The organism is Mesorhizobium sp. B2-1-3A (genome assembly GCF_006442655.1).
In the GTDB taxonomy this organism is placed as follows: domain Bacteria; phylum Pseudomonadota; class Alphaproteobacteria; order Rhizobiales; family Rhizobiaceae; genus Mesorhizobium.
This window is the reverse complement of record NZ_VFWK01000007.1, coordinates 280347-336912: the sequence shown is the minus strand read 5'-3', so window position 1 is coordinate 336912 and position 56566 is coordinate 280347. Positions and strand designations below refer to the sequence as shown.

Here is a 56566-nt window from a genome sequence, read left to right as displayed (position 1 = left end):
GAGGCCAAGGGCTATGATGTCGGCAGCGCCGATGGCCTGCCCGGCTTCAAGACCCGCCGCTCGATCGGCAAGTGGCAGGCCAAGAACGGCCAGGCCGCAACCTGCTTTCCCGATGCGGCCCTGGTCGCCGCACTGAAATAGCGCCGAAATTAGCAGATTATTCTCGATCGGCGGCCTCGATTGGCCGGCCTATGCGTCGACGCGCCACCCGCCATCCTGCTTCAATGAGCCGTCGTATAAATGCTCGTTGCCGGCCACGGAGCCGCCGGATATGGTGTTGACCAAATGGACAAAAACCACGACGGTAAGTGGACAAGGGGCCATCATAGGCCTTGAAAAGAAGACCTCAATCCTGAGCCGGGAACTCAGGTTAACAACAAAAAAGGGAACAATCACCATGATGATGGAAAAGCTTGCTCTACGATCCCGCATCTTGCTCGCGGGCGCGGCCATGTCGGCACTGCTTCTGGCCGGAGCGCCGGCTGGCGCGGTCACGCCCGCCGACACGCTGGTCGAAGGTTTTGCGATCGACGACATCATCTCCATGGATCCGGGCGAGGCGTTCGAACTGTCGACCGCCGAAGTCACCGGCAACACCTACGACCTGCTGGTCCGCCTCGACCTCAGCGACACCTCCAAGGTCAAGCCCGATCTCGCTGAAAGCTGGACCGTCTCCGATGATGGTCTGACCTACACGTTCAAGCTCAAGCCGGGCCTCAAATTCGCCTCGGGCAATCCGATCACCGCGGCTGACGTCGCCTATTCCTTCGAGCGCGCCGTCAAGCTGGACAAGAGCCCGGCCTTCATCATCGACCAGTTCGGCATCAGCGGCGACAACGTCACCGAAAAGGCCAAGGCAATCGACGACACCACCTTCCAGTTCACCGTCGACAAGGCCTATGCGCCGAGCTTCGTGCTGAACTGTCTCTCGGCCACCGTCGCTTCGGTGGTCGACGCCAAGCTGGTCAAGGAGCATGTCGCGGCAGTGACGCCGAGCGCCGACTACAAATGGGACAATGATTTCGGCAATGCCTGGCTGAAGACCGGATATGCCGGCTCCGGCGCCTACAAGCTGCGTGAATGGCGCGCCAACGAAGCCGTCGTCATGGAGCGCAACGACAATTATCATGGCGAGAAGGCCAAGCTTGCCCGCGTCATCTATCGCAACATGAAGGAAAGCTCGGCCCAGCGCCTGGCGCTGGAAGCCGGCGACATCGACGTCGCCCGCAACCTCGAGCCGAACGATCTCGACGCCATCGCCAAGAACGCCGACCTCACCTCGACCAGCGCGCCGAAGGGCACGGTTTATTACATCAGCCTGAACCAGAAGAATCCGAACCTGGCCAAGCCCGAAGTGCGCCAGGCCTTCAAATATCTGGTCGATTATGATGCGCTGAGCTCGACCATCCTCAAGGGGATCGGCGAGATCCACCAGACCTTCCTGCCTAAGGGCGTGCTTGGCGAACTGGACGAGAACCCGTTCAAGCTCGACGTCGCCAAGGCCAAGGAGTTGCTGGCCAAGGCAGGCCTGCCCGACGGCTTCAGCGTAACCATGGACGTGCGCACCGGTCAGCCGACGACCGGCATGGCGGAATCGATCCAGCAGACGCTCGGACAAGCCGGCATCAAGCTGGAGATCATCCCGGGCGACGGCAAGCAGACGCTGACCAAGTATCGCGCTCGCAATCACGACATCTATATCGGCCAATGGGGCCAGGACTATTTCGATCCGAACTCTAACGCCCAGACCTTTGCCTCGAATCCGGACAATTCGGATGCAGGCAAATCCAAGACGCTCGCATGGCGCAATGCCTGGGACATTCCGGACCTGACCAAGCAGACGGAAGCAGCGCTGCTGGAAAAGGATTCGGGCAAGCGCGCCGACATGTACAAGGACCTCGAGAAGAAGATCCTCGACACCAGCCCGTTCGTCGTCATCCATCAACAGCTGGAAGTCGCCGGTGTGCGCAAGAACCTCAAGGGCTTCGCGCTTGGCCCGAGCTTCGACACCAATTTCGTCGGGCCGGTCTCGAAAGAATAGCGCCCGCGGACGCGCCGCATGAGCGCGGTTGAAAACGGAGGCGGGCGCGGTGGTGCCCGCGCCGTCGCCCTTGCATCATCGCTCGGCCGTTTCCTGGTCATCGCGGTGACGACCTATCTTGGTCTTCTCGCAGTCACCTTCTTCATTGGCCGTGTCATCCCGATCGACCCGGTGCTGGCAGTGCTCGGGGACCGGGCGCCGGCCAATGTCGTCGAGCGCACGCGTCGCGAGATGGGCCTCGACCTGCCGCTGATCGAGCAGTTCTACATCTATGTGAAAAATGCCCTGAGTGGTGATTTCGGCACTTCGGTGCTGACCACCAATCCGGTCATGACCGACATCCGCCGCGCGCTTCCGGCAACGACGGAACTGGCGACGCTCGGGACACTGATCGGCGCGCTGTTCGGCGTACCGTTGGGCGTGCTGGCTGCGGTGAAGCGCGGCAGCATCATCGACCAGGTCGTGCGTGTGATTGGCCTGATCGGTTATTCCGTGCCGATCTTCTGGCTCGGCCTGCTCGGCCTGGTGCTGTTCTACGCCAAGCTGCAATGGGTGGCTTTTCCGGCCCGGCTCGACGTCGTCTACGAATACACCTTCACGCCGATCACCGGTTTCTACCTCCTCGATTCGGCGATGCAGGGTCAGTGGGATGTCTTCCGGGATGCCTTCCGCCACATCATCCTGCCGGCCTCGCTGCTCGGCTATTTCTCGCTCGCCTATATCAGCCGCATGACGCGCTCGTTCATGCTCAACGAACTGGCGCAGGAATACATCGTCGCGGCGCGCGCCAAGGGCCTGTCGGAAACCCGCATCATCTGGGGCCACGCGCTGCGCAACGCCGCCGTGCCGATGGTGACGGTGATCGCGCTCTCCTATGCCGGTCTGCTCGAAGGTTCGGTGCTGACGGAGACCGTCTTTTCCTGGCCAGGCATCGGCCTCTACATCACCAACTCGCTGCAGAACGCCGACATGAACGCCGTGCTCGGCGGCACCATCGTCATCGGTTCGGTGTTCATCGGCATCAACCTTTTGTCCGATCTTCTCTACCGTGTGCTCGATCCGAGGACGAAGGTAAGATGAGCACAGACACCATCCAGAGCCGACGCGACTGGTTGCTCAGCGAGCGGCCGGCCTCGCGCATGCAGGCAAGACTCGGCCGCGCCTATGTCGCGTGGCGGCGCTTTTCCGCCAACCGGCTGGCCTTTGTCGGCCTGCTAATCATCATCGCCTTGCTGGTCATCGCCGCGCTTGCCGGCGTGCTGGCGCCCTATTCACCGACTTTCGGCGACTTGAAGAATTCGCGGCTGCTGGCGCCCAGCGCCGAGCACTGGTTCGGCACCGACGACCTCGGCCGCGACATCTATTCGCGCATCCTCTACGGCTCGCGCTGGACGCTCTATGTCGTCATACTGGTCGCCATCATCGCCGCCCCCATCGGTCTGCTGGTCGGCACCGTTGCCGGTTACGCCGGTGGCTGGACCGATGCCATCCTGATGCGCATCACCGATATCTTCCTCGCCTTTCCGAAGCTGGTTCTGGCGCTGGCCTTCGTTGCCGCCCTCGGCCCCGGCATTGAAAACGCGGTGCTGGCGATAGCCATCACCTCCTGGCCGCCTTACGCTCGAATTGCCCGCGCGGAAACGCTGACGGTGCGCAATTCCGATTACATCAAGGCGGTGCAATTGATGGGCGCTTCGCCCTTCCGCATCGTGCTGCGCCACATCATGCCACTCTGCATCTCCTCGCTGATCGTCCGCGTGACGCTCGACATGGCCGGCATCATCCTGACCGCCGCCGGCCTCGGCTTCCTCGGTCTCGGCGCGCAGCCGCCGCTGCCCGAATGGGGCACCATGATCGCGTCCGGCCGCCGCTTCATTCTCGATCAATGGTGGGTGGCCGGTGCGCCCGGCTTCGCCATCCTCATCGTCAGCCTCGGCTTCAACCTGCTCGGCGACGGCCTGCGCGACGCGCTCGATCCCCGCAGTGGTGACCAATGAGCGCGCTTCTCGACGTCGAGGACCTGCGTGTCACCTTCCCAACCCGCACTGGGTTGATCGAAGCGGTGCGCGGCGTCTCCTTCTCGCTTGGCCGCGAACGGCTCGGCATCGTCGGCGAGTCCGGCTCCGGAAAATCGCAGACCGGCCGCGCCATCATGGGCCTGACGCCGCCGCAAGCTCGGATATCGGCCAGAAAACTGGCCTTCGACGGCATCGACCTGCTCGGCATTTCGGCGCGCCAACGCCGGGCACTGCGCGGCAACCGCATCGCCATGATCCTGCAGGATCCGAAATATTCGCTCGACCCGGTGATGAGCATCGGTCGCCAGATCGTCGAGACCTTGCGCACGCACGAAAAGGTCTCCAAGGCCGAAGCGCGCGAGCGGGCGCTGGCCATGCTGGAGGCGGTGCAGATCCGCGATCCCAAACGCGTTTTCGACCTGCATCCGCACGAAGTGTCCGGGGGCATGGGCCAGCGCGCCATGATCGCCATGATGCTGATCGCCGGACCGGAAATGATGATCGCCGACGAACCGACCTCGGCGCTCGACGTCACTGTGCAGCTCGACGTGCTCGGCATCCTCGATAAATTGGTCAGCGATCGCGGCATGGGGCTGATCTTCATTTCGCATGATCTGCGCCTGGTCTCGTCCTTCTGCGACCGCGTCATCGTCATGTATGCCGGCAAGGTGGTCGAGCAGCTCAAGGCCTCCGAACTGGGCCAGGCCCAGCATCCCTACACGCGCGGCCTGCTCAACTGCATGCCCAGGATAGGCTTCGAACGCCACCCGCTGCCGGTGCTCGACCGCAAGCCGGAGTGGGCGGCATGACTTCTGCGATCACCGCCGACGGGCTGGAAGTGATCTTCGACCGGTTTCGCGCGCTGAAAGGCGTCAGCCTCGAAGTCAGGTCAGGCGAATCCTTCGGCCTGGTCGGCGAGAGCGGCTCCGGCAAATCGACGCTGCTCAGGGCCATCGCCGGCCTCGCGCCGGTCGCTTCGGGCAGCATCACCGTCAATGGCAAGAAGCTCGGCACGCGTCGCGACAAGGCGTTTTACCGCGAAGTGCAGATGGTCTTCCAGGATCCCTATGGCTCGCTGCATCCGCGCCAGACCGTCGACCGCCTGCTGCAGGAACCGCTTGCCATCCACGGCTTTGCCGATGGTGAAAAGCGCATCGAGCGTGCGCTTGATGAGGTCGGTCTCGGCAACGGCTTCCGCTTCCGCTACGCGCATCAATTGTCGGGCGGCCAGCGCCAGCGGGTGGCGATCGCGCGTGCGCTGATCCTCGAGCCGTCCATCCTGCTGCTCGACGAGCCGACCTCGGCACTCGATGCCTCGGTGCAGGCGGAAGTGCTGAACCTGTTGGAAGAGGTCCGCCGGCGGCGCAAGCTGACCTTCCTGATGGTCAGCCACGACCTCGCCATCATCACCCATATGTGCGAGCGGCTGATGGTGATGCAGAGCGGTGAGGCGGTCGAGAATCTGACTGCCGCCCAACTTGTCGCGCACCGCGTGACCGAGGATTATACGCGCAACCTGCTGCGAGCCAGCGACGGGTTTGTGCGGGCGTAACTGGGTTTTCTACGTCGAGTTCTGTCGCGCCCCCCTCTGGCCTGCCGGCCATCTCCCCCACGGGTGGGGAGATTGGCAGTCATCGCGGCTTTCGCCAATCTCCAGTGTTGTAGAATGGTCGCGGCGCCGAGACAGCCGATCTCCCCACCCGTGGGGGAGATGGCCGGCAGGCCAGAGGGGGGCGCTGTCCCGTCGGCTGTCAATTTTGTATCGAATGAACGCACTTCCGTTTATGCCGCCCCGCCCTCCGGCAGTGCTTCGCCTTGCGCACCGTCCTGCTCCTGCTTGGGCTCCTTGATCCGGAACCACGTCACATAAAGCGCCGGCAGGAACAGCAGCGTGATCGCCGTACCCGCGATGATGCCGCCCATCATCGCGTAGGCCATCGGGCCCCAGAACACTTCGCGCGCGATCGGGATCAGCGCCAGGCTGGCGGCGGCCGCCGTCAGCGCGATCGGCCGCATGCGGTGTTCGGTCGCCTCGATGACGGCCGTCCATCGGTCCTTACCCTCTCGGACGAGGTCCTCGATCTGCACGATCAGGATGACCGAGTTGCGGATCAGGATGCCGATCAGCGCCAGCACGCCGAGGATGGCGACGAAGCCGAGCGGCGCGCCGCTCGGCACCAGGGCGGCCACCACGCCGATCAGCCCGAGCGGCGCCACCGCCACGACCAGGAACAGACGCTGGAAGCTCTGCAACTGCACCATCAGGATGGTCGCCATGATGAACAGCATCAGCGGCACCACGGCCGCGATCGGCCCCTGGCTTTTGGCGCTTTCCTCGACCGAGCCGGCGGTTTCGACCGAATAGCCCGGCGGCAGCTTGGCGATGAAGGCATCCACCGACGGCTTCAACTCGTTGACCACGGTGGCCGGCAGCGTGTCGCCCACCATGCCGGCGCGCACGGTGATCGTCGGAATGCGGTCACGCCGCCACACTGTCGGCTGCTCGAGATCGTAACTGAAATTGGCCACCGCCGCGAGCGGGATGGCTTCGCCGCTGCTGGTCGGCAGCTGCATGTTCTGCAGCGTCCCGATCGAGCCGCGTTCGGCATCGCGTGAGCGCGCCACGACATTGATCAGATAGGTGGCGTCGCGCACCTGGGTGATGGTGGCGCCGCCGACCGTGCTGTTGAGCGCACTGGCGATGTCGGACGAGGTGATGCCGAGCTGGCGTGCCTTGTCCTGCAGCACGTCGACCCTCAGCACGCGCTGCGGCTCGTTCCAGTCGAAGGTGGGTGCTGCGAGCTTCGGATTGGCCGAGATGAGGCCGGCGAATTGCTGCGCCAACTCGCGCACCGTCTGGATGTCGGGACCGCCGACGCGATACTGCACCGGACGGCCGACAGGCGGTCCGAGTTCGAGCAGTTTGACGAATGCGTCGGTGCCGACAAACTCCTCGCGCAGCAGCTTCTCCAGCGCCGGCTTGACCCGGTTGCGCGCCTCGAGGCTCTTGGTGACGATCACGGTCTGGCCGAAATAGGGGTTGGCCGGCTGCACGTCATAGGCCAGCACGAAGCGCACCGCGCCCTGGCCGATATAGGACGAGAAATGATCGATGTCGGGATTGCCGACCAGCGCCCGCTGCTCGAACCGCTCCATCTGGTCGCGCGTCTCGGCGATCGACGAGTTCTGTGGCAGGTTCCAGTCGACGATCAGCTCCGGCCGGTCCGACGGCGGGAAGAACTGTTGCTGGACGAGGCCGAAGCCGGCGATCGAGGCCGCGAACAACAGCACCGTGACGATGATGGTCAGCCAGTGCCGGCGCACCGAAAACACCAGCACCCGCCGGAACAGCGAGGTGAATCGGCCAGGCTGGTCGTGATGCTTGGTCTTCATCGTCGCCGGCAGGATGGTTACTCCCAGCAGCGGCGCGAACAGCACCGCCACGATCCATGACACCAGCAACGACACGGCGATGACGACGAACAGGGTGAAGGTGTATTCGCCGGCGGCACTTGAGTTGAGACCGATCGGGATGAAGCCGGCGACTGTCACCAGCGTGCCGGTCAGCATTGGGAAAGCGGTCGACGTGTAGACATAGGTCGCCGCCTTGCGCAGGTTGTCGCCAACCTCCAGCCGCGCCACCATCATCTCGACCGCGATCATGGCGTCGTCGACCAGAAGCCCGAGCGCGATGATCAGCGCGCCCAGCGAAATGCGCTGCAACGAAATGCCGAGATACTCCATGACCGTGAAGGTGATGGCCAACACCAGCGGAATCGACAGCGCCACGACGAAGCCGGCGCGCATGCCAAGGCTGATGAACGAGACAGCAAGCACGATGGCCACCGCCTCGAACAGCGCGCGGGTGAAGCCCGAGACCGCCTCCTCGACGATCACCGGCTGGTCCGCGACCAGATGCACGCCGACGCCGACCGGCAGGTCGGCCAGCACCTTGTCCATCTCTCTGTGCAGCGCCGCGCCGAATTCGAGCAGATTGGCGTTGGGCTTCATGCCGATGGCGAGCGCGATGGCGTCCTGGCCGTTGAAACGGAACAGCGCCGTCGGCGGATCGACATAGCCACGTGTGATCGTCGCCACGTCGCTCAGCCGGAAGAAGCGGTCGTTGACGCGCAGATTGATGGCACGCAGGCTCTCTTCGGACGTGAACTGGCCGCCGACGCGCACGCTGATGCGCTCCGGTCCGGACTGGATGACGCCGGACGGCGTTATCGCGTTCTGCGCCTGCAGGCTGGCGACGATTGCCTGCTGGTTAAGGCCAAGGGCCGCGATCTGGCGCGTCGAGAATTCCAGATATATGGCTTCGTCCTGCGCCCCCACGAGATCGACCTTGCCTGCATTGGGCACGGTCAGGATTCTCGTGCGGACGTCCTCGACATAGTCGCGCAACTGGCGCGGTGTCAGCCCGTCCGATGTGAAGGCGTAGATGTTGCCATAGACATCGCCGAAGCGGTCGTTGAAGAACGGCCCCTGCACGCCTTGCGGAAACTGCGCCTTGATATCGTTGACCATGTTGCGCACCTGAAGCCAGTTCGGCACGACATCGCGCGCCCTGGTGGTGTCCTTCAGGTTGACGAATATGACGGTCTGGCCGGCGGTGGTGACGGATCTGGTGAAGTCGAGGCTGTCGAGCTCCTCGAGCTTCTTCTCGATGCGGTCGGTCACCTGCTGCACCGTCTCCTTGACCGACGCGCCCGGCCAGTTGGCCTGGATGATCATCGTCTTGATGGTGAAGTTGGGGTCTTCCTCACGGCCGAGATTGAGGTAGGAGAATATGCCGGCCACCACGAAGACCAGCATGAAATACCAGACCATGGAGCGGTGGCTGAGCGCCCAGTCGGAGAGATTGAAGCCCTTCATCAGACGCCGCCCTCCGGCACTCTAACCTTCTGGCCTTGGCTCAGGCTATGGACACCGGCGGTGACCACGCGCATGCCGGCCTCAAGTCCCTCGGCCACAGTGAAGGTGCCGCCATTCCTGGAAGCGATCTTGATGTCGCGCGTACTCACGCTCGACGTCTGCGGATCGACGATCCACACTTTGTCGGAACCGTTCTTTTCGAGCAACGCCGACATGGGCAGTTCGATCGTCGGCGCCACCTTGGTCACGCGGGTTGCCGTTACCGTCGAGCCGAGCCTGAAGGCCTGCGGCGGATCGGTGAGCGTCAGCCGCACGCGCCGGGTGCGCGTCGAGCCCTCCGCCTGTGGCGCGATCTCGCGCAGCTTGGCCTCGGTCTGGATCGTCGGCAGCGATTGCAGGATGACCTGGAACGGCGTGCCGGCGGTGAGATCGCCGATCAGCTGGTCGGGAATGTCGACCACCGCTTCGCGCAGGTCGGAGCGCGCCACGGTGACGACTGTCTGGCCCGCCGAGACCGTTTGCCCGACCTCGGCGCCGACCGCGGTGACGACGCCGTCGAAGTCGGAGAACAGCCTGGCATAGCCAAGCTGTTCCTGCGATTTGGCCAGCGAAGCCCTGGCCCGCTCGACGCTGGCTTCCGCGGCCTTGCGCGCCTGCTGCGCGGCATCGAAGACGGCCTGCGACGCGTTGGCCGACGCCAGCAGCTGGCGCTGGCGCTCCTCGCTCGCCGCGGCGTTGGCGAACTGTGCCTCGGCATTGGAGAGCTCTGCCTTGGCCGCCTGCACCGCCAGTTCCAGCGCGGTCGGGTCGAGCGCGGCGATCGTCGTGCCCTTGGTGACGATGTCGCCGACCTTGACGTCGCGGGAGACGACCCGGCCAAGCAGGCGGAAGGCAAGGTCGGCGCTAACCTGCGGCTCGACCGAGCCGGCGAAGCCGAAGGTCTCGGTCGTGCGCGGCTCGACCACCACCGAAAGCACTGGCCGGATGATTTCCGTCGGCTTTTCTTCGGATTTCGAGCAGGCGCCAAGCGCGCCAAGCGCGAACAGGCCAAGCAAGATTCGTGGCAGCCGGTTCATTGGCCCGCCCCCGATATCTCCACCGTCTGGCCGGGACTGAGTAACTGCCCGCCCGCGGTAACGACACTCTGGCCTTCGTTGAGACCGCTGGCGACGACGACCGTGCCCGAATCGAAGGCCAGCACCTCGATCGGCGTCGTCGACACTGCCTTGGTCGCTGGGTCGACAATCCAGACGGCCGGCCTGCCGGCGCTGGACGTCAGGGCCTGCCAGGGCAACAGGATCGCCTTCGTCGGTTTGGCGCCGACCGAGCCGATCACGGCCGCCCCCAGCGGCATGCCGGCGGGCGTGTCGGCAATGCCGACCCTGACCCGGATCGAACCGGAGGCCTGGTCCACCACCGGCGAGATTTCGCGCACCTTGCCAGTTGCCCGGACCTGCGGATCGGCCAGCAGCGTGATCGTCACCGCCGGCGAGGCCGGCGTCCTGGCGACCAGCGTCTCCTGCACGTTGAACACGGCGTCACGGTCACCGTCCTCGGCGACGGTAAAGACGGTTTGCGCCGCTTGCACCACCTGGCCGGTTTCGACCTGGCGGGCGGTGATGACGCCGGGGGCGCCCGCCTTGAGCTCGGTGAAGGACAGGTTTTGCTGGGCATTGGCGAATGCGCTCTGCGCGGCATCGACACTGCCTTGCGCCACCTTCATCGCCTGGTCGGCGGCGTCATAGTCGCGCCTGGTGGTGAAGCCCTGGGCAAGCAGCGTCTTCTGCCGCTGGAAGGCGGCGGCGGACTGGGTCAGCTGCGCCTGCGCCGCATCGAGATCGGCTTGTGCGGAGCGCAGATCGGATTCCTGTTCCTGCGGATCGATGCGGGCCAGCACCGCGCCCTGGTCGACATGCTGGCCGACATCGACAAACCGCTCGGCGACGCGGCCGCCGACCCGAAACGACAGATTGTTCAGCGTGCGCGCCGCGATCACCCCGGTCAGCGAGGTCCTCGGTGCGTAGTCGGCCATCGCCACCGTTTCCGCGCGCACCATGACCGGCAGTTTCTTGGCCGCCGCTTCCTGCTTCTGGCAACCGGCCAGCAGCAGGGCGGCTGCGCAGACGCAGACTGCCGAGGGAAAAGACAAAAGGCTGGAGGTTTTGACGGATGGCGGCGAGACGGACGATGTCGCGTTCCTGCTCATGGGCTCCCCCAGCCGCGGGCCACTCGCTGACAGCAATGCCTCGCCGATATGCGGAGGATAATCGATCCCCCGAAAAAGGAAACCGTTCTCGTACCTGTATCGCCCGACTGGTTAAGGGCGGAGATCTGCTCGTCGCAGGCCCAATCGCCATCCGCTGGTGCCGACTTGAGGAAAACATGAAATAAGGTCAGAAGACATCTGATCAACGAGGACGGGCGCCGGCCCGATGAGGGATATCATGAAGAATTCAGCCATTTCCGAACGCAAGAACCAGTCGATCTCGCGCGGCGTCGGCATGACCACGCAAATCTACGCCGACCGGGCTGAAAACTCGGAGATCTGGGATGTCGAGGGCCGCCGCTACATCGACTTCTCGTCCGGCATCGCCGTCGTCAACACCGGCCACCGCCACCCCAGGGTGATCGAGGCGGTCAAGGCGCAGCTCGACCGTTTCACCCACACCTGCCACCAGGTCGTGCCGTATGAGAGCTATGTCAGGCTGGCCGAGCGGCTGAACGCCATGCTGCCCGGCAAGTTCGAGAAGAAGACCATTTTCGTCACCACCGGCGCCGAGGCGGTCGAAAATGCCATCAAGATCGCCCGCAACGCCACCGGCCGCCAGGCCGTCATCGCCTTTGGCGGCGGCTTCCACGGCCGCACCTTCATGGGCATGGCGCTGACCGGCAAGGTTGTTCCCTACAAGGTCGGCTTCGGCGCCATGCCGGGCGACGTCTACCACGTGCCGTTCCCCGTGGCGCTGCATGGTGTCTCGGTCGCCGATTCGCTTGCCGCGCTCGACAAGCTGTTCAAGGCCGATGTCGATCCGGCCCGCGTCGCCGCGATCATCATCGAGCCTGTCCAGGGTGAGGGCGGCTTCTACGACGCGCCGCGCGAACTCCTGACCGCGCTGCGCAAGCTCTGCGACCAGCACGGCATGCTGCTGATCGCCGACGAGGTGCAGACGGGCTTCGCCCGCACCGGCAAGATGTTTGCGATGGATCATCATGAGGTCGCGGCCGACATCACCACCATGGCCAAGAGTCTTGCCGGCGGCTTCCCGCTGTCGGCGGTGACCGGCCGCGCCGAGATCATGGACGCGCCTGGCCCGGGCGGCCTCGGCGGCACCTATGGCGGCAGCCCGATCGGCGTCGCCGCGGCACACGCCGTGCTTGACGTGATCGAGGACGAAAAGCTGTGCGACCGCGCCAACACGCTTGGCGCGCGGCTGAAGCAGCGCCTGCAGTCGATCCGCGACGACGTGCCCGAGATCGTCGATATCAGGGGCCTCGGCTTCATGAACGCGGTCGAGTTCAACGACGTCAAGAAGGGCCTGCCCTCGGCCGAGATCGCCAACGCCATCCGGCTGAAGGCACTCGACAAAGGCCTGATCCTGCTGACCTGCGGCGTCTACGGCAACGTCATCCGTTTCCTGGCACCGATCACCATCCAGGACGAGGTCATGAACGAGGCGCTCGACATCCTGGAAAGCTCGATCCGCGAAGTCTGCGCTGCCTGAAACGCAGCGCCACTTCTCTTCAAGCCCTATTGTCAGGAGCTTGGATTCTGTAGCCAGGCGGGAATGTCCCGCTTGGCATGCAGCACCCGCCACACATCGATATGGTCGGGCTGCTCAAGATAGAAGATCAGATACGGATAGCGCTTGAGTTGCACGCTTCGCAGACCAGGCAGTCCAATTTCGTAGGCAAACCTAAGAGAGCCAGATGCCGGATAGCTCGCTATCAACTTGTAGGCGTTTTGAAGCTCCCCGACGTAGCCCAATGCCATATGCGAACCAACTTCGCGCGCATAGTAATCAACAGCGTCCTCGATATCCCGCAGAGCAAGGTTTCGAGGAATAACTGCCTTTGTGGCCACGTAAATTACTGGCCCTGCGCCCGTTTTCGCAGCGCGGCAAAATAGTCATCATCAACGGGAGCTCCCGGCGCCGATGATGCGCCCTCAAGGAGCAAACCACGCAGAAGTTGACGATCCTGATCGTGGCGGATCAATTCACGCACATACTCGCTGCTCGTGCCATAGCCGCGATCAGTCACCTGCTGATCGACAAAATGCTTCAAGCTGTCGGGCAGTGAGATGTTCATGGTGCTCATGCAGGCATTTTATGGGGTATGGCAAAAATTGGCAACCCTATGCTCTCGCCTTGGCTGGTTCTATATTTTGAAACTCGGCCAGCGCCGCCTTCAGCCCATCCGGCCCCGCCGCCACTGTCTGCGGCGTCGGCGAGAAGCCGGCACCGAGCATCTTGCGGCCAAGCATGTGGTCGCCGGGGCGGTTGACGGATTCGATGCCGAGCAGCCGGTCGCCGGCATAGTGATAGATGGAAAACTTGTTGTCGGGCAGGTCGCCCAGCACGACGTGGCTGTCGCCGCCGGCGGTCAGCCCGACCATCTGCAGCTTCATGTCGCCAATATCGGACCAGAACCATGGCACCGCCGAATAGGCGTCCGCGTGACCGGTGATCGTGCGGGCCGCGAGCCGCGCCTGGTCGGTGGCGTTCTGCACCGATTCCAGCCGCACGTCGCCACCGGTGAACCAGTGCCGGTAGGAGGCGGCGTCGCCGATGGCCAGGATTTCCGGCACCGAACTGCGCATCTGGTGGTCGACGCGGATGCCGTTGGCGATGGCAAGGCCGGCGTCCTGTGCCAGCTCGACATTGGGCACGGCGCCGATGCCGACGATGACCATGCGCGCCGGCAGCCTTTCGCCCGACGAGGTGATCGCGGCCACGACATGGCCGTTTTCGCCTTCGAGCCTTGAAATCGAGGTACCGGTCATGATGCGCACGCCGCTCGCCTCCAGCCGCTGGCGGACATGGTTGGCCACCACGGGCGCCACCGCGCGGCCAAGCAGCCGGTCGACCGCTTCCACCACGGTCACCGTGCGGCCGGCCGCGCGCAGCGTCGCGGCGATCTCCAGTCCGATAAAACCGCCGCCGAGGATGACGACATCCTCGCTGTTTGCGCTGAGCTCCCGGATCAGCCGTGCGTCGGCCAGCGAGCGCAACGACAAGACACCGGACAGGTCCGAGCCTGGCAGCGGCAGGACGCGTGGGCGCGACCCGGTCGCCAGGATCAGATGGTCGAAGGCAAGTTCGCCGCCGCCTGATATCTCCAGGCTGTGGCGGCTGGCATCGATACGCTCGATCCGGATGCCCGGCCGGTAGTCGATCGCGTTGCCGGTATAAAAGGCCTCACCCCGCAAGGGTTGCGGCTTGGCCTCGGCATCCTTGATGAAGGTCTTCGACAGCGGCGGCTTGTGGTAAGGCAACTCCTTCTCGTCGCCGACGAGGATCACCGGCCCGTCATAGCCGTCCTCGCGCAGACTGGCGGCCGCCTGCACGCCCGCGTGACCCGCACCGACAATGACCACACCGTTCTTCATCGCATTCCGATCCCGATTCGATCCTAGGGCGTCTCGCCAAGTGGCAATTGTCTGGCGCCGCCGCAAGTGAGCGTTTGCGGGTCGCACCCGGGATGACGGCTGTCAATCGTACAGTTCGGCGGCAAAGCCGGTACAGTCGAGACATAAAGTTGACCTTCGTAGTTTAGAATAATTCTAAACTATTGTTTCAATTGGCTTTTCCAGACGATTTTCATTGACTTCCATGGGCGTCGAAGCTTTATGGAAGCCTGCGCGTTAGCGCATCCCTTTGATGTCTGGGCCTTGAACCCGTTCGATTGGAGGCATTTTGGTGTCTTTCTTCCCTGAACCGCGCGATCGCGTGGCAAGTCTTGCGCCCCATGGCATCAACATGGCCTGGCGCCGGCCGCCGCACGCGCCGTTTATACAATTTCCAAAAAACTGGAGAGCGATAATGACAGCACGATATGGCGGCAGGCTTGCGGCGATTGGCGCCACGGCACTGCTGACGGCGGCGGTGTTTGTGCTGCCGGCCAAGGCGGAAACCGATGCGAAAGCGGTCATCAAGACCTATTCCGACATCGCGCTTGCCAAATATGAGGATTCGCTGACCGCGGCCCAGGCCCTCGACAAGGCGGTCGACGCGCTGCTTGCCAATCCGTCCGCGGACACGCTCAAGGCCGCTCGCGACGCCTGGAAAGCATCGCGCGTGCCTTACCAGCAGACCGAGGTCTACCGCTTCGGCAACAAGCTCGTCGACGATTGGGAAGGCAAGGTGAATTCCTGGCCGCTGGACGAAGGCCTGATCGACTATGTCGCCAAGAGCTACGGCACCGAATCGGATGCGAATTCGCTCTATACCGCCAATGTCATCGCCAACAAGGAAATCGAGATCAACGGCAAGAAGGTCGATGCCTCCAAGCTTTCGCCGGAATTCCTGTCCGGCACGCTGCAGGAGGCCGGCGGCATCGAGGCTAATGTCGCCACCGGCTATCACGCCATCGAATTCCTGCTCTGGGGCCAGGATCTGCACGGCACCGGCCCGGGCGCCGGCGAGCGCCCCTACACCGACTACGACCTCAAGAACTGCACCGGCGGCAATTGCGACCGCCGTGCAGAATATCTGAAGTCGGCCAGCACGCTTCTGGTTTCGGACCTGCAGGAGATGGTCGGCAACTGGAAGGAAGACGGCGCGGCGCGCAAGAACCTGGTCGATGGCGAGCCGAACACCGCGATCTCGGTCATCTTCACCGGCATGGGCTCGCTGTCCTATGGTGAACTGGCCGGCGAGCGCATGAAGCTCGGCCTGTTGCTGCACGACCCGGAAGAGGAGCATGACTGCTTCTCCGACAACACCTACAACTCGCATCTCTATGACGCGATCGGCATCCGTGCCGCCTACCTCGCCAGCTATACCAGGCTCGACGGCACCCTCGTTTCGGGGCCTTCGGTGCATGACATGGTCAAGGCAGCCGATCCGGCGATCGACAAGGAGCTGTCCGACAAGCTCGATGTCACCGTCGCCAAGATGGAGGCGATCAAGGCGCGGGCCGAGGCCGGTGAGGCCTATGACCAGCAGATCGCTGAAGGAAACAAGGAAGGCAACGCCACCGTGCAGGCGGCGATCGACGCGTTGGTCGACCAGACCAAGTCGATCGAACGTGCCGTTGGCTCGCTGAAACTCAACGCCATCGCCTTCGAAGGCTCCGACAGCCTCGACGCGCCCGACAAGGTGTTCAAGTAAGACCGAACCTGGTGCGCGGTTCCGGAGCCTGACAATTGGCTCCGGAATGGGCTCCAGGACCAATCAAGCCACACGGCGCGGAAGGCGCCGTCAGCCATCCGAGCACTATAAATGCTGATCTGCCATTGCAACATCATCACGGAGAGAGAGATCGAGCAGACGATCATCGGGCTGCTGGACCAGGACCCTTGGCAACTTATCGTGCCGGCAAAGATCTATCACTCGATGCAAAAGCGCGGTCGCTGTTGCGGCTGCTTCCCAAATGTGGTGGAAACGATCATTCGGGTCACCGAAAATTACCATGCCCGCTCGGAGGCGAGCGGCGTGGATGTCGTTTCACATCTGGATCGCGTCAGAGGCCTGCGCATCCAATACGGGAGCAGAACCCATGAAGGGCGAAAGTCAGATCATCGAGCGGCTTAACGAGGCTCTTTTTCTGGAGCTTGGAGCCGTCAACCAATATTGGCTGCATTTCCGTCTGCTGGAGGATTGGGGATACACCAAGCTGGCAAAGAAGGAGCGGGCGGAATCGATCGAGGAGATGCACCACGCCGACAAGCTCATCGCGCGCATCATCTTCCTTGAAGGCCATCCGAACCTGCAGTCCGTGGCGCCGCTGCGCATCGGGCAGAACGTCAAGGAAGTGCTCGAATCCGACCTTGCCGGCGAATATGACGCGCGCACTGCCTACAAGCGTTCGCGCGAGATCTGCCACGAGGTGGGCGATTACGTGACGATGAAACTGTTCGAGGATCTGCTGGCCGACGAGGAAGGTCACATAGACTTTCTAGAGACGCAGCTCGACCTGCTCGCCTCGATCGGCGAGGAGAAGTACGGCCAGCTCAACGCCGACTCGGCCAACGAGGCGGAGTAAAGGCATGCGGGAATGCGGCGCCCCCTAGAATTCCTGCGCCGCTCGCGGCGGGCCGCCGGCTCGCCGCTCCTCCTGAAAAGGCCAGCCGGACCGGCTGGTCGGCGCTGTACAATTCTTGTCCTGGCGCTGACATCGTCCGCGATCGCGGGTGACCTTCAGCCAGCCAGCCTTGCCACCACGCGCGGCGACCTCAATGCCCGGGATCAGGCGCGTGTCACCGCCGTCACCAGGCCGACCACGGATTTCTCCAAACCCGAGCCGTTCGAGCTGATGCAAGGTGGCGCCGGCACGTCCGAGAAGGACGTCAGCCGCGACGCCTTCTCGCAATCCTCGGCCAACATCACCTTCGAGGAAGAGGGCACTTTCAAGCTCGGCAACGCCTTGTTCCGCAAGAACTGGGTCTCTTCGCCATCCTCGACGCAGGCGTCGGACGGGCTTGGTCCGCTGTTCAACGAGCGGGCCTGCCAGAACTGCCATCTGAAGGACGGCCGCGGCCGTCCGCCGCAAGGCGATACCGGCACCACCTCGATGTTCCTGCGCCTGGCGCGGGACGCCCGCAGCGCCGAGGAAAAAGCGGCGATCGCCAACCGCCAACTGCTCAATTTTCCCGACCCGGTCTACGGCACGCAGTTGCAGGAGCTGGCGGTGCCCGGCCTGCGCGGCGAAGGCCGGATGCGCGTCGACTATCAGGAACGTAAGGTGGAGCTGACGGATGGCAACGTGGTTTCCCTGCGCAAGCCCAACTATTCCGTCACTGATCTCGCCTATGGGCCGCTCGATCCGCATACCACGCTGTCGCCGCGCCTGACGCCGCCGATGATCGGCCTTGGCTTGATCGAGCAGATCGCGCCGGCGGATATTCTGGCCCACGCCGATCCGGACGACCGCGACAATGACGGCATTTCCGGCAGGCCCAACATCGTGCTCGACGGTCTGAGCGGCGAGTTGACGCTTGGCCGTTTCGGCTGGAAGGCGCAGACCGCATCGATCCGGCAGCAGGCCGCGGATGCCTTTGCCGGCGATATCGGCATCTCGACGCCGGAAGAACCAAGACATTGGGGAGATTGCACCGCCGCGCAGTCGGAATGCCTCGCAATGCCGAATGGCGTGCAGGCGCGCCTCGGTCCGGTCGAGGCGCCGACGCCGGTGATGGATCTCGTCACCTTCTATTCGCAGAACCTGGCCGTGCCGGCACGCCGCGATCTCGCTGCGCCTGATGTGCTCGCCGGCAAGAAGGTCTTCTACGAGATGGGCTGCGTTTCCTGCCACACGCCGAAATTCGTCACTCGTCGCGATGCGCCCGACAAGGCGCAGGCCTTCCAGCTGATCTGGCCCTATTCCGACTTCCTGCTGCACGACATGGGTCCCGGCCTGGCTGACGGCCAGCCGGTAGGCGACGCGACGGGCAGCGAGTGGCGCACCCCGCCGCTGTGGGGCATCGGCCTCACCGAAACCGTCAACGGCAATTCCTTCTTTCTGCACGATGGACGCGCGCGCAGCCTGACCGAGGCGATCCTGTGGCATGGTGGCGAGGCGCAGAAGGCGCGCGACCGCTTTGCCGCCACCGATGTGGCCGAGCGCGATGCACTGATCAAATTCCTGGAGTCACTCTGATGCTGAAGCGTTCCGCCCTGGTTCTCGCTCTTCCGCTGGCCCTGCTGGGTGCCTTCCCCGCATCGGCGGCGGTGAAAGCCTCCGACATCGTCCAGCGGGCGATCGACGGCTTCGTCCGCCCGGCCTATGCCGATTTGCACCAGCATGCCGAAACCTTGACGAAAGCGATGCACAAGCTCTGCGAGGCGCCTTCGCGAGGCGAACTCGACACGGCGCGCACCGAGTTTTCCACCACGGTCCATGCCTGGTCATCGGCCGAGATCATCGGTTTTGGACCGATCAAGGAGAACAACCGTCTGGAGCGCATGCTGTTCTGGCCGGACCGCAAGAGCATCGGTCTCAAACAGGTGCAGGCGGCCTTGTCGGACAAGGATCCGGCAGCCGCCGATCCGGCACAGCTTGCCGGCAAGAGCGTCGCCATGCAGGGGCTCGGCGCGCTGGAATTCGTGCTTTTCGGCGACGGCGCCGATGCACTGACGGGTAAGGATGATCCCTATCGCTGCGCCTATGGCGCGGCGGTTGCCGGCAATATCCAAACCATGGCTGGCGAGGTCAGCGCAGCCTGGAACAAGCCGGACGGTTTTGCCGCACTCTGGGCCAATCCCGGGCCGCAGAACGCGCTTTACCGCGACGGCAACGAAGCGGTGACCGAACTGGTCGGCGTTTTCATCAACGAGTTGGAGATGGTCCGGGATGTCCGCCTGAAAGGTTTCCTTGGCGGCAAGCCCGAGGCGGACAAGCCCAAGCAGGCGATCTACTGGCGTTCGCAAAACACCACCAATTCGCTGGCGGGAAATCTCGCCGGCATCGATGCGCTGTTCCAGGCCTCCAAACTTGGCGATGCGCTGCCGCCCGATGCGCGCTGGATGGCCGAGTCGATCCATATCCAGCTGGTCAACGGTGTCGCCACCGCGAAGTCCGTCCCGGGTCCGATCGACAAGGCGCTCGCGGACCCGGCTCTGCGCGAGAAACTCGAGCATTTCGCCCTGATAACCTCGAGCCTGTCGACTCTGATCGGCACCCGGCTGACCGCCGAATTCGGCCTGACCGCAGGCTTTTCGTCGCTCGATGGAGATTGATCCTTGAAAACGCCGCTGATCGATCGTCGGGATTTCCTGAGAGCCGCGGGCATCGGCTTTGCCGCTGCGATGGCACCGTCCGCCTGGGCAAGGACACTTGCTGCCGACGCCGTCTTCGCCACCGCCTTCGTCAAGCGCGACGGCAGTTTTGGCGCCGCCGTCCTGTCCGAGGCGGGCAAGGTGCTGCATGCGATCGATCTGCCCGATCGCGGCCATGACGTCACCTTCGATCCCGTATCGAAGCGCTCAGTGGTCTTTGCCCGCCAGCCCGGCACCTTCGCCGTGGTGTTCGATCATACCGGCCGCGACGCCCCGTTGACCATCGCCAGCATCACCGGCCGGCATTTCTTCGGCCATGGGGTGTTCTCGCCCGACGGCGCCCTGCTCTATGCCACCGAGAACGACTTCGACAACGCTGCCGGCGTCGTCGGCATCTACGATGCGCGGGCGAAGTTCAGCCGCATCGGTGAATTCCCGACTTACGGCATGGGTCCGCACGAGCTTCTGCTGCTGGGCGATGGCCGGACGATCGCGGTCGCCAATGGCGGCATCGAGACCCATCCCGACTATGGCCGCGCGGAACTCAACATCGCCACCATGAAGCCGTCCTACGTGCTGATCGACCGTGTCACGGGCGACCTGATCGAGAAGCATGAATTGGCGGCTTCCCTGCACCAACTGTCGATCCGCCACATGGACACCGACCAGGCCGGCACCGTCTGGTTCGGCTGTCAGTATAGGGGGCCGGGCACCGACCGTCCGCTGCTGGTCGGCCGCGCCGCGCGCGGCAAGGATTTGCAACTGCTCGACATGTCGCCGGACGTGCTGTCCGGCTTCCGCAACTATATAGGCTCGGTCGCCGCCAATCCCTTGGCGGGCACCGTCGCCGTCTCGTCACCGGAAGGCAATTCGCTTGCCGTGGTCGACGTGGTGAGCGGCAGGGTGGTCTCGACCAGTGCGCTGGTCGAGGTCTGTGGCCTGGCGCCGGACGGAGCTGGCTTCATGGCAACCACCGGCGCCGGCGAGATCATCGAGGGCAGCGGCGCGACACGGTCGGAACCGGACTATGTCTGGGACAACCACATGCTGCGCATCGAGCAGGTTTGACGTCGAGGCGGCGAAGCGAAGCCGCTTAACAAATTATGCTTGCGGTGGCGCCCCTTGGCGGGCACAGGGAAGTTGTTTTTCGGAACCGGTTGTTTCGTTTCATGAAAGTGCTTGCCATCGACTGTGCCGCCAGCCTCTGCGCCGCCTGCGTCTACGACGCGGCGGCCGGGCGGGAGCTTGGCCGCGCGGTGCTCGATCTCGGCAAGGGCCATGCCGAGCACCTGATGGCCGTCATCGCCGAGGCGCTGAAGGCGGGCGCGACCGACTATCCCGGCCTTGGCGCCATTGCCGTCTCTGTCGGCCCAGGGTCCTTCACCGGCCTGCGCGTCGGCGTATCGACCGCGCGCGGCCTGGCGCTGGCGTTGAAAATACCGGCGATCGGGGTGACGACGCTCGAGGCACTGGCCGCCGAGGCGGCAGCGGCATTTCCCGGCCGCGCCGTGCTGGCGGCGCTCGATGCCGGCCGCGAGGAAATCCATGCCGCGCTCTACGATAAAATGTCAGTTTTGACTTACGGTCCAGCGGTGACCAAATTGCCGGAAGCCACAGCTCTGGCGATGGAGAATCTTGCGGTGCTTGCCGGCACCGCGGCGGTGCAGATCGCCGCATCGGCGGGTCGGGTTTCCGACATCGGGCCTCGGACGGCCACCGCCGACATTGTCACATACGCCCGCCTTGCCGCCGCCAAAGGCGAGGGTGAAAGGCCGAAACCACTTTACCTGCGCGGCGCCGATGCAAAGCCGCAAGCCGGATTTATTCTTTCAAGGCAACAGAATTAATGCGCATACCTTTCTTACAGCCACGGCGCCGGGACTATGCGCTCGAGCCGCTCAGGATCACCGACAGCCCCGCGGTCTCGTTGCTGCATCGCGAGGATTTCGTCCGTCCGTGGACCGATGGCGAGTTCGCCGCTTTGCTCGAGCAGGACACCGTGTTCGGCTACGCCGCGCGCGAAACCGGGCAGGGCGCCAAGCCGCCTGTCGGTTTCGTGCTGGCCCGGCTGGCCGCCGGCGAGGGCGAGATCCTGACTGTCGCGGTGGCGCGATCTCATCGCCGCCAGGGACTGGGCTGGCAGTTGATGGACGCTGTGCTGCGCGAACTGCATGTGCAACGCGCCGAAGCGCTGTTCCTGGAGGTCGACGAGACCAACGTCGCCGCGATCGCCCTCTACCGTCGGCTGGGCTTCCGCGAAGTCGGCAAGCGCCCGGACTATTACAGGTCGCCCGATCGCGGGCCGACCGGTGCGCTTGTCATGCGCCGCGATCTTCGCTAGCCAGACGCCGCATGACCCCGAAAATCGGTTCCGATTTTCGGAAAGGATCATGCGCCGAGATTAAAGCATTACGGCGTCCTTTGCGCATCCGAGAGAACGCGCGGCGCTGTAATGGCAGGACCAGGACAGCATGATCGGAAAAATCAGGATTTTCCTGGCCCTGGGCCTTGTCGTCGCCGGTTCGCTGGTCCTGGTGCCGCTGCAAATCCTGTCGATGAAGACCGACTGGTGGCCGGAAACCTTCATCCTCAAGATCTGGCACAGGCTTGTGCTCAGGGCGCTTGGCATGCGCGTCCATGTCAAAGGGGCGCTGTCGGCCAAGCGCCCGTTGCTGGTTGCCTCGAACCACATCTCCTGGACCGACATCATGGTGCTGGGCTCTTTTGCCGATGTGAAGTTCATCGCCAGGGCCGATATGGAAGGCTGGCCGCTGATCGGCATGCTGTCCAAGCTGCAGCGCACCGTCTTCATCGAGCGCGAGCGCAAGCGTTCCTCCGGCGACCAGGCAAGCGAGATCGCCAGCCGCATGGCCAAGGGCGACGCCATGGTGCTGTTCGCCGAGGGGTCGACCGGTGACGGCAACGTCGTCCTGCCGTTCAAGAGCACGCTGTTCGGCGCCGCCTCGATGGCGATTTCGGAGGGAGCGGCCGAGCAGGTGTTTATTCAGCCGGTGGCGATCGCCTATACGCGCCTGCATGGCGTGCCGCTCGGCCGTCGGCACCGGCCGATCGCGGCCTGGATCGGGGACGAGGATCTGATGCCGCATCTCAAGGTGCTGATGGCGGAAGGCGCGCTCGACGTCGAAGTGCATTTCGGCGAACCGATCGCCTTTGCGAAGGGTTCGAACCGCAAGGAAACGTCGAAGCTGATGGAAAGCCAGGTGCGCGGGATGATGCAGGCGGCACTCGCCGATCCGCGCCCGAGCCGCTAGCCCCGACATGCGCCTTGGCGGCGCACACCGAGAATCGTCTGTTTTTTGTCACGGAAAGGCGTTAGAAGCCGCCGGATGGACTTGAACACGATTGAAAGCGACGACATCGGCACCGTGGCCGGACAGCAGGCAGTGCGCGCCACGGCAGCGAAGAAGGTCTTCGTCAAGACCTATGGCTGCCAGATGAACGTCTATGACTCCCAGCGCATGACCGACGCGCTGGCCGCCGACGGCTATACCGCGACCGATGCCATCGGCGAGGCCGATCTGGTGCTGCTCAACACCTGCCATATCAGGGAGAAGGCGGCCGAAAAGGTTTATTCCGAACTCGGCCGCATCCGCGACATGAAGGCGGAGCGCGCCATTGCCGGCCGAGAACTGCTGATCGGCGTCGCCGGCTGCGTGGCGCAGGCCGAGGGTGCGGAGATCATCAGGCGTTCGCCGGCCGTCGACCTGGTCATCGGGCCGCAGACCTATCACCGGCTGCCCGACGTGCTGGCGAGAGTGCGCGGCGGCGAGAAGATCGTCGAGACCGACTACGCCATCGAGGACAAGTTCGAACACCTGCCGCAGCCCAAGCGCGCCGAGGTGATCAAGCGCGGCGTCACCGCCTTCCTCACGGTGCAGGAAGGCTGCGACAAGTTCTGCACCTTCTGCGTCGTACCCTATACCAGGGGCTCGGAAGTCTCGCGGCCGGTGGCGCAGATCGTTGCTGAAGCCGAGCGCCTGGCCGAAGCCGGCGTGCGCGAGGTGACGCTGCTTGGCCAGAACGTCAATGCCTGGCACGGCCAGGGCGGGAACGGCGAGGAGTGGGGCCTTGGCCGGCTGCTGTTCCGGCTGGCTGAGATCCCCGGCCTGGCCCGGCTGCGCTACACCACCAGCCATCCGCGCGACATGGACGACGAACTGATCGCGGCCCACCGCGACCTGCCGTCGCTGATGCCCTATCTGCATCTGCCGGTGCAATCGGGCTCCGACCGCATCCTGAAATCGATGAATCGCAGGCACACGGCCAGGGATTATCTGGCGTTGCTCGACCGCATCCGCGCCGCGCGCCCCGATATCGCGTTGTCCGGTGACTTCATCGTCGGCTTCCCCGGCGAGACGGAAGCCGATTTCGAGGCGACCATGGAACTGGTGCGCCAGGTGAACTACGCTTCGGCCTTCTCGTTCAAATATTCGCCGCGTCCGGGCACGCCGGGCGCCGACATGCCTGATCATGTGCCCGAAACCATCAAGGACGAGCGCTTGCAGCGCCTCCAGGCACTGCTCCTGAAACAACAGCAGGATTTCGGCTTGAGCCTTGTTGGCAGCACCATCGACACGCTGATCGAGAAGCCCGGCCGCCAGGCTGGTCAGAAGGTCGGCCGCTCACCTTGGCTGCAGCCCGTTATTGTTGATGAAAAGGCCGGCGAAATCGGTGACATTATCCAGGTGCGAATCACGAAGACGGGCTACAACAGCCTGTTCGCCGAATTGGCCTGATGGTCTCGGCAGATGAGGAGAGACGGTTGAGCGCAGCAGAGCTGAAGAACCTGCCCCCGGTACCGGCATCTGGGGCTTCTGACATGGCGCACATCGTTCTGACTTTCGACAACAACAAGCTTGCCAGCGCCCTTTACGGTCAGTTCGACGAGAACCTCGCCCGGCTCGAGCAGAAGCTCGGCGTGGATATACGCTCGCGCGGCAACCAGCTGACCATCAAGGGGTCCGCTTCTGCCGCCGAGCAGGCGCGCCGTGCCTTGGACAATCTCTACGGGATTCTGCAGAAAGGCGTCGATATCGGCCAGTCCGATGTCGACGGTGCCGTGCGCATGGCGGTCGCCGCCGACGATCAGCTCACGCTGCCGACGCTGGAGCGCAAGGGCAAGGTCTCCGCCGCCCAGATCGCCACCCGCAAGAAGACCATCTATGCGCGCTCGCTGAACCAGGACGCCTATATGCGGGCGCTCGAGCGGTCTGAACTGGTATTCGGCATCGGTCCTGCCGGCACCGGCAAGACCTATCTGGCGGTGGCGCATGCGGCGATGCTGCTCGAGCGCGGCATGGTCGAGCGCATCATTCTGTCGCGGCCGGCCGTCGAGGCCGGCGAGCGGCTGGGCTTCCTGCCCGGCGACATGAAGGAGAAGGTCGATCCTTATCTGCGGCCGCTCTACGATGCGCTCTACGACATGATGCCGGCCGACAAGGTCGAGCGCGCCATTGCCGCTGAAGTCATCGAAATCGCGCCGCTCGCCTTCATGCGCGGCCGCACGTTGGCGCATGCCGCTGTTATTCTCGACGAGGCACAGAACACCACGCCGATGCAGATGAAGATGTTCCTGACGCGTCTTGGCGAGAACTCGCGCATGATTGTCACCGGCGATCCGACCCAGATCGACCTTCCTCCGAGCACCAAATCGGGGCTGGTCGAGGCCTTGCGTGTCCTCGACGGTGTGGCCGGCGCGGTAACCGTGCGCTTCAACGATGTCGACGTCGTTCGCCATCCGCTGGTGGCGGAGATCGTCAGGGCCTATGACCGGGATGCCAAGCTGGCGCGCGGCCTCGGCGCGGAGAATTGATTTCAGCGATGCGGCTTCATGCCTGAGGACAATTTATCCGGCGACGGGAGCCTTTCGGTGCCCGTCGACATCGATATATCGGTCGAAGCGGGCGACTGGCCCGATGAGGCAAGCCTGACGCGGCTGGTCGATCGAGCGGTTGATGCTGCTTTCGCCGAGACCGCCGTGGCCGGCCGTTCCGAGCTCAGCGTCGTTTTTTCCGACGACGCCCATATCCGTACGCTCAATGCCGGTTGGCGCGGCAAGGACAAACCCACCAACGTCCTGTCTTTCCCGGCTTTTCCGCCCGTGCCCGGCGGCCCGCTGCCGCCCATGCTGGGCGATATCGTGCTTGCCGCCGAGACAGTGGCGCGCGAGGCGGCACTGGAAGACAAGCCCCTGGAGAACCATATCACCCATCTCGTCATCCATGGCCTGCTGCATTTGCTGGGCTATGATCACGAGACCGACGCCGAGGCCGAGGAGATGGAAGCCATCGAACGCGTGGCGCTTGCAAGGCTTGCCATTCCCGATCCCTACGCGTAACTACATCTGACAATTGACCGGACGACGATGAACGACAAACCAGAAACTGCCGCCCGCCCCGACGCCGGCAGTGCGCCCAAGGCTTCCGACACGTCGGAAGAGGGATCAAGTCCGAGTACCGTAACCGGCAGCGCTGCCAGCGAGCCTTCGCCTGCCGGACCTTCCCTGTTCGACCGTGTTTTGGGCCTGTTTCGGCAACGCAACGGCACCAGCCTGCGTGAGGAAATCGCCGGCGCGCTGGCCGAGACGGCTAGCGATGCGGAATCCTTTTCGCCTGGCGAGCGCGCCATGCTCAACAACATCCTGCGCCTGCGCGAGGTACGCGTCGAGGACGTCATGGTGCCGCGCGCCGACATCGAGGCGGTCGAGATCGCCACGACGCTCGGCGACCTACTGGGCACCTTCGAACAATCCGGCCATTCCCGCATGCCGGTCTATTCCGAGACGCTCGACGACCCGCGCGGCATGGTCCATATCCGCGACGTGCTGGCTCACATCACCAAGCTCGCGCGCGTCAAGAAGGGCCGCACGACCAGGAAGACGCCTGCCACCACGCAGCTCGATCTTGCCCAGGTAGATCTCGCGCGCACCATCGGCGAGCTCAACCTGATCCGCCAGGTTCTGTTCGTGCCGCCATCGATGCTTGCTTCCGACCTGATGGGCCGCATGCAGACGACGCGCACGCAGATGGCGCTGGTCATCGATGAATATGGCGGCACCGACGGACTTGTGTCGCTCGAGGACATTGTCGAGATGGTCGTCGGCGACATCGAGGACGAGCATGACGATGACGAGCCGATGATCACCCAGGCCGGTGACGGCGTGTTCATCGTCGACGGCAAGGCCGAGATCGACGACGTCGCCAAGATGATCGGCGAGGACTTCGCCGCCGGCGAGCATGGCGAGTATGTCGACACCATTGGCGGCATGATCTTCAACACGCTCGGCCGCGTGCCGACGCGTGGCGAGGTGGTACAGGCCATTCCGGGCTTCGAGTTCCATGTGCTCGATGCGGATCCGCGCCGCGTCAAGCGCGTGCGCATCGTGCAGAGCCAGAAGGGCGAGCGCCGCCGGCGGGCCACGGCGCGCACCGAACAAGCCTGAACGGTTCGGCTCTTCAATGACGATCGACGACCCGTTCAGGCACGCAAGTCTGGGTTCCTGCGTCTTCTACAGGGATCCTCGCGCAGCGCTGGCATGGCTCGAAGCGGCTTTCGGCTTCGAGCCCAGCATGGTGGTGACCGATGCCGCGGGAAAGCTCGTCCACTCAGAGATGCGCTTCGGCGATTGCTACATTATCGTCGATTCCGAATGGAGCGATTATGTCGCCAGCCCTGCTTCGGTGTCGGGCAAGAACACGCAGTCGGTCTACGTCAGGCTCGTGGGCGGGCTGGATGCGCATTGCGAGCAGGCGCGCGCGGCCGGCGCCGAAATAATCCAGGAGCCGACCGATCAGTTCTACGGCGAACGCCAGTATCGGGCCTGCGATCCCGAGGGGCATGTCTGGACCTTCACCCAGCCCATCCGTTCCGTTTCCCGCGAAGAAGCCGAGCGGCTGAGTGGCCTGCGCATCGACGGTTGGCACCGTTAAGGGGCGTCGCCCAGAGGTGACCTCGATTTTGGGGGAACGACATGCATAAGAACAAAGACCGCTTTAGAGCGGCGGTCGAGGCATCCCGGCTGATCGGCCGTTTGGAGCACAGGCCGCGGCCTGATAAATCTTGCGTCCTGATTCGCGCGACTCGGAAGTATGCATGGAGCGCCTTGCCGGCCGGATAATTCTGCTTTGGGGTTGGCGGCGCGCGCTCGTGGCCTTTCTTGCCGGAGCGCTGACGGTGCTTGGGCAGGCGCCCTATGATTTCTTCGCAGCCTGCTTCATCTCGTTTCCGGTGCTGGTCTGGCTGCTTGATGGCGCGACCGGCGAAGCCTCCGGCAGCCTGTTCCGGCGCCTGCGGCCGGCTTTCGCCGTAGGCTGGTGGTTTGGTTTCGGCTATTTCCTCGCCGGTCTCTGGTGGATAGGCTCGGCGTTGCTGGTCGAGGCCGATGATTTTGCCTGGGCGCTTCCCTTCGCCGTGGTCGGTATTCCCTTCGCGCTCGCCTTTTTCTATGGCTTCGCAACGATGGTTGCCCGGCTGCTGTGGAGCAGCGATATCGGCCGCATTGCCGCCCTGGCCTTCGGCTTCGGGCTGACGGAGTGGCTGCGCGGCTTCCTGTTCACCGGTTTTCCCTGGAATGCGATCGGTTACGCGGCAATGCCCGTGCCTCTGCTGATGCAGAGCGTCTCGGTGACCGGCATGATCGGTATGAATGCGCTTGCGGTGTTCCTTTTTTCGCTACCCGCGCTGCTGGCGGCGCGCCGGCATCTTCGCCTGGGCGCGGCGCTGTTCGTCCTGCTTGCGGTGGCCCATGTCGGGTTCGGCTATGTCAGGCTTGCAGCTCCTGAAAAGCCGGCGCAGCGCAGCCTTGATGTCCGCATCGTCCAGCCTGCCGTCGACCTGTCGGAAAAATGGGACGCCTCGGTGCGCGACCGTATCTTCGCCACCTTGCTGGGCCTGTCCGCCAAGGCGCCGGACCCCGGTCATGGTAAGCCACAACTGATTCTTTGGCCGGAAACCTCGGTGCCATTCCTCTTCACCGAGCGTCCGGATGCGCTGACGGCGCTGGGCGACATGCTGGCCGATGGCCAGATGCTGATCGCCGGCGTCGTCCGCGAGGAAGGCGGCTCCGCGGCTGCCGACAGCCGTTATTACAATTCCGTGGTGGCGATCGACGACAAGGGCGAAATCACTGATGCCGTCGATAAGGTCCATCTGGTGCCGTTCGGCGAATACCTGCCTTTCGCCGATCTGCTCAACCGTTTCGGCATCGCCCAGCTTGTTGCCGGGCCGGTGACGTTCGCAGCCGGTAACGAGCGGCACGCCATCACGCTGCCTGGCGGCATCCGAGCCCTGCCATTTATTTGTTATGAGGTGATCTTTCCGGATCTTGTGGCAGTTGACGCTACGTCAGCGCAGCTTATTGTGAACGTCACCAACGATGCCTGGTTTGGGGACACGCCGGGACCGTATCAGCACTTCAGACAAGCCCAGATTCGCGCGGTGGAGAACGGATTGCCCTTGCTGCGTGCTGCCAACAACGGCATTTCGGCCGTCGTCGATCCACACGGACGCATCGTCGATGCGCTGGCGATCGACGCGCGCGGCGCCATCGATGTGAAGGTGCCGATTTCCGGACAGACGGTCGTTTCCCCGGGCCAGCGGCGCATTAACGGAATGCTGATCATGTTGCTGTTTGCGGTGGTGGGGGCGCTGTTGAACGTAAGGCAAAGGCTACGGGTGAATTGACAGTCGACACATTAGAAACTCATACTGTACTGCCTGAAAATTTCTCAAAGCCGGTGGATCGTTCTGTTGGGGCAGTCGCCCCCGGCTTTGTTTGGGTGGGAAAAAATCACAAAGCCGAAAAAATTCGGCGAGGAAAAAATGACAGAAGAAAACAAGAAAAAACCGAATCCCATCGACATCCACGTTGGAAGTCGCGTCCGGCTCCGGCGCAACATGCTCGGAATGAGCCAGGAAAAGCTGGGCGAGAATCTCGGCATCACATTTCAGCAGATCCAGAAATATGAAAAGGGCACCAACCGCGTCGGCGCCAGCCGCCTGCAGGCGATTGCCTCCATACTCGGCGTGCCCGTCGCCTTCTTTTTCGAGGATGCGCCGGGTCAGGAGTCCGCGGCCAATCGTGGCTTTGCCGAGGATGCGTCGATGGCTTTCGCCGTGGAATTCTGCGGCAGTCCCGAAGGCCTTCAGCTCAACCGGGCCTTCGTCAAGATCGCCGACGTCAAGGTACGGCGCAGGATCATCGATCTGGTGAAGTCGCTCGCCGCGGACGACCTCGACTGACGCTCAATGCGCCTGCCACCGGCGGCATCCGCCGCCGGTGGCACAAGATATTGATATCGACAGTCGTGCCAGAACGGCGGCAACGCTTGACGAGCGGCGCTTTGCCCCGCTAACACGTGGCGCGCCAAAATCGGCAGCCTGCCGATCGTTTTTCAAGAGGGGACACCCGTGACGCGGCAGAATTACTTCTTTACCTCGGAGTCCGTTGCCGAGGGTCATCCCGACAAGGTCTGTGACCGGATCTCCGACGAAATTGTCGATCTGGTTTACCGTGAAGCCAAGAAGACCGGCATGGACCCATGGAAAGTGCGTGTCGCCTGCGAGACGCTGGCGACCACCAACCGTGTCGTCATCGCCGGCGAAGTGCGCGTCCCCGAGACGCTGCTGAAGAAGGACAAGGCCGGCAATATCCTCAAGGACGCGGCGGGTCACCCGGTCGTGAATCCGGCGAAGTTCAAATCCGTCGCCCGCAAGGCGATCCGCGAGATCGGCTACGAGCAGGCCGGCTTCCACTGGAAGACAGCGAAGATCGAGGTTCTCCTGCACGGCCAGTCGCCGGACATCGGCCAGGGCGTCGACAACGCCGCCGACCGCCAGGGCGAGGAAGGTGCCGGCGACCAGGGCATCATGTTCGGCTATGCCTGCCGCGAGACGCCGGACCTGATGCCGGCGCCGATCTACTACAGCCACAAGATCCTCGAACTGCTGGCCGCCGCCCGCCACGAAAACAACGGCGAGGCCGGCAAGCTCGGACCGGACGCCAAGAGCCAGGTTACCGTCCGCTACATTGACGGCAAGGCCGCCGAGGCAACGCAGATCGTGCTGTCGACACAGCATCTCGACGCGACCTGGGATTCCAAGAAAGTCCGCAAGGTCGTCGAACCCTATATCCGCGAGGCGCTTGGTGATCTCAAGATTGCCGACGATTGCATGTGGTACATCAACCCGACCGGCAAGTTCGTCATCGGCGGCCCGGACGGTGATGCCGGCCTCACCGGCCGCAAGATCATCGTCGACACCTATGGCGGTGCGGCACCGCATGGCGGCGGCGCCTTCTCTGGCAAGGATACCACCAAGGTCGACCGTTCGGCCGCCTATGCGGCGCGCTACCTGGCCAAGAATGTCGTGGCGGCGAAGCTTGCCGACCGCTGCACCATCCAGCTCTCCTACGCCATCGGCGTCGCCCAGCCGCTGTCGGTCTATGTCGACCTGCACGGCACCGGCAAGGTCGACGAGGCAAAGCTCGAGGAAGCGCTGCGCAGCGTGATGGACCTGTCGCCATCCGGCATCCGCCGGCATCTCGACCTCAACAAGCCGATCTACGCCAAGACGTCGTCTTACGGTCATTTCGGCCGCAAGGCCGGCCGCGACGGGTCTTTCTCCTGGGAGAAGACCGATCTCGCCAAGGCGCTCAAGGATGCTGTCGCGGCCTGAGCTGCGACAGACCCTGCGCCAACCAGATGAGCCCTGAAAACAGGCCAAGCCGCGCGACCGAAGCCTTCTTCGGTCGCCGACGCGGCAAGCCCGTTCGCCCGCAGCAGGCGGCGGCCTTGGAAAGCGGGCTTGGCGCCTACCGGCTCGACCTGACGGCCGAAGCGCCGTCGGATCTGCGCACTCTGTTTGAGGCTGACATTTCGGCGGTCCGGCTCGAAATCGGCTTTGGCGGCGGCGAGCATCTTCTGCATCGCGCAATCGAGACGCCGACGGTCGGCTTCATCGGTGTGGAGCCCTTCGTCAACGGCATGGCCAAGATGATGATGGCGGTGCGGGCGAGGCCGCTGGCCAATCTCAGGGTTTACGACGACGATGCCACCCGGCTGCTCGACTGGTTACCCCCGGCCTCGCTCGATGGCATAGACCTTCTCTATCCCGATCCCTGGCCGAAGAAGAAGCATTGGAAGCGGCGTTTCGTCAGCCCGGTCAACCTTGACCGTTTCGCCCGCGTCCTGAAACCGGGTTCAAAATTCCGCTTCGCGTCAGACATCGATACGTATGTCAACTGGACCTTGCTTCATTGCCGGACGCATGGCGCCTTCGCATGGCAGGCAGCGGAAGCGGCGGATTGGCATCGCCCTTACGATGGTTGGCCAGGCACGCGTTACGAGGCGAAGGCCATTCGCGAGGGCCGGCCGCCGGCCTATCTGACTTTTATCAGGAAATAAGTATCACGGCGCATCCCGCCGGATTTTCAGAAACGACCGATCCGGTTGAAGACAGCCGGATCCATGCCAAGCTTGCGCAGGTCGTCAGCGCGCGGCTTGCGGCCGGCTTCCACGGCGCGCGATGCGGCCACCGCGCTGCCAAACGTCGTGAACAGATCGCCTATGGCGGAAAAAATCTTACGGTTGCTCATGGTCGTGCCCTTTCGCGTCTGCGAAATCTCTTTAATTTTTTGTGATGCACTGCAAATGGGGATGCGGCATCAAAGCTCACAGAGGGGCGGCTGCATGGAGGCCATGCGTCTGACGCAACGCTGGCGCGGCGGCGTGATACCTCGTCGGTTTGCCACGGCGGGCTTGAAATACGGGCCGTGTTCGTTTATATCAGCCTCAAATTCTTGGTCGGTATGACGAAGAGTGGGTCCACCCGGTCCCGCTCTTTTTTATTACCTGCCGATAGGTTCGAAACGAACGACAGGTAATTGATGACTGCAACGGTAAGCGAAGGTGACGACCGCATCATCCGCGAAAGCGGCATCGATGCGCGCATTGCGCTGATCGTCCAACCGGTGCTGCGCGGCATCGGCTTTCGCCTCGTGCGCGTGCATCTGTCCGGCCAGAACGGGCTGACGCTGCAGATCATGGCCGAGCGCGAGGACGGCACCATGACCGTCGAGGATTGCGAAGAGGTCAGCCGCGCGGTGTCGCCGGCGCTCGATGTCGATGATCCGATCGAAAAGGCGTATCATCTCGAAGTCTCTTCGCCCGGTATCGACCGGCCGTTGGTGCGCAAATCGGATTTCGTCACCTGGACCGGTCATCTGGTGAAGATGGAAACGTCGGTCATCGTCGCGGATCGCAAGCGCTTCAAGGGCAAGATCGCCGAGGCCGGCGAGAACGATGTGCTGATCGAGCGCGACAAGGCAGCCTATGGCGAGGAGCCGACGGTGCGCGTTCCCTATGACGCGATCGCCGATGTGCGGCTGATCCTTACCGACGACCTCATCCGTGAGGCGTTGTCGAAGGACAACCGCGAACGCAAGGAAGCCAAGAAACGCCGCGGTGAGCCTGATGACGCACCCGAGGGTGTTGAAGGCGGCGCGGAAGATGAAATCTAACAGGAACTATGATTGAGCGGCCGGGCGTAAAAGCTCGGCAACAAGCTCGGGAGAAATAAGATGGTTGTAAGCGCCAACAGACTTGAACTGCTGCAGATTGCCGACGCGGTCGCGCGTGAAAAGTCGATCGACAAGTCGATCGTTATCGCCGCCATGGCCGATGCGATCCAGAAGGCGGCGCGTTCGCGTTACGGCCAGGAGACCAACATCCGCGCCGACATCAACCCGAACACCGGCGAGATGAAGCTGCAGCGGCTGATGGAAGTGGTCGAAAAGGTCGACGACTATGCCACGCAGATCGCGATTTCCTCGGCCCGCGAGCGCAATCCCGACGCCCAGCTCGGCGACTTCATCGCCGAACAGCTGCCGCCGATGGATTTCGGCCGCATCGCCGCCCAGTCGGCCAAGCAGGTCATCGTGCAGAAGGTGCGCGAGGCCGAGCGTGACCGTCAGTACGACGAATACAAGGACCGCATCGGCGAGATCGTCAACGGCACCGTCAAGCGCGTCGAGTATGGCAATGTCATCGTCGATCTCGGCCGTGGCGAAGCCATCATCCGCCGTGACGAACTGATCCCGCGCGAAAACTACAAGTATGGCGACCGCGTTCGCGCCTATGTCTACGATGTGCGCCGCGAGCAGCGCGGCCCGCAGATCTTCCTGTCGCGCACGCATCCGCAGTTCATGGCCAAGCTCTTCACCATGGAAGTGCCGGAAATCTATGACGGCATCATCGAGATCAAGTCGGTCGCTCGCGACCCGGGCTCTCGCGCCAAGATCGCCGTCATCTCGCGTGACAGCTCGATCGATCCGGTCGGCGCCTGCGTCGGTATGCGCGGCAGCCGTGTCCAGGCCGTCGTCGGCGAACTGCAGGGCGAGAAGATCGACATCATTCCGTGGTCGCCCTCGGCCGCCTCCTTCATCGTCAATGCGCTGCAGCCGGCGGAAGTCGCCAAGGTCGTGCTCGACGAGGACGCCGAGCGCATCGAAGTGGTGGTTCCCGACGATCAGCTGTCGCTGGCCATCGGCCGCCGCGGCCAGAACGTGCGTCTCGCCTCGCAGCTCACCGGCTGGGACATCGACATCCTGACCGAGGCCGAGGAATCCGAGCGCCGCCAGAAGGAATTCGTCGAGCGCTCGGCGCTGTTCATGGAAGCCCTCGATGTCGACGAGATGGTCGGCCAGGTGCTGGCCTCCGAAGGCTTCACCAGCGTCGAGGAAGTCGCCTATGTCGACTCTGGCGAGATCGCCTCGATCGACGGCTTCGACGAAGATACCGCTTCGGAAATCCAGACCCGTGCCCGCGAATATCTCGAAAAGATCGAGGCCGAGCATGACGAGAAGCGCAAGGCGCTGGGTGTCTCGGACGAACTGCGCGAAATCCCCGGCATCACCACCGCCATGATGGTGACGCTCGGCGAGGACGGCGTGAAGACGATCGAGGATTTCGCCGGCTATGCCGCCGATGACCTGACCGGCTGGAAGGAACGCAAGGACGGCGAGACAAAAGTCTATCCGGGCGTGCTGGCCAATCACGGTGTTTCGCGTGCCGATGCCGAGCAGATGGTGCTCAATGCCCGCCTCAAGGCCGGCTGGATCACCGAAGACGAGCTTGCAGCCGAAGAAGCATCGGCTGACGAAGCCGTTGGTGCGTGAGGTGAAACCGCATCGCACAGAACCCGCCCCAGGACGAGATGAACGATCGCACCTGCATCGTCACCCGCAAGCAGGCCGAACCGGATGATCTGATCCGGTTCGTCGTCGGCCCGGATTCGGCCGTCGTTCCCGATCTCAAGAGAAATCTGCCCGGCCGCGGTTGCTGGGTAAGCGCCGACCGCCTACATATCGACAAGGCGGCGGCCAAGAACCTTTTTGCCCGCGCCTTCAAGGCACAGGTGGTTGTGCCGCCGGATCTTGGCGGCATGGTCGACGGACTGCTCTCCAGATCCGCGCTGGGCATGCTGGGTCTCGCCCGCAAGGCAGGCGCGATCGCTCTCGGTGCTACCAAGGTCGAGAGTGCCGTGCGCAGCGGGCTGGCGCTTTTCGTTCTCCACGCGACCGAAGCATCGGACGATGGCGTGCGCAAGATCAGCCAGGCGCGACGGGCGACTGTCCATCTCGGCGGCCCTTCCACCCTTGCCTACAAACTTTTCTCCGAGGCCGAGTTGAGCTTGGCATTGGGGGGTACAAATGTGATACATGCTGCCGTCCTCGCGGGAGACGCGGGTAAGGCGGTCCAGAAGCGCATGGTTGCGCTCGACCGATATCGGGGCGGTACCCCGGACGATCTGGCAATGCTTGCGGCCGTTGCTGACGAAGATGAGCCCGCAGAGGATATGGAATGAGCGATACGAAATCGGGCGACGACAAGACGTTGAGTGTTACACCGAAGAAGACCTTGACGCTGAAGCGCCCCGGCATGGAACAGGGCACCGTGCGCCAGAACTTCTCGCATGGCCGGACCAAGTCGGTCGTGGTCGAGACCAAGAAGCGCAAGTTCTCCCTGCCCGGCGACAAGCCGGAGCCGGTTGCTGCCGCGCCTGTGCCTGTCTTCACGCCGAAGCCGCCGGTCGTCGTCGCGGCACCTGTCGTGCAGGAAGCGCCCAAGGCGCCTCCGCCTCCGCCCCCCCCGCGGCCTCCGGTCGAACGCAGCGGCATGGTGCTGAACGAACTGTCGCGCAGTGAAATGGAAGCGCGCCGCAGGGCGCTCGAAGGATCGAAGGTGCGCGAGGTCGAGGACCGTCAGCGCGCCGCCGAGGACGCCAAGCGCCGCGCCGAGGATGAAGAGCGCCGCAAGCGCGAACGCGAGGAATCCGCGCGCCGCCAGGCCGAGGAAGAGGCGCGGTTGCAGACCGAGGCCGAATCGCGCCGTCGCGCCGAGGAAGAGGCACGCCGCCGTGCGCCGCAGGCCGCGGAACTGGCAACCGTAGACGAAGAGGAAGAGGTCAAGCCGAAGCGGACGGGCGCCGGTGCGCCGGTACGTCGCCTGGTCACGCCCGAAGTGGCGCGTCCGGCCAAGCCGACCAAGGGCGAGGAAGATCGTCGCCGTGGCAAGCTGACACTGAATTCCGCGCTTTCCGACGAGGATGCGCGGGCTCGTTCGCTGTCGTCGATGCGTCGCCGCCAGGAGAAGTTCAAGCGCGCGATGCACAATGAGCCGCGCGAGAAAGTCATGCGCGAAGTGATCCTGCCCGAAACCATCACCATCCAGGAACTGGCGCAGCGCATGTCCGAACGTGCGGTCGATGTGGTCAAGTTCTTCATGAAGCAGGGCCAGATCCTGAAGCCGGGCGACGTCATCGACGCCGACACGGCCGAGCTGGTCGCCACCGAATTCGGTCACACGGTCCGCCGCGTCGCCGAGTCCGACATCGAGGAAGGCCTGTTCAACATCGCCGACAATGCCGAAGATCTGGTCTCGCGTCCGCCGGTGGTGACCATCATGGGCCACGTCGACCACGGCAAGACGTCGCTGCTCGACGCGATCCGCAATGCCAATGTCGTCTCCGGCGAGGCCGGCGGCATCACCCAGCATATCGGTGCCTATCAGGTCGAGAAGAATGGTCAGAAGATCACCTTCATCGACACGCCCGGCCACGCCGCCTTCACGGCGATGCGTGCCCGCGGCGCCCAGGCCACCGACATTGCCATCCTGGTGGTGGCTGCCGACGACAGCGTGATGCCGCAGACGATCGAATCGATCAGCCATGCCAAGGCGGCCGGCGTTCCGATCATCGTGGCGATCAACAAGATCGACAAGCATGACGCCGATCCGCAGAAGGTGCGCTCGGAACTGCTGCGCCATGAGGTTTTCGTCGAATCCATGGGCGGTGAAGTGCTGGACGTCGAAGTGTCGGCGACCAAGGGCACCAATCTCGACAAGCTGCTCGAGGCGATCCTGCTGCAGGCCGAAATCCTCGATCTGAAGGCCAATCCGGACCGTACCGCCGAGGGCGTCGTCATCGAGGCGCAGCTCGACAAGGGCCGTGGTCCCGTCGCCACCGTGCTGGTGCAGACCGGCACGCTGATGCCGGGCGACATCCTCGTCGCCGGCAACGAGTGGGGCCGGGTGCGCGCTCTGGTCAACGACCGCGGCGAGCAGATCAAGGAAGCGCCGCCGGCAATGCCGGTCGAGGTGCTCGGCCTTCAGGGCACGCCACAGGCTGGCGATCGCTTCGCGGTCGTCAACAACGAGGCCCGCGCCCGCGAGATCACCGAGTATCGCCAGCGCCTGGCGCGCGAGAAGGCGGTGGCCAGGCATGCCGGTCAGCGTGGCTCGCTCGAACAGATGATGTCGCAGTTGCAGACGAGCGGGCTGAAGGAATTCCCGCTGGTCATCAAGGGCGACGTTCAGGGTTCGATCGAGGCGATCAACGCAGCACTGGACAAGCTCGGCACCGACGAGGTGCGTGCGCGTATCGTCCATGCCGGCGCCGGCGCCATCACCGAAAGCGACGTCTCGCTGGCGGAAACGTCTGGTGCGGCGATCATCGGCTTCAACGTTCGCGCCAACGTGCAGGCGCGCGCCGCGGCCGCGGCCGCGGGCATCGAGATCCGCTATTACTCGATCATCTACAACCTCGTGGATGATGTGAAGGCGGCTCTGTCGGGCCTGCTGTCGCCGGAGCGTCGCGAGACCTTCATCGGCAATGCCGAGATCCTCGAGATCTTCGACATCACCAAGGTCGGCAAGATCGCCGGCTGCCGTGTCACCGAAGGCAAGGTCGAGCGTGGCGCGGGCGTACGCCTGATACGCGACAACGTCGTCATCCACGAAGGCACGCTGAAGACGCTGAAGCGCTTCAAGGACGAGGTTTCGGAAGTCCCCGGCGGCCAGGAGTGCGGCATGGCCTTCCAGAACTACGAGGACATGCGCGTCGGCGACATCATCGAGTGCTTCCGCGTCGAGATGGTGACCCGGACACTCTGAGTTCGCGTGACTTGTCGGTAACGGGCGGTGGTCGAAAGACCGCCGCCCCAGGCCTTTTGAGAATGACCCGTTTGAGACATGCGGCACGGTCCTATCCCGCGCCTCACGCTTTCAGGATTGAGAAAAATGCCCCGTTCCACCACATCCGGCCCGTCCCAGCGCATGCTTCGCGTCGGCGAACAGGTTCGCCACGCCCTGTCCGAAACCCTGCAGCGCGGCGAGATCCTCGACCCGTTGATTGAAAACTCGGTCGTCTCGGTCTCGGAAGTGCGCATGTCGCCCGATCTGAAGATCGCCACCGCCTTTGTTTCTCCGCTCGGCGCCAAGGATGCCGGCGCCGTCATCGAGGCGCTCAACAAGCATGCGAAATTCGTCCGTGGCCGTGTCTCCGGCGCGCTCAGGCAGATGAAGTACATGCCGGAGTTCCGCTTCCGGCTGGACACCTCCTTCGACAATTTCGCCAGGATCAACGACCTGTTGAAGTCGCCCGAAGTGGCGCGCGATCTCGATGCGGACGGCCAAGACAAAGACGAAGACAAGGACAGCGAATAATGGCGCGCCGCGGCAAGAAGAAGGGCCGGCCGGTCTCCGGCTGGGTGGTGCTCGACAAGCCGGTCGGCATGGGCTCGACCGAGGCTGTCTCCAAGATCAAGTGGCTGTTCCAGGCGGAAAAGGCCGGCCATGCCGGTACGCTCGACCCGCTGGCTTCCGGCATGCTGCCGATCGCGCTCGGCGAAGCCACCAAGACCGTGCCTTATGTGCAGGACGGCGCCAAGATCTATCGCTTCACCGTTGCCTGGGGCGATGAGCGCTCCACCGACGATCTCGAAGGGCCGGTGACGAAGAGTTCCGACCTGCGTCCGGCGGAAGCCGAGGTCCAGGCGCTGCTGGCGAAATACACCGGCGTCATCATGCAGACGCCGCCGCAATTCTCGGCCATCAAGATATCAGGCGAACGCGCCTATGACCTTGCCCGCGAAGGCGAGACGGTCGACATCCCCCCGCGCGAGATCGAGATCGGTCGTTTGGACATCATCGAGCACCACACTGATCACACGGTTTTCGAGGTCGAATGCGGCAAGGGCACCTATGTGCGCTCGCTGGCTCGTGACATGGGCCGCGACCTCGGCTGCTTCGGCCATATTTCCGATCTGCGCCGGGTCGAGGTCGAGCCGTTCACGCAAGAGGATTTCGTCACCATCGCCGAGCTCGAGGCGGCCCGCTTCGGAGCACAAGGTGAGGACAAACCGGAGCCGGCCGACGGCGCTGAGCCGATAGAGATCCCCGTAAACTTCGATGCCATTGATGCGCTTCTTGTCGACACATCGGCGGCTCTCGACTGCTTGCCGCAGATCGCCATCAGCGATGATGCGGCAACCAAGATCCGTCTCGGCAATCCCGTCATCATTCGCGGCCGCGATGCGCCGGTGGAGGCCGAAGAGGCCTGCGCCACGGCGCGCGGCAAGCTGGTCGCCATCGGCGCGATCGAGCAGGGCATGTTCAAGCCCAAGCGGGTCTTTGCCGGCTGAAGGCTGACGCAATTCTAGGAAAAGTGCGAAAACGGTTTTCTGTTCGAAATTGCGAGAACAAGGTTCTAACTTCACGTCGACTCTACGCTCGAGGGGCACATGGCAAAGGCCGAGGCGGTGAAAAAGCGGGCGCCGGTGAGGATAAGGCGGCCGCCGGTCGGCGCCTCGCCGGGTACGCTGATCGCCGATCCGGCGGCGCGGCACTCCGAATTGCGACTGACCTTGATCTCGCCGCAGAAGTTCAAGACCATCGACAATGCCAGCATCGCCGACGTCGAGGCCAATTGCCAGAAATGGCCGGTGATCTGGCTCGACTGCACCGGCCTCGCCAACATCGGGCTGATCGAGGAGATCGGTCGCATCTTCAGCCTGCATCCGCTGGCGCTGGAGGATGTCGTCAACACCGGCCAGCGGCCGAAGGTCGACTTCTTCGAGGATCATGCCTTCGTCGTCGTGCGCATGATCGACGATGTCACCTCGCATCGCTACGAACAGATCGCTCTCTTCGTCGGCGAGAACTTCGTCGTCACCTTCCAGGAGCGCGAGGGCGATCCGTTCGACCCGGTGCGCAAGCGCATCGAGAGTTCGGCGCCCAACCGGTTGCGGACCCGCGGCGCCGACTATCTGGCCTACGCGCTTATCGACGCTATCGTCGACAGCTATTTTCCGCCGATCGAGGGAGCCGGCGACCTGGTCGACAGCATCGAGGATGAGATGCTGCATTCGCCGCACAAGCATCAGATGCGGCAGCTGCACGAATTGCGGCGCGACGCCAATGTGCTGAAGGGCGTGCTGTGGCCGATGCGCGATGCGTTGGCGACGCTGATCCGCAACGAAGTGCCCTATGTCAGAGCCGAGACCAAGGTCTTCCTCAATGACACGCTCGACCATTCGCTCAGGCTGATCGAACTCGTCGAGACTCAGCGCGACATGCTGACCGGCCTGATCGAGATGCATCTGTCGCTGAGCCAGGCGCGCACCAACGACGTCATCAGCTATCTCACCATCGTTTCGGTCATCTTCATGCCTCTCACCTTCCTGGTCGGTGTATGGGGCATGAATTTCGATCCCGAGAGCTCGCCCTGGAACATGCCGGAGTTGAAGGCCTATTACGGTTATCCGGAGGCGCTCCTGTTCATGGCTGTTATCGCGGTCAGCCTGATTGCGTTCTTCAAATGGAAGAAATGGCTTTGACTGCGGCAAAACTTGCCATTTGGGGCTGAAAAGCCGGCTTGGTGAATTGGGCTGGTGTTTTGCCGGGAATTGCACTATATGCGCCGCAGCATAGCGCGACGACGCTTTGCTTGCACCGGCCCCTGCTGGACGACATCCCGGCTGAGGGCGACCCGTTTCCTCAAACAGATAAGGAAAAACACGATGTCGATTACTGCCGAGCGCAAGAAGGAATTGATGGGCGAATTCGCTACCGCCAAGGGCGATACCGGGTCTCCGGAAGTCCAGGTGGCCATCCTTTCCGAGCGCATCAAGAACCTGACCGACCATTTCAAGGACCACAAGAAGGATAACCATTCCCGCCGTGGTCTGCTCGCTCTCGTGTCCCAGCGCCGCAGCCTGCTTGATTATCTCAAGCGCAAGGACGACGCGCGCTACCAGACACTGATCGAGAAGCTCGGTCTGCGCCGTTGACGAATTGACCGGCGGGCTCCTTCAAGGAGTCCGCCGGTCGCGCATTCGAGCCTCGGGCCAACCCGATCTCGAATGCAGGACTGGAGCGCCGCGCACCCTTCCGGATGCCGGACGGACGCTCCAAAAGTTGAATTTGCGCATGACGCGTTCCGTAAGCCGTGGGCTTCGGGGTTGTGCGCAGGCCAGTTGATCGATTGGCCATATCCGGCTTCGAGCGCGCAGAGGGCCACTCGAAGCCACCCATGGACGGTCATGGGGCAGGATTGCAGGACGCTCGTAAAAGGCCACCGCGCCGATGAAACCCGAGCCTCCCGTTGTCTTGCCCGTGGCTGCCCGAGAAAGGAAGCCAGAGGAAAGGGCACCCGCGCACGCTGAAACGGCGCGGCCTTTCCTCATACAAAGGACAAGACATGTTCAATCAACACAAAGTGGAAATCGAATGGGGCGGTCGCCCGCTCATCCTCGAAACCGGCAAGATCGCGCGCCAGGCTGACGGCGCCGTGCTCGCCACCTACGGCGAGACCAAGGTTCTGGCCACCGTCGTTTCAATGAAGGAGCCCAAGCCCGGCCTGGATTTCTTTCCGCTGACCGTCAACTACCAGGAAAAGACCTACGCCGCCGGCAAGATCCCGGGCGGCTACTTCAAGCGTGAAGGCCGTCCGAGCGAAAAGGAAACGCTGGTTTCGCGCCTCATCGACCGCCCGATCCGTCCGCTCTTCGCCGACGGCTACAAGAACGACACCCAGATCGTCGTCACGGTCGTCCAGCATGACCTCGAGAACGATCCGGACATCCTGTCGATCGTTGCCACCTCGGCCGCTCTGACCCTGTCGGGCGTTCCCTTCATGGGTCCGGTCGGCGGCGCGCGCGTCGGCTACATCAACGGCGAATACGTTCTCAACCCGCACATCGACGAGATGCAGGAATCCAAGCTCGACCTCGTCGTCGCCGGCACCGCCGACGCCGTGCTGATGGTTGAGTCGGAAGCCAAGGAACTTGGCGAAGAGCTGATGCTCGGCGCTGTCATGTTCGGCCACAAGGGCTTCCAGCCGGTTATCGACGCCATCATCAAGTTGGCCGAAGTTGCCGCCAAGGAGCCACGCGACTTCACCGCGCCCGACTATTCCGCGCTCGAAGGCGAAATGCTGAACATCGTCGGCGACGAGCTTCGTGAAGCCTACAAGATCACCGACAAGCAGAAGCGCTATGCCGCCGTCGACGCCGTCAAGGCCAAGGTCAAGGCCGCGTTCGCTCCGGCCGAAGGCGAAGACCCCAAATACACCTCCGAGCAGATCGGTTCCGTGTTCAAGGAACTCCAGGCCAAGGTCGTGCGCTGGAACATCCTCGACACCGGCTCGCGCATCGATGGCCGCGACCTGAAGACGGTCCGCAAGATCGTTTCCGAAGTCGGCGTGCTGCCGCGCACCCATGGTTCGGCGCTGTTCACCCGCGGCGAGACCCAGGCGCTGGTCGTTGCCACGCTCGGCACCGGCGAAGACGAGCAGTATGTCGATTCGCTGACCGGCATGTACAAGGAGAAGTTCCTCCTTCACTACAACTTCCCTCCCTATTCCGTCGGCGAGACCGGCCGCATGGGTTCGCCGGGCCGCCGCGAAATCGGCCACGGCAAGCTCGCCTGGCGCGCCATCCGGCCGATGCTGCCGAGCGCTGACCAGTTCCCCTACACGCTGCGCGTCGTCTCTGAGATCACCGAGTCCAACGGCTCGTCGTCGATGGCCACCGTCTGCGGCACCTCGCTGGCGCTGATGGATGCCGGCGTGCCGCTGGCCAAGCCCGTTGCCGGTATCGCCATGGGCCTGATCAAGGAAGGCGAGCGCTTCGCGGTTCTGTCCGACATTCTGGGTGACGAAGATCACCTCGGCGACATGGACTTCAAGGTCGCCGGCACCGCCAATGGCATCACCTCGCTGCAGATGGACATCAAGATCGAGGGCATCACCGAGGAGATCATGAAGATCGCGCTGGACCAGGCCAAGGATGGCCGCCAGCATATCCTCGGCGAAATGGCGCATGCCCTGACCGGCGCCCGCGCCGAACTCGGCGAGTTCGCGCCGCGCATCGAGGTCATGCACATTCCGACCGACAAGATCCGCGACGTCATCGGTTCGGGCGGCAAGGTCATCCGCGAGATCGTCGAGAAGACCGGCGCCAAGATCAACATCGAGGACGACGGCACGGTCAAGATCGCTTCCTCCAACGCCAAGGAGATCGAGGCGGCGAAGAAGTGGATCCACACCATCGTCGCCGAGCCGGAAGTCGGCGAGATCTACGAAGGCACGGTCGTCAAGACCGCCGACTTCGGCGCTTTCGTCAATTTCTTTGGTCCCCGCGATGGTCTCGTCCACATCTCGCAGCTCGCCAATGAGCGCGTTGCCAAGACCTCGGATGTCGTCAAGGAAGGCGACAAGGTCTGGGTCAAGCTGATGGGCTTCGACGAGCGCGGCAAGGTCCGCCTCTCGATGAAGGTCGTAGACCAGGCCACCGGCAAGGAAGTCGTGCGCGAGAAGAAGGCCGAAGGCGAAGAAGACGCCGCCTGATTGGTCTGACACGGAAATCGAAACGGGCGCGGCTGATGTCGCGCCCGTTTTCGTTTGGAAGGTAGAGGGAATGTCCGCTGAAGCGCTGAAGACGCTTTTCCATCCGTTCGAGGCCGAGGCTCTTGCCATGCCGGGAAAGGGCGAGCGCATCCTCTTCCTCGGCGCCGAGCCCGGCCTGCGCTCACCACCGGGCTTCGAGGCCTCGCTGCATCTCGTACAGGGCTTCCGGCCGCATTTCCGCGCGTTGCAGGCGGCGGGTTTCACGGTCACGCCGCAACCGGTGGGTGACGGTTTTGATGCCGCCCTTGTGCTCGCCGGCCGCCATCGCGGCCAGAATGAACTGCGTATCGCCGAGGCTCTCGAGCGCGTGGTGCCGGGCGGACTGGTCGTCATCGCTGGCGGCAAGGACGACGGCATTGCCAGCCTGCGCAAGCGCGTCGACGAGCTCGTGCCGCTCGACGGGCATATGCCGAAATATCACGGCATTGCCTTCTGGCTGCGTCGTCCGGCGGATATGCGGGCTGCCGCGGCATTTCGTGCCGCCAACCCCGCCTTGCTGGTCGAGGATCGGTTCCGCACCGCACCCGGCATGTTTTCCTTCGATCGCGTCGATGCGGGTTCGAAACTGCTGGTCGACAATTTGCCCGGCGATCTGCGCGGCAGTGGTGCCGATCTTTGCGCCGGCTGGGGCTATGTGGCGGCCGAGATGGCTGCCCGCTTGCCCGGCTTGTCGGGGCTCGATCTTTATGAGGCGGATTTCGATGCGCTGGAGGCTGCCAAGGGAAACCTCGTCGACACAGCGGCGCAAGGCTTTTTCTGGACGGATCTGCTCGCCGAGCCTGTCGAGCGCCGTTACGACGTCATCGCCATGAACCCGCCCTTTCATCGCAGCCGTGCGGCGGAGCCGGAGATCGGCGCCGGCATGATCCGCGCGGCAGCCAAGGCGCTCAAGCCCGGTGGCAGGCTGGTCATGGTCGCCAACCGCCAGCTTCCCTACGAGCCCGTGCTGTCGGCCGCCTTTGCCAGCCATGCGGAGCTTGCCCGCGACGGCATGTTCAAGGTGTTTGTCGCGCGTCGCTGAAACGATGCGTATCGCGGTCAGTGCAGGTTGGCGACGCGTCGGACCTCTTCCGCGGCTTGCCCGCCACCAAGGCCGATCTTGAGCGGCGCCGGCCGGCCGAACAGGTAACCTTGCACCACCTCGCAGCCGGCTGCCCGCAGCAGCGTGGCCTGGCTCTCGGTCTCGACGCCTTCGGCAATGATGCTGACGCCAAGCGCGCGCGAAAGTCCGACAATGGTCGAGACGACGGCGCCGGAGCTGGAATCGGTATCGATGCGGCTGACGAAGGAGCGGTCGATCTTCAGCTTGCCGAACGAGAAATCGATGAGATAGCTGAGGTTCGAGTAGCCGGTGCCGAAATCATCGACGGCAACGGAGATGCCCATTTCGGCAAGCTCTTTCAGGATGGCGGCAGCGCGATCGCGATCCTGCATCATCGCTGTCTCTGTGACTTCCAGCTCCAGCCGCGACGGCTTTATGCCGGTGGCCCGCATCGTGTCGCGCACGATGCCGACGAAATCCTTGGTCATGAACTGGACCGGCGAAATGTTGACGGCGACGAAACAGTCGTCTGGCAAATGCCGGGCGTCGTTGCAGGCTTTGCGCAGCACCCATTCGCCGATCGGGTTGATCATCCCGGTTTCCTCGGCGATCTGGATGAACTCCATGGGCGGGATCATGCCTCGCTCAGGATGGTTCCAGCGGATCAACGCTTCATAGCCGACGATGCGGCCGCTCGGCAGGTCGAGCTGTGGCTGATAATGGAGGTCGAAATCGCCACGTTCGAAAGCCGTGTGCAGCTCGGATTCCACCCATTGGCGATAGTCGGCGACTCGTCCCATCTCGCTGTCGAATACCGACCAGTTGCCAACGCCGCTGGCGCGCGCATGCTGCAGCGCCAGGTTGGACCGGCGCAGGATAAGGACCGGATCGACGCCATCCTTGGGCATCGCCACGATGCCCACGGACAGGCTCACCGATTGCTGATGGCTGCTGAGTTCATAGGGCTCCATCATCTCGTCGATGAGCCGCTCGATCATGCCCTCCATCGTCCCTGGGATCTGGTGATCCGGCAGCAATACCGCGAACTCCCCGGCACCGATGCGCCCGATCAGGGCGCGTGCGGGAACGCTGTCTTGCAGCCGCTTGGTGAAGGCGCGGATCAGCTCGTCGCCCTGGCTATAGCCAATCGCGTCGTTGATTTGCTTGAACCGGTCGATGTCGATGTCGATCAGGAACACCGGTTCACCGGTCCGGCTTGTCACGCATGCGGCCTCGGCGATCTTGCCGACCATCGCCGGTCGCGCCAGAAGTCCCGTCAGCTTGTCGAAATGGGTTTCGTTGAAAACGAAATCCGCCGATTCATCGACGCCGGCGAAGAAGGACATTGCCGCAACCGATGCCGCGAGTGCGCAAAGCGCAGCCATGATCGCGACCATCATGTCCACCGATATGCCGGCAAACTCGGCGCCGAGACCGTGCTTCAGACCCCAGATGCCGAGGACGAAACTGCCAATCCCCGAACTTGCTATCGTGAGCAGTCGGAACACCGGTGTTCGCTTCGGGTTGCTGACGGCAGGCATTCAAAGGTCCCCAGATTGCGGGCCTCTATAGCGGAAATCCTCTTAAAATGAGTTTCCGCGAATGCATCCAATTTTACTGGAGAGGATTATTTCTTTACTGGAAAAAGGACCATTTGCGCGAAACGGCTCCATCCATATTGCCCGAAACGTGTCGCCTTGACCCGTTTCAGGGCTCGTTAGCCATCCGTCTGCTTCAACTCATCGAGCGTCGGCATCGAGACGATGTGATAGCCGGAATCGACATAGTGGATTTCGCCGGTGACGCCGGAAGCCAGGTCGGACAGCAAATAAAGCGCCGAGCCGCCGACCTCGTCGATGGTGACGGTACGGCGCAGCGGCGAGTTGCGTTGCTGGTAGGAGAACATGTGGCGGGCGTCCGAAATGCCGGCGCCGGCCAGCGTGCGCACCGGTCCCGCCGAGATGCCGTTCACCCGGATGCCGCGCGGACCATAGTCATTGGCGAGGTAACGCACGCTGGCCTCGAGGCCGGCCTTGGCGACGCCCATGACATTGTAGTTCGGCATGACGCGGACCGAACCGGCATAGGTCAGCGTGATCATCGAGCCGCCCTGCGTCATCAGGGGCGCGGCATTGCGGGCGACTTCGGTGAAGGAGTAGCAGGAGATCACCATGGTGCGGACGAAGTTGTCGCGGCTGGTGTCGGCGTAAAGGCCCTTCAACTCGTTCTTGTCGGAAAAGCCGATGGCATGGACGACGAAATCCAGCCCACCCCAGGCATTGCCAAGCGTCTCGAACGTGGCGGTGACCGAAGCGCTGTCCTCGACATCGCAGGGAACGACCAGCGACGCGCCCAGCCTGTCGGCGAGCGGCTTGACCCGGCGGCCAAAGGCCTCGCCCTGGTAGGTGAAGGCGAGCTCCGCCCCATGCTCTGACAATTTCTGGGCGATGCCCCAGGCGATCGAATGGTCGTTGGCGACACCCATGACAAGCCCGCGCTTGCCCTTCATCAGTCCGTCCATGTCAGGCAATCCTTTTAGAAAAACGCTGGCCTTATGCGGAATAGCGCTGGAAAACGAGCGTCGCGTTGGTGCCGCCGAAACCGAAGGAATTTGACAGGACGGTGTCGATCTTGGCGTTGTCGATGCGCTTTCGCACGATCGGCATGCCCTCGAATTCAGGATCGAGCGTTTCGATATGGGCGCTCTCGCCGATAAAGCCGCCTTGCATCATCAGGATCGAATAGATGGATTCCTGCACGCCGGCCGCGCCCAGCGAATGGCCGGTCAGCGATTTCGTCGAGGTGATGAACGGCATCTTCTCGCCGAACACCTCGCGGATGGCGCCCATTTCCTTGGAATCGCCCACCGGCGTCGAGGTGCCGTGGGTGTTGATGTAATCGATCGGCGTGGAAACCGTCGCCAGCGCCTGGCGCATGCAGCGGACCGCGCCTTCGCCGGAAGGCGCGACCATGTCGTGGCCGTCCGAGGTCGCGCCGTAGCCGACGATTTCGGCATAGATCTTGGCGCCGCGCGCCTTGGCATGTTCCAGCTCTTCCAGCACCAGCACGCCGGCGCCGCCGGCGATGACGAAGCCGTCGCGATTGACGTCATACGCGCGGGAAGCGGCCGATGCCCTGTCGTTGAACTTCGACGACATGGCGCCCATGGCGTCGAACAGGTCCGACATCGTCCAGTCGAGATCCTCGTGGCCGCCGGCAAAGACGATATCCTGCTTGCCCCACTGGATCAGTTCGTAGCCATTGCCGATGCAATGCGCCGAGGTCGAGCAGGCCGATGAGATCGAATAGTTGACGCCGTGGATCTTGAACCATGTGGCCAGCGTAGCCGACGCGGTCGACGACATCGCCTTTGGCACCGCGAACGGACCGATGCGCTTGGGGCTGCCGTTCTTGAGCGTGGTTTCGGCCGCCTCGACAATGGTGCGGGTGGAGGGGCCGCCCGAGCCCATGACGATGCCGGTGCGCTCGTTGGTGACGTCGCTTTCGCTCAAGGCCGCATCCGCGATCGCCTGATCCATGGCGACGTGGTTCCAGGCCGCGCCCTGTGACAGGAAGCGCATCGCGCGACGATCGATCATGGCGGACGGGTCGAGTGTAGGCGCGCCCCAGACCTGGCAGCGAAAGCCATGTTCGGCGAAGGAATCGGAAAAGCTGATGCCGGATCTGGCGTCATGCAGCGAGGTCTGCACCTCATTGGCATTATTGCCGATCGACGACACGATGCCGAGGCCTGTGACTACGACACGTCTCATTCGCAACTCCTTCCAGGGATGCTGGCCAGTTGGTCGGCCAGGACTGCGGTCAAGCGACCGCCGACTGCTTGGACAGACCGACCTTCAGGTCGGTAGCCGCATATATGGGCTCGCCATCCGCCTTCATCCAGCCATCGGCGATGCCGAGCACCAGTCGGCCACGCATCACGCGCTTGAAATCCACGCCATACTCGACCTTTTTGACCGATGGGGTGACCATGCCCTTGAACTTGACCTCACCGGTCGACAGCGCCATTCCCTTGCCCGGTTCGCCGAGCCAGCCGAGATAGAAGCCGGTCAACTGCCACAAGGCGTCGAGGCCGAGGCATCCCGGCATGATCGGATTGCCGATGAAATGGCAGGCAAAGAACCACAGGTCCGGCTTGATGTCGAACTCGGCGCGGATGAAGCCCTTGTCGAAGGCGCCGCCCGTCTCGCTGATTTCGGTGATGCGGTCGAACATCAGCATGGGCGGGTAGGGCAGCTGGGCATTGCCCTCTCCGAACAGTTCGCCGCGGGCGCAGGCCAGCAATTCTTCGTAGTCGTAGCTGGATTTACCCGCCATCAATCTCGTCCCCATATCGTCCGGGCGGTAGCGCGCCCTTGTCGTTGGTGTCCTAACACAATCTGTTTCAGGCCGGAAACCGGCGCTTGCGCTTAACCCGCCAGTCTGCCCGGGTCAATGCGCGCTATTGATCGCATTCGGACGACAGAATATATGTCGACAGGGGTCCGGTTTCGGCAGACGTTCATTTTTTTGCCATTCTGGGCGTGTCTTGAAGCGGGACTGCAAGCTTGGAAGACCAGATGGACCGGGGCTGCCGGAAGGAAAATGTCGCTGTGGACAAGCGGGTGCGTGAAGCCGGCCTGAGGCCGACGCGCCAGCGTATTGCGCTGGCCGACCTGCTTTTTGCCAAGGGCGACCGCCATTTGTCGGCCGAGGAATTGCACGAGGAAGCGCTGGCCGCCGGTGTGCCGGTGTCGCTGGCCACGGTCTACAACGCGCTCCACCAATTCACCCAGGCGGGACTGCTGCGCATCCTGGCCGTCGAGGGCGCCAAGACCTATTTCGACACCAACACCTCGGACCACCACCATTTCTACGTCGAAGGCGAGAACCGGATTTTCGACATTGCAAGCGGCCCGGTGACGGTCACCAACCTGCCGGACCCGCCCGAGGGCATGGAAATCGCCAATGTCGATATCGTGGTGAGATTGCGCCCCAAGCGCCAGGAATGACCGGCAAGACCGGAACAATCTGACAATCCGGCTCGAATCGGCTGTCGTGGCGGCCCTCTGGACCGCCCACTTCGCCATCGACCGCGCATCGGGCCATGGCCTGAAACTGTCAACCGGTTTTCAGGATACCCATCTCGGCCGTATCGGCCACGGACGGAACGACCTCAGTCCTTGACCCGCTCGCCGGGATAGGCGCCCCAGACTGCCGCCTGGGCGAGCCAGCCAGTATGGCCGTCGAGCGTCATTTCGCACCATTGGCCGTCGCAGGACTTGATCGTGCCCATGACGCCCGGCTCGACGATCGCCACCACGCTGGCATCCTTGTCGGGGCTGCGCAGAAGATTGATCTGGGCGCCCTTGCCGCGCTGCCAGGGCGCGATGATCGCGGTACGCCGGCCTGACAGCAGCGACTGGTTGATCCAGCCTTCCGAACCGTCGGCATCGCGCACGCGGCGCCACGTATCGAACTCCTGGATGATCTCCATCGGCAGCCCTGCCTTCATATACATCCAGTCGACCGAATAATTGGCGCCGGGGCCGACGCGCGAGTTGACGCGTCCGGATTTCAGGCTGACGAATCGCGGCAATGGCAGGCCGCTAGGCCCGAGCGTGACGGCGCTCTGGGCTGGTGCGGCCGCGCTCTGCGCCGCGGCGAGCGGGGAATAGAGGAGAGCGCCGAGAAATGCTGCGCTGAGGGTCAGGCGAAGCGACGCGAAACCAGACACTTTCGTTCCTTTCGGCGCTGGCCCGGTGACCTCGGCGCCCCTTTTTCTTTGTCTTCGGCGGCACCGCTTGTTACATGGGTAAATCGGCTACCGCGACCGGCTTTCAGTTTCGCCGGTCTTGGTTAAAGAGGTCTCAACGAGGGAAACAATGCCAGGCAAAAAGAAGCCTCTCGTGGTCATCACGCGAAAGCTCCCCGACCCGGTCGAGACCCGCATGCGCGAGCTGTTCGACGCGAGGCTGAATGTCGAGGACAGGCCGATGACGCAGCCGGAACTGGTTGCCGCCGTCAAGGAGGCCGACGTGCTGGTGCCGACGGTGACCGACCAGATTGACGCGGCGCTGATCGCCCAGGCCGGCGACAACCTCAAGCTCATCGCCAATTTCGGCAACGGCGTCGACAAGATCGACGTGGCGGCGGCGGCCAAGAAGGGCATCACCGTCACCAACACGCCGAATGTGCTCACCGAAGACACCGCCGACATGACCATGGCGCTGATGCTGGCGGTGCCGCGACGGCTCGCGGAAGGCGCCAATGTGCTCACCGGCGACAAGAAATGGGCGGGCTGGTCGCCGACCTGGATGCTTGGCCGGCGTATCTGGGGCAAGCGCCTCGGTATTGTCGGCATGGGGCGTATCGGCACGGCCGTCGCTCGGCGCGCCAAGGCCTTCGGCCTCTCCATCCACTACCACAACCGCCATCGTGTCCTGCCGGCTGTCGAGGACGGGCTTGAGGCGACCTATTGGGAAAGCCTCGACCAGATGCTGGCCCGCATGGACATCATCTCGGTCAATTGTCCGTCGACGCCGGCGACTTTCCATCTTCTGTCGGCACGGCGCCTGGCTCTGCTGCAGCCCACGGCCTATGTCGTGAACACCGCGCGCGGCGACATCATCGACGAGGAAGCGCTGGTCAAGCTGATCCAGGACGGCAAGATCGCCGGCGCCGGCCTCGACGTCTACGAGCACGAGCCGGCGCTCAATGCCAAGCTGCTCAAGCTCGCCGCCAGGAACAAGGTCGTGCTTCTCCCGCATATGGGCTCGGCGACGCTCGAAGGCCGCATCGACATGGGCGAGAAGGTCATCATCAATATCCGGGCATTCGTCGATGGCCACCGCCCGCCGGACCGCGTGCTGCCGCTCAGGACCTGATCGGCTCGCCGTATTCAAGCGAAAGCCAAAACTTACGAAAGGTCCTTGCGCATGGTGATCGAGGTCGGCCTGGTGTAGCCGTCATGCGCCGTCCGTTCGGTCTCGTGGAAGCCGAGGCGGGCAAAGGCGGCATGGTTGGCAGTGAGTTCTATCCGTGTCTGCAACTCCAGTGCCACCTTGCCGTGGTCGAGCGCGAGCAGTTCGACCGCCCGCATCAGCCGCCGGCCAATGCCTTGCCCCTGGCAGTCCGGGTCGACGGCGAGCTTGCCGACGTAGAAATCATCTGCCCTTTCAAGAGCAAAGACGCAGCCGACGATCCTGGCGCCGTCGAAGGCCACCAAACCGGTCTCCCGCCCGGCCTTGTCGCGCAGTGTGTCTACGGTGAGCAGATGAGCGGAGGATGGCGGGTCGATAACGCCATCCATGAAGGCGAAGGCACGCATGATCAGGGCAAGCACCTCGTCCCAGCGGTTGAAGCCGATCGAAATGCGGTCGATGGAAAGCGGCATCGTTTGCGTCAAGGTCAGCGCCTGGCGTAGCGGATCGTTTCGAAGCGTGCGGCCAGCGCATCATAGAGCAACAGCCTGCCGACCAGCGGCTCGCCGATACCGGTTATCAGCTTGATCGCCTCCATCGCCTGCAGCGTTCCGACGACGCCGGTCAGCGCGCCAAGCACCCCGGCCTCGGCGCAGGACGGCACGAGGCCCGGCGGTGGAGCTTCCGGAAAGAGATCGCGATAGCCCGGGTTCGGCTTGCCATCCTTGCCGTTCTCGAAGGGCTTCAGCACCGTCACCGAGCCGTCGAAGCGACCGACAGCGGCATGCACCAGCGGTTTGCGCGCGCCCGCGCAAGCATCGGCCACCGTATAACGGGTCTCGAAATTGTCGGAACCGTCGACCACGATGTCATAGCGGGCGACAAGGGCAGGGGCGTTCTCCGCGCTCAGCCGGACTGTGTGGGTCTCGACCGCGGTGTTGGGATTGATACGGGCGATCGCCGCCTTTGCGCTCTCGGTTTTCAGCATGCCGACCGTATCGGTGCCATGGATGACCTGGCGTTGCAGATTGGACAGCGACACGGTGTCGTCGTCGATGATGCCGAGCGTGCCGACGCCGGCGGCCGCGAGATATTCGAGCACCGGCGCGCCCAGCCCGCCGGCGCCGATCACCAGAACCCGTGCTTGCTTGAGCCTCTGCTGGCCCGGGCCGCCGACCTCGGGCAGCACGATGTGGCGGGCATAGCGTTCGATTTCGTCGGAGGTGAGCGCGGTGGTCATGTCAGGACCATATAGCGGCTGAAAAACCTTGTCAGGAGCCTTCGGTTGGCCCAACCGTGCCGTGGTCGACGGTCAGGAACTGCGCGCGGCCCTGCAGGCTGGAAAACAGCGCGGCATCGGTACCCGTCATGAAGGCCTGGCAGTTCAACTCCTCGAGGATCGAAAACAGCGCCGCCCGCCGCCCGCCGTCGAGATGAGCGGCAATCTCGTCGAGCAGCAGGATCGGCGTCAGGCCCGACATCTCGCCGGTCAGCCGGGCATGTGACAAGACGATGCCGACCAGCAGTGCCTTCTGCTCGCCGGTGGAACAGAGTTCGGCCGGCATCGCCTTGGGCCTGTGTCTCACCAGGAGATCGGAACGGTGCGGCCCTTCGAGCGTTCGTCCGGCGGCGCGGTCACGATCGCGGCCGTCGGCGAGCGCCCGTCGGAACCGTTCCTCGACATCGACTGCCGGCGCGGCGGAAACTTCGGTTTCCAGATCGCCGGAGAGGCTGATGTCGGCCTGCGGGAACGGTCCGGTGTCGGGCAGCCTGTCGATCATGGCGGCGAGCAGGCGCACCAGTTCGGCGCGCGCCGCCGCAATGGCGACGCCGGTTTCGGCCATCTGTATCTCGATCGCTTCGAACCAGCGGTCGTCCCGAGACCCATCCGTCAGCAATCGGTTACGGCCGCGCATCGCCTTTTCGTAGTCGAGCGCCCGCTGCCCATGGCCGGGATCGATTGCCAGCACCAGCCGGTCAAGAAAGCGTCGGCGATCCGCGGCCGGTCCGGTGAACAGCGCGTCCATGGCCGGCGTCAGCCACACCACTCGCAGCCATTCCAGCATGTCTTCGGCCGATCTCGCGGTCGCGCCGTTGATGCGAACCCGCCTGCCGCCTTCGCCCTCACCGCCGGAAATGCCCGTGCCGATCTCGACCTGGCCGTCAGGCCCGTCGAGACGGGCGTGCAGCGCAAAGCCGCCATCGCCGCCCTCGCGTGCGACATCGGCATAGGGCGCACGGCGCAGGCCGCGCCCAGGCGTTAAAAAGGAAATCGCTTCAAGGAGGTTGGTCTTGCCGGCGCCGTTGTCGCCGGAAAAGACCACGGGCCCAGGGGCGAGATCGATCGTCAGCGCCGCATAGTTGCGAAAATTAGTAAGTGTAAGCTTACTTATATGAGTTTGTGCCGGCAACCGCTATCCGCCTGTAGAAGTCGCCATTGTTGTCGCTGCGGGTCCCGCCGCAGAACCGGACCGATGATGAAGCGCCGGCTATACCCGCATCGGCATCAGCACGTAAAGCGCGGTCTCGTCGGCCATGTCGTGGATCAGTGTCGGCGAACCGGCATCGGCCAGCATGAATTTGGCTTCCGTGCCGGTCAGCTGCGCGGCGACATCGAGCAGATATTTGGCGTTGAAGCCGATCTCGATCGGGTCGGACGAATAGTCGGCGGCCAGTTCCTCGGTGGCACTGCCTGAATCCGGGTTGTTGACCGCAAGTGTCACCTGGCCTTCGCTGATCGAAAGCTTCACCGCGCGGCCGCGTTCGGAGGAGATGGTCGAGACGCGGTCGACCGCGGCGGCAAAACTCTGGCGGTCGAGGATCAGCTTCTTGTCATTGCCGGTTGGAATCACCCGCTGATAATCGGGGAAGGTGCCGTCGATCAGCTTCGAGGTCAGCACCACGCTGCCGATGGTGAAGCGGATCTTGGTGTCGGACAGTTCGGTCGTCACGGCGACATCCGGGTCGTCGACCAGCTTCTGCAGCTCGCTCACCGTCTTGCGCGGAATGATGATGCCCGGCATGCCCTCGGAGCCCGCCGGCGCATCGATTTCGGCGCGCGCCAGACGGTGGCCGTCGGTGGCCACCGAGCGCAGCTTCAGCTTGCCGCCGACTTCATGCGTGTGCAGGTAGATGCCGTTGAGATAGTAGCGCGTTTCCTCGGTGGAAATGGCGAATTGCGTCTTCTCGATCAGCCCCTTCAGGGCAACCGAGTCGAGCCGGAAGATATGCGAGAAGGATCCGGCGGAGAGCTCGGGGAAATCGGATTGCGGCAGGCATTGCAGGCGGAAGCTCGATCGGCCCGACGTCACCGTCATGGCGTTGCCGTCTTCATCCGTCTTCAGCATCACCTCGGCGCCGTCCGAGAGTTTGCGCACGATGTCGTAGAGCAGGTGCGCCGGAACCGTCGTCGCGCCGCCGCGCTCGACCTTGGCGGGCGTCGCTTCCGTCACCTCCAGATCGAGGTCGGTCGCCTTCATTTCGAGGCTGGCGCCCTCGGCGCTGAGCAGCACATTGGACAGGATCGGTATCGTGTTGCGCCGTTCGACCACGCGATGGACGTGGTTGAGCGACTTCAGGAGATTTGACCGTTCCAGGATAACACGCATGACGAAACAGGCTCGCTTGAAAGGATGAGCGGGTCTCCGGCTGGCGGCGCCCCGCGAAAGGTCTGAACAGGCTCAGAATCTGCGTAAACTGACAGGAAAAAGCCAGCAAACGCAAGCCCGCGCCGCCGGTTCCGGGCGGCTGCGCGGGCTTTCTGGGGATAAAGGCCGCGAAGACCGCCGGGCAGGGTGCTGAATCCGGAATCCGGATCGCCACCAGCCAGTGCCGCGAGCCAATTTAATCGCGACCACGGAGCAGGCAAGCCATTGAATTCCGGCGCGGTTCTGGCTTGCCTGTCCCGGTCCGTTCAGGCCTGGTCGTTGATCAGCCGCCGCAGCAGCTCGAGTTCCTGCGCCAGCGTGTTGTCGTTGCCGGACAGGTCCTCGATCTTGCGCACGGCGTGCAGCACCGTGGTGTGGTCACGGCCGCCAAAGCGCCGTCCGATTTCGGGCAGCGAGCGCGGCGTCATCACCTTCGACAGGTACATGGCGACCTGCCGCGGCTTGACGATGGTGCGCGTGCGCCGGTTGGACAGCAACTCCGTCTTCGAGACATTGTAGTGGCGCGCCACGATGCGCTGGATGTCCTCGATGCGAACCCGCTTCGGCTCGCCGGTGCGATAGATATGGCCGAGGATCTCGTCGATGCGGTCGATGGTGATCTGCGGCTCGAACGACTGGCGGAACAGCAGCTGATTGAACGCGCCTTCCAGTTCGCGTCCGCTGCCGGTCACGGTGCGGGCGACGTGATTGAGGATTTCGTCTGAAATGTCGAGCGACGCGTCGTCAACCCGGGCCGTGGCCAGGCGCAGCTTGAGCATGCCGAGGCGCATGGCGAAGTCAGGCGCCGACATTTCGAGC

Annotated in this window: 55 protein-coding genes and 1 pseudogene (2 of these 56 only partly in view); 38 read left to right on the top strand and 18 right to left on the bottom strand. The window is 63.5% G+C overall.

Annotated elements, in window-relative coordinates; all coding sequences use genetic code 11:
- Window positions 1-141, top strand: the 3' portion of a protein-coding gene (locus FJ977_RS28750) for a lytic murein transglycosylase (protein WP_140775535.1). 1107 nt of this gene lie to the left of the window's left edge; only the last 141 of its 1248 coding nucleotides appear in the window; its start codon lies off the left edge, out of view; the stop codon is at window positions 139-141.
- Between the two features lie 48 nt (window positions 142-189).
- On the opposite strand, the gene FJ977_RS35995 is transcribed toward FJ977_RS28750, so the two are convergent.
- The gene (locus FJ977_RS35995; protein WP_181180106.1) at window positions 190-453 is read right to left on the bottom strand and encodes a hypothetical protein; all 264 of its coding nucleotides are present in this window, start codon (window positions 451-453) and stop codon (window positions 190-192) included.
- Between FJ977_RS35995 and FJ977_RS28745 the strand changes: the two genes are divergently transcribed.
- The 5 genes from FJ977_RS28745 to FJ977_RS28725 are packed head-to-tail and all read left to right on the top strand — an operon-like array spanning window position 398 to window position 5611.
- Window positions 398-2041, top strand: a complete 1644-nt coding sequence (locus tag FJ977_RS28745; protein WP_140775533.1) for an ABC transporter substrate-binding protein — start codon at window positions 398-400, stop codon at window positions 2039-2041. The genes FJ977_RS35995 and FJ977_RS28745 overlap by 56 nt on opposite strands.
- An 18-nt stretch (window positions 2042-2059) precedes the next feature.
- Entirely contained in the window at window positions 2060-3121 is a 1062-nt protein-coding gene (locus tag FJ977_RS28740; RefSeq protein ID WP_140775532.1) for an ABC transporter permease, read from the top strand.
- A complete protein-coding gene (gene nikC, locus FJ977_RS28735) occupies window positions 3118-4038 on the top strand; it encodes a nickel transporter permease (RefSeq protein ID WP_140775531.1) in 921 nt (306 codons plus the stop codon). Before FJ977_RS28740 ends, nikC begins: the two co-directional genes overlap by 4 nt.
- A complete protein-coding gene (locus FJ977_RS28730) occupies window positions 4035-4868 on the top strand; it encodes an ABC transporter ATP-binding protein (RefSeq protein ID WP_140775529.1) in 834 nt (277 codons plus the stop codon). The genes nikC and FJ977_RS28730 overlap by 4 nt, the downstream gene beginning before the upstream one ends.
- Window positions 4865-5611: an ABC transporter ATP-binding protein gene (locus FJ977_RS28725; protein WP_140775527.1), complete on the top strand. Its 747-nt coding sequence runs from the start codon at window positions 4865-4867 to the stop codon at window positions 5609-5611. Before FJ977_RS28730 ends, FJ977_RS28725 begins: the two co-directional genes overlap by 4 nt.
- Before the next feature lie 230 nt (window positions 5612-5841).
- On the opposite strand, the gene FJ977_RS28715 is transcribed toward FJ977_RS28725, so the two are convergent.
- The 3 genes from FJ977_RS28715 to FJ977_RS28705 are packed head-to-tail and all read right to left on the bottom strand — an operon-like array spanning window position 5842 to window position 11143.
- On the bottom strand, window positions 5842-8937 hold the full coding sequence (locus FJ977_RS28715; RefSeq protein ID WP_140775526.1) for an efflux RND transporter permease subunit: 3096 nt from the start codon (window positions 8935-8937) through the stop codon (window positions 5842-5844).
- The gene (locus FJ977_RS28710) at window positions 8937-10013 is read right to left on the bottom strand and encodes an efflux RND transporter periplasmic adaptor subunit (protein ID WP_140775525.1); all 1077 of its coding nucleotides are present in this window, start codon (window positions 10011-10013) and stop codon (window positions 8937-8939) included. Before FJ977_RS28710 ends, FJ977_RS28715 begins: the two co-directional genes overlap by 1 nt.
- The gene (locus FJ977_RS28705; RefSeq protein WP_140775523.1) at window positions 10010-11143 is read right to left on the bottom strand and encodes an efflux RND transporter periplasmic adaptor subunit; all 1134 of its coding nucleotides are present in this window, start codon (window positions 11141-11143) and stop codon (window positions 10010-10012) included. The genes FJ977_RS28710 and FJ977_RS28705 overlap by 4 nt, the downstream gene beginning before the upstream one ends.
- A gap of 238 nt (window positions 11144-11381) precedes the next feature.
- On the opposite strand from FJ977_RS28705, the gene FJ977_RS28700 reads away from it, so the two are divergent.
- Window positions 11382-12659 carry a 4-aminobutyrate--2-oxoglutarate transaminase gene (locus FJ977_RS28700; RefSeq protein ID WP_056570441.1) on the top strand — a complete coding sequence of 426 codons (1278 nt, stop codon included), beginning with the start codon at window positions 11382-11384 and terminating at the stop codon, window positions 12657-12659.
- 32 nt (window positions 12660-12691) lie between these two features.
- Here FJ977_RS28700 and FJ977_RS28695 read toward each other — a convergent pair whose 3' ends face one another.
- Genes FJ977_RS28695 through FJ977_RS28685 form a run of 3 tightly spaced genes read right to left on the bottom strand, consistent with a single transcriptional unit; the run spans window position 12692 to window position 14545 of the window.
- Window positions 12692-13018, bottom strand: a complete 327-nt coding sequence (locus FJ977_RS28695; RefSeq protein ID WP_140775522.1) for a type II toxin-antitoxin system RelE/ParE family toxin — start codon at window positions 13016-13018, stop codon at window positions 12692-12694.
- A 5-nt stretch (window positions 13019-13023) separates the two neighbouring features.
- Window positions 13024-13254 carry a type II toxin-antitoxin system ParD family antitoxin gene (locus tag FJ977_RS28690; RefSeq protein ID WP_027061046.1) on the bottom strand — a complete coding sequence of 77 codons (231 nt, stop codon included), beginning with the start codon at window positions 13252-13254 and terminating at the stop codon, window positions 13024-13026.
- 37 nt (window positions 13255-13291) lie between these two features.
- The gene (locus tag FJ977_RS28685) at window positions 13292-14545 is read right to left on the bottom strand and encodes an FAD-dependent oxidoreductase (RefSeq protein ID WP_140775520.1); all 1254 of its coding nucleotides are present in this window, start codon (window positions 14543-14545) and stop codon (window positions 13292-13294) included.
- A gap of 433 nt (window positions 14546-14978) precedes the next feature.
- Between FJ977_RS28685 and FJ977_RS28680 the strand changes: the two genes are divergently transcribed.
- From FJ977_RS28680 to FJ977_RS28595, 18 genes are all read left to right on the top strand, one after another.
- Window positions 14979-16268, top strand: a complete 1290-nt coding sequence (locus FJ977_RS28680; protein WP_140775519.1) for an imelysin family protein — start codon at window positions 14979-14981, stop codon at window positions 16266-16268.
- Window positions 16269-16379: 111 nt separating this feature from the next.
- Window positions 16380-16691: a (2Fe-2S)-binding protein gene (locus tag FJ977_RS28675; protein WP_140775518.1), complete on the top strand. Its 312-nt coding sequence runs from the start codon at window positions 16380-16382 to the stop codon at window positions 16689-16691.
- Window positions 16657-17142 carry a bacterioferritin gene (bfr, locus tag FJ977_RS28670; protein ID WP_140775516.1) on the top strand — a complete coding sequence of 162 codons (486 nt, stop codon included), beginning with the start codon at window positions 16657-16659 and terminating at the stop codon, window positions 17140-17142. The genes FJ977_RS28675 and bfr overlap by 35 nt, the downstream gene beginning before the upstream one ends.
- A gap of 12 nt (window positions 17143-17154) precedes the next feature.
- Window positions 17155-18756 (top strand): di-heme oxidoredictase family protein, encoded by a 1602-nt coding sequence (locus FJ977_RS28665; protein ID WP_140775514.1) that lies wholly within the window; start codon window positions 17155-17157, stop codon window positions 18754-18756.
- Window positions 18756-19835, top strand: coding sequence for an imelysin family protein (locus FJ977_RS28660; RefSeq protein ID WP_140775513.1), 1080 nt, complete (start codon window positions 18756-18758; stop codon window positions 19833-19835). The genes FJ977_RS28665 and FJ977_RS28660 overlap by 1 nt, the downstream gene beginning before the upstream one ends.
- A gap of 3 nt (window positions 19836-19838) precedes the next feature.
- On the top strand, window positions 19839-20942 hold the full coding sequence (locus tag FJ977_RS28655) for a DUF1513 domain-containing protein (RefSeq protein ID WP_140775512.1): 1104 nt from the start codon (window positions 19839-19841) through the stop codon (window positions 20940-20942).
- A gap of 101 nt (window positions 20943-21043) precedes the next feature.
- Window positions 21044-21721 carry a tRNA (adenosine(37)-N6)-threonylcarbamoyltransferase complex dimerization subunit type 1 TsaB gene (tsaB, locus tag FJ977_RS28650; RefSeq protein WP_140775510.1) on the top strand — a complete coding sequence of 226 codons (678 nt, stop codon included), beginning with the start codon at window positions 21044-21046 and terminating at the stop codon, window positions 21719-21721.
- Window positions 21721-22215: a ribosomal protein S18-alanine N-acetyltransferase gene (rimI, locus tag FJ977_RS28645; RefSeq protein WP_140775509.1), complete on the top strand. Its 495-nt coding sequence runs from the start codon at window positions 21721-21723 to the stop codon at window positions 22213-22215. The genes tsaB and rimI overlap by 1 nt, the downstream gene beginning before the upstream one ends.
- Before the next feature lie 130 nt (window positions 22216-22345).
- Window positions 22346-23146 (top strand): 1-acyl-sn-glycerol-3-phosphate acyltransferase, encoded by an 801-nt coding sequence (locus tag FJ977_RS28640; RefSeq protein ID WP_140775507.1) that lies wholly within the window; start codon window positions 22346-22348, stop codon window positions 23144-23146.
- A 75-nt stretch (window positions 23147-23221) separates the two neighbouring features.
- Entirely contained in the window at window positions 23222-24631 is a 1410-nt protein-coding gene (miaB, locus tag FJ977_RS28635) for a tRNA (N6-isopentenyl adenosine(37)-C2)-methylthiotransferase MiaB (RefSeq protein ID WP_140775506.1), read from the top strand.
- An 83-nt stretch (window positions 24632-24714) separates the two neighbouring features.
- On the top strand, window positions 24715-25707 hold the full coding sequence (locus FJ977_RS28630) for a PhoH family protein (RefSeq protein WP_019863063.1): 993 nt from the start codon (window positions 24715-24717) through the stop codon (window positions 25705-25707).
- 18 nt (window positions 25708-25725) lie between these two features.
- Window positions 25726-26232 (top strand): rRNA maturation RNase YbeY, encoded by a 507-nt coding sequence (gene ybeY, locus FJ977_RS28625; RefSeq protein WP_140775505.1) that lies wholly within the window; start codon window positions 25726-25728, stop codon window positions 26230-26232.
- 27 nt (window positions 26233-26259) lie between these two features.
- Complete coding sequence (locus FJ977_RS28620; protein WP_140775503.1) at window positions 26260-27336, top strand: hemolysin family protein; 1077 nt, start codon at window positions 26260-26262, stop codon at window positions 27334-27336.
- A 16-nt stretch (window positions 27337-27352) separates the two neighbouring features.
- Window positions 27353-27823, top strand: a complete 471-nt coding sequence (locus FJ977_RS28615; RefSeq protein WP_140775502.1) for a VOC family protein — start codon at window positions 27353-27355, stop codon at window positions 27821-27823.
- A gap of 163 nt (window positions 27824-27986) precedes the next feature.
- Entirely contained in the window at window positions 27987-29576 is a 1590-nt protein-coding gene (gene lnt / locus FJ977_RS28610) for an apolipoprotein N-acyltransferase (protein ID WP_140775501.1), read from the top strand.
- A 138-nt stretch (window positions 29577-29714) separates the two neighbouring features.
- Window positions 29715-30134, top strand: coding sequence for a helix-turn-helix transcriptional regulator (locus FJ977_RS28605; protein WP_140607758.1), 420 nt, complete (start codon window positions 29715-29717; stop codon window positions 30132-30134).
- Window positions 30135-30302: 168 nt separating this feature from the next.
- Window positions 30303-31568 carry a methionine adenosyltransferase gene (gene metK / locus FJ977_RS28600; RefSeq protein ID WP_140775500.1) on the top strand — a complete coding sequence of 422 codons (1266 nt, stop codon included), beginning with the start codon at window positions 30303-30305 and terminating at the stop codon, window positions 31566-31568.
- A 26-nt stretch (window positions 31569-31594) separates the two neighbouring features.
- Entirely contained in the window at window positions 31595-32296 is a 702-nt protein-coding gene (locus FJ977_RS28595; protein ID WP_140775499.1) for a tRNA (guanosine(46)-N(7))-methyltransferase TrmB, read from the top strand.
- Between the two features lie 26 nt (window positions 32297-32322).
- Here FJ977_RS28595 and FJ977_RS28590 read toward each other — a convergent pair whose 3' ends face one another.
- Window positions 32323-32487, bottom strand: a complete 165-nt coding sequence (locus FJ977_RS28590) for a hypothetical protein (RefSeq protein WP_140775498.1) — start codon at window positions 32485-32487, stop codon at window positions 32323-32325.
- Between the two features lie 291 nt (window positions 32488-32778).
- On the opposite strand from FJ977_RS28590, the gene rimP reads away from it, so the two are divergent.
- From rimP to FJ977_RS28540, 10 genes are all read left to right on the top strand, one after another.
- A complete protein-coding gene (gene rimP, locus FJ977_RS28585; protein WP_140775496.1) occupies window positions 32779-33411 on the top strand; it encodes a ribosome maturation factor RimP in 633 nt (210 codons plus the stop codon).
- A gap of 60 nt (window positions 33412-33471) precedes the next feature.
- Window positions 33472-35067, top strand: a complete 1596-nt coding sequence (nusA, locus tag FJ977_RS28580) for a transcription termination factor NusA (RefSeq protein WP_140775495.1) — start codon at window positions 33472-33474, stop codon at window positions 35065-35067.
- Window positions 35068-35105: 38 nt separating this feature from the next.
- Complete coding sequence (locus tag FJ977_RS28575; protein ID WP_140775494.1) at window positions 35106-35756, top strand: RNA-binding protein; 651 nt, start codon at window positions 35106-35108, stop codon at window positions 35754-35756.
- Window positions 35753-38341 (top strand): translation initiation factor IF-2, encoded by a 2589-nt coding sequence (gene infB / locus FJ977_RS28570; RefSeq protein WP_140775493.1) that lies wholly within the window; start codon window positions 35753-35755, stop codon window positions 38339-38341. Before FJ977_RS28575 ends, infB begins: the two co-directional genes overlap by 4 nt.
- A gap of 126 nt (window positions 38342-38467) precedes the next feature.
- Window positions 38468-38893, top strand: coding sequence for a 30S ribosome-binding factor RbfA (rbfA, locus tag FJ977_RS28565; RefSeq protein WP_140775492.1), 426 nt, complete (start codon window positions 38468-38470; stop codon window positions 38891-38893).
- Entirely contained in the window at window positions 38893-39870 is a 978-nt protein-coding gene (truB, locus tag FJ977_RS28560) for a tRNA pseudouridine(55) synthase TruB (protein ID WP_140775491.1), read from the top strand. Before rbfA ends, truB begins: the two co-directional genes overlap by 1 nt.
- A 99-nt stretch (window positions 39871-39969) precedes the next feature.
- Window positions 39970-41064, top strand: a complete 1095-nt coding sequence (corA, locus tag FJ977_RS28555; RefSeq protein WP_140775490.1) for a magnesium/cobalt transporter CorA — start codon at window positions 39970-39972, stop codon at window positions 41062-41064.
- A gap of 78 nt (window positions 41065-41142) precedes the next feature.
- A complete protein-coding gene (gene rpsO / locus FJ977_RS28550) occupies window positions 41143-41517 on the top strand; it encodes a 30S ribosomal protein S15 (RefSeq protein WP_281406843.1) in 375 nt (124 codons plus the stop codon).
- 410 nt (window positions 41518-41927) lie between these two features.
- Window positions 41928-44075 carry a polyribonucleotide nucleotidyltransferase gene (gene pnp, locus FJ977_RS28545; RefSeq protein WP_140775489.1) on the top strand — a complete coding sequence of 716 codons (2148 nt, stop codon included), beginning with the start codon at window positions 41928-41930 and terminating at the stop codon, window positions 44073-44075.
- A 70-nt stretch (window positions 44076-44145) separates the two neighbouring features.
- Window positions 44146-45156: a class I SAM-dependent methyltransferase gene (locus FJ977_RS28540; protein WP_140775488.1), complete on the top strand. Its 1011-nt coding sequence runs from the start codon at window positions 44146-44148 to the stop codon at window positions 45154-45156.
- Window positions 45157-45173: 17 nt separating this feature from the next.
- On the opposite strand, the gene FJ977_RS28535 is transcribed toward FJ977_RS28540, so the two are convergent.
- The 4 genes from FJ977_RS28535 to fabA all read right to left on the bottom strand — a co-directional run bounded on the left by FJ977_RS28535 (window position 45174) and on the right by fabA (window position 49515).
- Complete coding sequence (locus FJ977_RS28535; RefSeq protein ID WP_140775487.1) at window positions 45174-46718, bottom strand: bifunctional diguanylate cyclase/phosphodiesterase; 1545 nt, start codon at window positions 46716-46718, stop codon at window positions 45174-45176.
- Between the two features lie 176 nt (window positions 46719-46894).
- Window positions 46895-47698, bottom strand: coding sequence for an enoyl-ACP reductase FabI (fabI, locus tag FJ977_RS28530; protein ID WP_056569944.1), 804 nt, complete (start codon window positions 47696-47698; stop codon window positions 46895-46897).
- Between the two features lie 31 nt (window positions 47699-47729).
- Complete coding sequence (gene fabB / locus FJ977_RS28525) at window positions 47730-48950, bottom strand: beta-ketoacyl-ACP synthase I (RefSeq protein ID WP_140775486.1); 1221 nt, start codon at window positions 48948-48950, stop codon at window positions 47730-47732.
- Window positions 48951-48999: 49 nt separating this feature from the next.
- The gene (gene fabA / locus FJ977_RS28520; RefSeq protein WP_010913332.1) at window positions 49000-49515 is read right to left on the bottom strand and encodes a 3-hydroxyacyl-[acyl-carrier-protein] dehydratase FabA; all 516 of its coding nucleotides are present in this window, start codon (window positions 49513-49515) and stop codon (window positions 49000-49002) included.
- 242 nt (window positions 49516-49757) lie between these two features.
- On the opposite strand from fabA, the gene irrA reads away from it, so the two are divergent.
- Window positions 49758-50189, top strand: coding sequence for an iron response transcriptional regulator IrrA (irrA, locus tag FJ977_RS28515; RefSeq protein ID WP_140775644.1), 432 nt, complete (start codon window positions 49758-49760; stop codon window positions 50187-50189).
- A 46-nt stretch (window positions 50190-50235) separates the two neighbouring features.
- Window positions 50236-50364 (top strand): annotated as a pseudogene (locus FJ977_RS28510) (DUF4260 family protein); the annotation flags it as partial.
- Here FJ977_RS28510 and FJ977_RS28505 read toward each other — a convergent pair.
- Window positions 50354-50914, bottom strand: coding sequence for an SH3 domain-containing protein (locus FJ977_RS28505; RefSeq protein WP_140775485.1), 561 nt, complete (start codon window positions 50912-50914; stop codon window positions 50354-50356). The pseudogene FJ977_RS28510 and the gene FJ977_RS28505 overlap by 11 nt on opposite strands.
- A gap of 148 nt (window positions 50915-51062) precedes the next feature.
- Between FJ977_RS28505 and FJ977_RS28500 the strand changes: the two genes are divergently transcribed.
- Window positions 51063-52064 (top strand): D-glycerate dehydrogenase, encoded by a 1002-nt coding sequence (locus tag FJ977_RS28500; RefSeq protein WP_140775484.1) that lies wholly within the window; start codon window positions 51063-51065, stop codon window positions 52062-52064.
- Between the two features lie 32 nt (window positions 52065-52096).
- On the opposite strand, the gene FJ977_RS28495 is transcribed toward FJ977_RS28500, so the two are convergent.
- The 5 genes from FJ977_RS28495 to dnaA all read right to left on the bottom strand — a co-directional run.
- Window positions 52097-52573: a GNAT family N-acetyltransferase gene (locus FJ977_RS28495; protein ID WP_140775483.1), complete on the bottom strand. Its 477-nt coding sequence runs from the start codon at window positions 52571-52573 to the stop codon at window positions 52097-52099.
- 14 nt (window positions 52574-52587) lie between these two features.
- A complete protein-coding gene (locus FJ977_RS28490) occupies window positions 52588-53340 on the bottom strand; it encodes a molybdopterin-synthase adenylyltransferase MoeB (protein WP_140775482.1) in 753 nt (250 codons plus the stop codon).
- 31 nt (window positions 53341-53371) lie between these two features.
- Window positions 53372-54511, bottom strand: coding sequence for a DNA replication/repair protein RecF (gene recF / locus FJ977_RS28485; RefSeq protein WP_140775481.1), 1140 nt, complete (start codon window positions 54509-54511; stop codon window positions 53372-53374).
- Between the two features lie 78 nt (window positions 54512-54589).
- On the bottom strand, window positions 54590-55708 hold the full coding sequence (gene dnaN / locus FJ977_RS28480; RefSeq protein ID WP_010913340.1) for a DNA polymerase III subunit beta: 1119 nt from the start codon (window positions 55706-55708) through the stop codon (window positions 54590-54592).
- Between the two features lie 305 nt (window positions 55709-56013).
- Window positions 56014-56566, bottom strand: partial view of a chromosomal replication initiator protein DnaA gene (gene dnaA, locus FJ977_RS28475; protein WP_140775480.1) — the 3' portion only. The gene runs 992 nt beyond the window's last position; only the last 553 of its 1545 coding nucleotides appear in the window; its start codon lies beyond the right edge, outside the window; its stop codon occupies window positions 56014-56016.

Bases quoted from the DNA above. Each gene is read 5' to 3' on its own strand.
- rpsO (WP_281406843.1), top strand. From the start codon at position 41,143: ATGCGCCGCAGCATAGCGCGACGACGCTTTGCTTGCACCGGCCCCTGC.
- FJ977_RS28710 (WP_140775525.1), bottom strand. From the start codon at position 10,013: ATGAACCGGCTGCCACGAATCTTGCTTGGCCTGTTCGCGCTTGGCGCG.
- FJ977_RS28490 (WP_140775482.1), bottom strand. From the start codon at position 53,340: ATGACCACCGCGCTCACCTCCGACGAAATCGAACGCTATGCCCGCCAC.
- ybeY (WP_140775505.1), top strand. From the start codon at position 25,726: ATGCCTGAGGACAATTTATCCGGCGACGGGAGCCTTTCGGTGCCCGTC.
- rimP (WP_140775496.1), top strand. From the start codon at position 32,779: ATGACTGCAACGGTAAGCGAAGGTGACGACCGCATCATCCGCGAAAGC.
- FJ977_RS28640 (WP_140775507.1), top strand. From the start codon at position 22,346: ATGATCGGAAAAATCAGGATTTTCCTGGCCCTGGGCCTTGTCGTCGCC.
- lnt (WP_140775501.1), top strand. From the start codon at position 27,987: ATGGAGCGCCTTGCCGGCCGGATAATTCTGCTTTGGGGTTGGCGGCGC.
- FJ977_RS28665 (WP_140775514.1), top strand. From the start codon at position 17,155: ATGCGGCGCCCCCTAGAATTCCTGCGCCGCTCGCGGCGGGCCGCCGGC.
- FJ977_RS28685 (WP_140775520.1), bottom strand. From the start codon at position 14,545: ATGAAGAACGGTGTGGTCATTGTCGGTGCGGGTCACGCGGGCGTGCAG.
- FJ977_RS28535 (WP_140775487.1), bottom strand. From the start codon at position 46,718: ATGCCTGCCGTCAGCAACCCGAAGCGAACACCGGTGTTCCGACTGCTC.
- bfr (WP_140775516.1), top strand. From the start codon at position 16,657: ATGAAGGGCGAAAGTCAGATCATCGAGCGGCTTAACGAGGCTCTTTTT.
- FJ977_RS28705 (WP_140775523.1), bottom strand. From the start codon at position 11,143: ATGAGCAGGAACGCGACATCGTCCGTCTCGCCGCCATCCGTCAAAACC.
- irrA (WP_140775644.1), top strand. From the start codon at position 49,758: ATGGACCGGGGCTGCCGGAAGGAAAATGTCGCTGTGGACAAGCGGGTG.
- FJ977_RS28605 (WP_140607758.1), top strand. From the start codon at position 29,715: ATGACAGAAGAAAACAAGAAAAAACCGAATCCCATCGACATCCACGTT.
- FJ977_RS28675 (WP_140775518.1), top strand. From the start codon at position 16,380: ATGCTGATCTGCCATTGCAACATCATCACGGAGAGAGAGATCGAGCAG.
- FJ977_RS28495 (WP_140775483.1), bottom strand. From the start codon at position 52,573: ATGCCGCTTTCCATCGACCGCATTTCGATCGGCTTCAACCGCTGGGAC.
- nusA (WP_140775495.1), top strand. From the start codon at position 33,472: ATGGTTGTAAGCGCCAACAGACTTGAACTGCTGCAGATTGCCGACGCG.
- FJ977_RS28590 (WP_140775498.1), bottom strand. From the start codon at position 32,487: ATGAGCAACCGTAAGATTTTTTCCGCCATAGGCGATCTGTTCACGACG.
- FJ977_RS28745 (WP_140775533.1), top strand. From the start codon at position 398: ATGATGATGGAAAAGCTTGCTCTACGATCCCGCATCTTGCTCGCGGGC.
- rbfA (WP_140775492.1), top strand. From the start codon at position 38,468: ATGCCCCGTTCCACCACATCCGGCCCGTCCCAGCGCATGCTTCGCGTC.
- FJ977_RS28660 (WP_140775513.1), top strand. From the start codon at position 18,756: ATGCTGAAGCGTTCCGCCCTGGTTCTCGCTCTTCCGCTGGCCCTGCTG.
- FJ977_RS28540 (WP_140775488.1), top strand. From the start codon at position 44,146: ATGTCCGCTGAAGCGCTGAAGACGCTTTTCCATCCGTTCGAGGCCGAG.
- dnaN (WP_010913340.1), bottom strand. From the start codon at position 55,708: ATGCGTGTTATCCTGGAACGGTCAAATCTCCTGAAGTCGCTCAACCAC.
- FJ977_RS28575 (WP_140775494.1), top strand. From the start codon at position 35,106: ATGAACGATCGCACCTGCATCGTCACCCGCAAGCAGGCCGAACCGGAT.
- FJ977_RS28595 (WP_140775499.1), top strand. From the start codon at position 31,595: ATGAGCCCTGAAAACAGGCCAAGCCGCGCGACCGAAGCCTTCTTCGGT.
- pnp (WP_140775489.1), top strand. From the start codon at position 41,928: ATGTTCAATCAACACAAAGTGGAAATCGAATGGGGCGGTCGCCCGCTC.
- FJ977_RS28715 (WP_140775526.1), bottom strand. From the start codon at position 8,937: ATGAAGGGCTTCAATCTCTCCGACTGGGCGCTCAGCCACCGCTCCATG.
- truB (WP_140775491.1), top strand. From the start codon at position 38,893: ATGGCGCGCCGCGGCAAGAAGAAGGGCCGGCCGGTCTCCGGCTGGGTG.
- miaB (WP_140775506.1), top strand. From the start codon at position 23,222: ATGGACTTGAACACGATTGAAAGCGACGACATCGGCACCGTGGCCGGA.
- tsaB (WP_140775510.1), top strand. From the start codon at position 21,044: ATGAAAGTGCTTGCCATCGACTGTGCCGCCAGCCTCTGCGCCGCCTGC.
- nikC (WP_140775531.1), top strand. From the start codon at position 3,118: ATGAGCACAGACACCATCCAGAGCCGACGCGACTGGTTGCTCAGCGAG.
- FJ977_RS28700 (WP_056570441.1), top strand. From the start codon at position 11,382: ATGAAGAATTCAGCCATTTCCGAACGCAAGAACCAGTCGATCTCGCGC.
- FJ977_RS28500 (WP_140775484.1), top strand. From the start codon at position 51,063: ATGCCAGGCAAAAAGAAGCCTCTCGTGGTCATCACGCGAAAGCTCCCC.
- FJ977_RS35995 (WP_181180106.1), bottom strand. From the start codon at position 453: ATGGCCGCGCCCGCGAGCAAGATGCGGGATCGTAGAGCAAGCTTTTCC.
- FJ977_RS28630 (WP_019863063.1), top strand. From the start codon at position 24,715: ATGGCGCACATCGTTCTGACTTTCGACAACAACAAGCTTGCCAGCGCC.
- FJ977_RS28615 (WP_140775502.1), top strand. From the start codon at position 27,353: ATGACGATCGACGACCCGTTCAGGCACGCAAGTCTGGGTTCCTGCGTC.
- FJ977_RS28725 (WP_140775527.1), top strand. From the start codon at position 4,865: ATGACTTCTGCGATCACCGCCGACGGGCTGGAAGTGATCTTCGACCGG.
- rimI (WP_140775509.1), top strand. From the start codon at position 21,721: ATGCGCATACCTTTCTTACAGCCACGGCGCCGGGACTATGCGCTCGAG.
- fabB (WP_140775486.1), bottom strand. From the start codon at position 48,950: ATGAGACGTGTCGTAGTCACAGGCCTCGGCATCGTGTCGTCGATCGGC.
- FJ977_RS28730 (WP_140775529.1), top strand. From the start codon at position 4,035: ATGAGCGCGCTTCTCGACGTCGAGGACCTGCGTGTCACCTTCCCAACC.
- FJ977_RS28690 (WP_027061046.1), bottom strand. From the start codon at position 13,254: ATGAGCACCATGAACATCTCACTGCCCGACAGCTTGAAGCATTTTGTC.
- corA (WP_140775490.1), top strand. From the start codon at position 39,970: ATGGCAAAGGCCGAGGCGGTGAAAAAGCGGGCGCCGGTGAGGATAAGG.
- FJ977_RS28620 (WP_140775503.1), top strand. From the start codon at position 26,260: ATGAACGACAAACCAGAAACTGCCGCCCGCCCCGACGCCGGCAGTGCG.
- FJ977_RS28680 (WP_140775519.1), top strand. From the start codon at position 14,979: ATGACAGCACGATATGGCGGCAGGCTTGCGGCGATTGGCGCCACGGCA.
- fabA (WP_010913332.1), bottom strand. From the start codon at position 49,515: ATGGCGGGTAAATCCAGCTACGACTACGAAGAATTGCTGGCCTGCGCC.
- FJ977_RS28740 (WP_140775532.1), top strand. From the start codon at position 2,060: ATGAGCGCGGTTGAAAACGGAGGCGGGCGCGGTGGTGCCCGCGCCGTC.
- infB (WP_140775493.1), top strand. From the start codon at position 35,753: ATGAGCGATACGAAATCGGGCGACGACAAGACGTTGAGTGTTACACCG.
- fabI (WP_056569944.1), bottom strand. From the start codon at position 47,698: ATGGACGGACTGATGAAGGGCAAGCGCGGGCTTGTCATGGGTGTCGCC.